The organism is Chryseobacterium sp. TB1-D10 (assembly GCF_059803555.1).
The window spans coordinates 1-57,671 of the sequence record NZ_JAPFHB010000013.1 but is presented as its reverse complement, the minus strand read 5'-3'; the positions used below and the strand labels follow the sequence as shown (position 1 = coordinate 57,671).

The 57,671-nt window shown below is 35.9% G+C and carries 54 protein-coding genes, 2 tRNA genes and 1 rRNA gene (1 of these 57 running past the window's edge); 27 read left to right on the top strand and 30 right to left on the bottom strand.

The features are described from left to right. The 4 genes from OPU68_RS16200 to OPU68_RS16185 form a co-directional block, all read right to left on the bottom strand. Nucleotides 1-383, bottom strand: the 5' portion of a protein-coding gene (locus tag OPU68_RS16200; RefSeq protein ID WP_498474999.1) for an FMN-binding negative transcriptional regulator. It extends 235 nt beyond the left edge of the window; 383 of the gene's 618 nt are visible here — the first part of the coding sequence; it begins with the start codon at nt 381-383; its stop codon lies beyond the left edge, outside the window. Between the two features lie 32 nt (nt 384-415). Continuing rightward, complete coding sequence (gene ruvB / locus OPU68_RS16195) at nt 416-1,438, bottom strand: Holliday junction branch migration DNA helicase RuvB (RefSeq protein WP_498474998.1); 1,023 nt, start codon at nt 1,436-1,438, stop codon at nt 416-418. A 77-nt stretch (nt 1,439-1,515) separates the two neighbouring features. Next, nucleotides 1,516-3,123, bottom strand: coding sequence for an LIC_10190 family membrane protein (locus OPU68_RS16190; RefSeq protein ID WP_498474997.1), 1,608 nt, complete (start codon nt 3,121-3,123; stop codon nt 1,516-1,518). 61 nt (nt 3,124-3,184) lie between these two features. After that, nucleotides 3,185-3,736, bottom strand: coding sequence for a glycine zipper domain-containing protein (locus OPU68_RS16185; protein WP_498474996.1), 552 nt, complete (start codon nt 3,734-3,736; stop codon nt 3,185-3,187). A gap of 190 nt (nt 3,737-3,926) precedes the next feature. Between OPU68_RS16185 and OPU68_RS16180 the strand changes: the two genes are divergently transcribed. Beyond that, a complete protein-coding gene (locus OPU68_RS16180) occupies nt 3,927-4,856 on the top strand; it encodes a helix-turn-helix transcriptional regulator (protein WP_498474995.1) in 930 nt (309 codons plus the stop codon). A gap of 268 nt (nt 4,857-5,124) precedes the next feature. On the opposite strand, the gene OPU68_RS16175 is transcribed toward OPU68_RS16180, so the two are convergent. Beyond that, nucleotides 5,125-6,411, bottom strand: coding sequence for an adenylosuccinate synthase (locus tag OPU68_RS16175; protein WP_498474994.1), 1,287 nt, complete (start codon nt 6,409-6,411; stop codon nt 5,125-5,127). A 523-nt stretch (nt 6,412-6,934) separates the two neighbouring features. On the opposite strand from OPU68_RS16175, the gene asnB reads away from it, so the two are divergent. Next, the gene (gene asnB, locus OPU68_RS16170; protein WP_498474993.1) at nt 6,935-8,596 is read left to right on the top strand and encodes an asparagine synthase B; all 1,662 of its coding nucleotides are present in this window, start codon (nt 6,935-6,937) and stop codon (nt 8,594-8,596) included. Between the two features lie 40 nt (nt 8,597-8,636). On the opposite strand, the gene OPU68_RS16165 is transcribed toward asnB, so the two are convergent. Genes OPU68_RS16165 through OPU68_RS16155 form a run of 3 tightly spaced genes read right to left on the bottom strand, consistent with a single transcriptional unit; the run spans nt 8,637 to nt 12,147 of the window. Beyond that, entirely contained in the window at nt 8,637-9,098 is a 462-nt protein-coding gene (locus tag OPU68_RS16165; protein ID WP_498474992.1) for a hypothetical protein, read from the bottom strand. Between the two features lie 2 nt (nt 9,099-9,100). Next, nucleotides 9,101-9,481 carry a RidA family protein gene (locus OPU68_RS16160; protein ID WP_498474991.1) on the bottom strand — a complete coding sequence of 127 codons (381 nt, stop codon included), beginning with the start codon at nt 9,479-9,481 and terminating at the stop codon, nt 9,101-9,103. Nucleotides 9,482-9,525: 44 nt separating this feature from the next. After that, entirely contained in the window at nt 9,526-12,147 is a 2,622-nt protein-coding gene (locus OPU68_RS16155) for a putative LPS assembly protein LptD (RefSeq protein ID WP_498474990.1), read from the bottom strand. Between the two features lie 42 nt (nt 12,148-12,189). On the opposite strand from OPU68_RS16155, the gene OPU68_RS16150 reads away from it, so the two are divergent. Both OPU68_RS16150 and OPU68_RS16145 read left to right on the top strand, forming a co-directional pair. Beyond that, entirely contained in the window at nt 12,190-13,473 is a 1,284-nt protein-coding gene (locus OPU68_RS16150; protein ID WP_498474989.1) for an N-acetylmuramoyl-L-alanine amidase family protein, read from the top strand. Between the two features lie 59 nt (nt 13,474-13,532). After that, a tRNA-Glu gene (locus tag OPU68_RS16145) sits at nt 13,533-13,604 on the top strand. Between the two features lie 67 nt (nt 13,605-13,671). Here the strand turns inward: OPU68_RS16145 and OPU68_RS16140 are convergent. Beyond that, nucleotides 13,672-14,370 (bottom strand): DUF1826 domain-containing protein, encoded by a 699-nt coding sequence (locus OPU68_RS16140; protein ID WP_498474988.1) that lies wholly within the window; start codon nt 14,368-14,370, stop codon nt 13,672-13,674. Between the two features lie 142 nt (nt 14,371-14,512). Here OPU68_RS16140 and OPU68_RS16135 point away from each other — a divergent pair, with 142 nt between their 5' ends. Further along, a complete protein-coding gene (locus tag OPU68_RS16135; protein WP_498474987.1) occupies nt 14,513-15,091 on the top strand; it encodes a Crp/Fnr family transcriptional regulator in 579 nt (192 codons plus the stop codon). A gap of 83 nt (nt 15,092-15,174) precedes the next feature. Further along, nucleotides 15,175-16,242: an SDR family oxidoreductase gene (locus OPU68_RS16130; RefSeq protein ID WP_498474986.1), complete on the top strand. Its 1,068-nt coding sequence runs from the start codon at nt 15,175-15,177 to the stop codon at nt 16,240-16,242. Between the two features lie 118 nt (nt 16,243-16,360). Here the strand turns inward: OPU68_RS16130 and clpB are convergent, their stop codons facing one another. Next, nucleotides 16,361-18,952 (bottom strand): ATP-dependent chaperone ClpB, encoded by a 2,592-nt coding sequence (gene clpB / locus OPU68_RS16125; protein WP_498474985.1) that lies wholly within the window; start codon nt 18,950-18,952, stop codon nt 16,361-16,363. Between the two features lie 433 nt (nt 18,953-19,385). Here clpB and OPU68_RS16120 point away from each other — a divergent pair, with 433 nt between their 5' ends. The 12 genes from OPU68_RS16120 to OPU68_RS16065 all read left to right on the top strand — a co-directional run bounded on the left by OPU68_RS16120 (nt 19,386) and on the right by OPU68_RS16065 (nt 28,699). Beyond that, on the top strand, nt 19,386-20,915 hold the full coding sequence (locus OPU68_RS16120) for a helix-turn-helix domain-containing protein (protein WP_498474984.1): 1,530 nt from the start codon (nt 19,386-19,388) through the stop codon (nt 20,913-20,915). A 178-nt stretch (nt 20,916-21,093) separates the two neighbouring features. Further along, nucleotides 21,094-22,038: a T9SS type A sorting domain-containing protein gene (locus OPU68_RS16115; protein WP_498474983.1), complete on the top strand. Its 945-nt coding sequence runs from the start codon at nt 21,094-21,096 to the stop codon at nt 22,036-22,038. Nucleotides 22,039-22,175: 137 nt separating this feature from the next. After that, the gene (locus tag OPU68_RS16110) at nt 22,176-22,976 is read left to right on the top strand and encodes an enoyl-CoA hydratase/isomerase family protein (RefSeq protein ID WP_498474982.1); all 801 of its coding nucleotides are present in this window, start codon (nt 22,176-22,178) and stop codon (nt 22,974-22,976) included. Further along, nucleotides 22,977-23,390, top strand: a complete 414-nt coding sequence (locus OPU68_RS16105; protein ID WP_498474981.1) for a hotdog fold thioesterase — start codon at nt 22,977-22,979, stop codon at nt 23,388-23,390. Nucleotides 23,391-23,594: 204 nt separating this feature from the next. After that, entirely contained in the window at nt 23,595-24,212 is a 618-nt protein-coding gene (locus OPU68_RS16100; protein ID WP_498474980.1) for a hypothetical protein, read from the top strand. A 1-nt stretch (nt 24,213) separates the two neighbouring features. Next, a complete protein-coding gene (locus OPU68_RS16095; RefSeq protein WP_498474979.1) occupies nt 24,214-24,429 on the top strand; it encodes a hypothetical protein in 216 nt (71 codons plus the stop codon). 64 nt (nt 24,430-24,493) lie between these two features. Beyond that, nucleotides 24,494-24,829 (top strand): hypothetical protein, encoded by a 336-nt coding sequence (locus OPU68_RS16090; protein ID WP_498474978.1) that lies wholly within the window; start codon nt 24,494-24,496, stop codon nt 24,827-24,829. 2 nt (nt 24,830-24,831) lie between these two features. Then, nucleotides 24,832-25,122, top strand: a complete 291-nt coding sequence (locus OPU68_RS16085; RefSeq protein ID WP_498474977.1) for a winged helix-turn-helix domain-containing protein — start codon at nt 24,832-24,834, stop codon at nt 25,120-25,122. A 367-nt stretch (nt 25,123-25,489) separates the two neighbouring features. Beyond that, a complete protein-coding gene (locus tag OPU68_RS16080) occupies nt 25,490-26,326 on the top strand; it encodes a metallophosphoesterase (protein ID WP_498474976.1) in 837 nt (278 codons plus the stop codon). 10 nt (nt 26,327-26,336) lie between these two features. Then, nucleotides 26,337-26,693, top strand: a complete 357-nt coding sequence (locus OPU68_RS16075; RefSeq protein ID WP_498474975.1) for a Coq4 family protein — start codon at nt 26,337-26,339, stop codon at nt 26,691-26,693. Between the two features lie 151 nt (nt 26,694-26,844). Continuing rightward, complete coding sequence (locus OPU68_RS16070; protein ID WP_498474974.1) at nt 26,845-28,239, top strand: DUF4153 domain-containing protein; 1,395 nt, start codon at nt 26,845-26,847, stop codon at nt 28,237-28,239. Continuing rightward, complete coding sequence (locus tag OPU68_RS16065) at nt 28,202-28,699, top strand: hypothetical protein (RefSeq protein ID WP_498474973.1); 498 nt, start codon at nt 28,202-28,204, stop codon at nt 28,697-28,699. The genes OPU68_RS16070 and OPU68_RS16065 overlap by 38 nt, the downstream gene beginning before the upstream one ends. Before the next feature lie 130 nt (nt 28,700-28,829). On the opposite strand, the gene aroQ is transcribed toward OPU68_RS16065, so the two are convergent. The 7 genes from aroQ to OPU68_RS16030 all read right to left on the bottom strand — a co-directional run bounded on the left by aroQ (nt 28,830) and on the right by OPU68_RS16030 (nt 32,707). Next, complete coding sequence (aroQ, locus tag OPU68_RS16060) at nt 28,830-29,237, bottom strand: type II 3-dehydroquinate dehydratase (protein ID WP_498474972.1); 408 nt, start codon at nt 29,235-29,237, stop codon at nt 28,830-28,832. Between the two features lie 79 nt (nt 29,238-29,316). After that, on the bottom strand, nt 29,317-29,916 hold the full coding sequence (locus OPU68_RS16055) for a hypothetical protein (protein ID WP_498474971.1): 600 nt from the start codon (nt 29,914-29,916) through the stop codon (nt 29,317-29,319). 4 nt (nt 29,917-29,920) lie between these two features. Further along, on the bottom strand, nt 29,921-30,541 hold the full coding sequence (locus OPU68_RS16050; RefSeq protein ID WP_498474970.1) for a hypothetical protein: 621 nt from the start codon (nt 30,539-30,541) through the stop codon (nt 29,921-29,923). Nucleotides 30,542-30,711: 170 nt separating this feature from the next. Then, nucleotides 30,712-30,783: transfer RNA gene (locus tag OPU68_RS16045), tRNA-Glu, on the bottom strand. Nucleotides 30,784-30,796: 13 nt separating this feature from the next. Beyond that, a complete protein-coding gene (rpsT, locus tag OPU68_RS16040) occupies nt 30,797-31,051 on the bottom strand; it encodes a 30S ribosomal protein S20 (protein ID WP_028123610.1) in 255 nt (84 codons plus the stop codon). Between the two features lie 230 nt (nt 31,052-31,281). Then, nucleotides 31,282-32,097 carry an anti-sigma factor gene (locus OPU68_RS16035; protein ID WP_498474969.1) on the bottom strand — a complete coding sequence of 272 codons (816 nt, stop codon included), beginning with the start codon at nt 32,095-32,097 and terminating at the stop codon, nt 31,282-31,284. A 1-nt stretch (nt 32,098) separates the two neighbouring features. Beyond that, a complete protein-coding gene (locus OPU68_RS16030; protein WP_498474968.1) occupies nt 32,099-32,707 on the bottom strand; it encodes an RNA polymerase sigma factor in 609 nt (202 codons plus the stop codon). Between the two features lie 383 nt (nt 32,708-33,090). On the opposite strand from OPU68_RS16030, the gene msrB reads away from it, so the two are divergent. From msrB to OPU68_RS16010, 4 genes are all read left to right on the top strand, one after another. Beyond that, nucleotides 33,091-33,561 carry a peptide-methionine (R)-S-oxide reductase MsrB gene (msrB, locus tag OPU68_RS16025; RefSeq protein WP_498475039.1) on the top strand — a complete coding sequence of 157 codons (471 nt, stop codon included), beginning with the start codon at nt 33,091-33,093 and terminating at the stop codon, nt 33,559-33,561. A gap of 111 nt (nt 33,562-33,672) precedes the next feature. After that, the gene (locus tag OPU68_RS16020; protein ID WP_498474967.1) at nt 33,673-34,242 is read left to right on the top strand and encodes a fasciclin domain-containing protein; all 570 of its coding nucleotides are present in this window, start codon (nt 33,673-33,675) and stop codon (nt 34,240-34,242) included. A gap of 91 nt (nt 34,243-34,333) precedes the next feature. Beyond that, on the top strand, nt 34,334-35,044 hold the full coding sequence (locus OPU68_RS16015) for a ferritin-like domain-containing protein (protein ID WP_498474966.1): 711 nt from the start codon (nt 34,334-34,336) through the stop codon (nt 35,042-35,044). Between the two features lie 29 nt (nt 35,045-35,073). Further along, nucleotides 35,074-35,886 carry a ferritin-like domain-containing protein gene (locus OPU68_RS16010; protein WP_498474965.1) on the top strand — a complete coding sequence of 271 codons (813 nt, stop codon included), beginning with the start codon at nt 35,074-35,076 and terminating at the stop codon, nt 35,884-35,886. A gap of 78 nt (nt 35,887-35,964) precedes the next feature. On the opposite strand, the gene bamJ is transcribed toward OPU68_RS16010, so the two are convergent. Continuing rightward, entirely contained in the window at nt 35,965-36,672 is a 708-nt protein-coding gene (gene bamJ / locus OPU68_RS16005) for a BamJ family beta-barrel-assembly machinery protein (RefSeq protein ID WP_498474964.1), read from the bottom strand. A 90-nt stretch (nt 36,673-36,762) separates the two neighbouring features. Beyond that, the gene (locus tag OPU68_RS16000; protein WP_498474963.1) at nt 36,763-38,622 is read right to left on the bottom strand and encodes a M1 family metallopeptidase; all 1,860 of its coding nucleotides are present in this window, start codon (nt 38,620-38,622) and stop codon (nt 36,763-36,765) included. 231 nt (nt 38,623-38,853) lie between these two features. Between OPU68_RS16000 and OPU68_RS15995 the strand changes: the two genes are divergently transcribed. From OPU68_RS15995 to OPU68_RS15980, 4 genes are all read left to right on the top strand, one after another. Continuing rightward, nucleotides 38,854-39,822, top strand: a complete 969-nt coding sequence (locus OPU68_RS15995) for a zinc metalloprotease (protein ID WP_498474962.1) — start codon at nt 38,854-38,856, stop codon at nt 39,820-39,822. Between the two features lie 155 nt (nt 39,823-39,977). Then, complete coding sequence (gene bglX, locus OPU68_RS15990) at nt 39,978-42,200, top strand: beta-glucosidase BglX (RefSeq protein ID WP_498474961.1); 2,223 nt, start codon at nt 39,978-39,980, stop codon at nt 42,198-42,200. Nucleotides 42,201-42,214: 14 nt separating this feature from the next. Continuing rightward, on the top strand, nt 42,215-42,925 hold the full coding sequence (locus OPU68_RS15985) for a hypothetical protein (RefSeq protein WP_498474960.1): 711 nt from the start codon (nt 42,215-42,217) through the stop codon (nt 42,923-42,925). Beyond that, on the top strand, nt 42,913-43,392 hold the full coding sequence (locus tag OPU68_RS15980; RefSeq protein WP_498474959.1) for a DUF4265 domain-containing protein: 480 nt from the start codon (nt 42,913-42,915) through the stop codon (nt 43,390-43,392). The genes OPU68_RS15985 and OPU68_RS15980 overlap by 13 nt, the downstream gene beginning before the upstream one ends. Nucleotides 43,393-43,431: 39 nt before the next feature. Here OPU68_RS15980 and OPU68_RS15975 read toward each other — a convergent pair whose 3' ends face one another. The 6 genes from OPU68_RS15975 to folK form a co-directional block, all read right to left on the bottom strand. Then, the gene (locus OPU68_RS15975) at nt 43,432-44,262 is read right to left on the bottom strand and encodes an endonuclease/exonuclease/phosphatase family protein (RefSeq protein WP_498474958.1); all 831 of its coding nucleotides are present in this window, start codon (nt 44,260-44,262) and stop codon (nt 43,432-43,434) included. A gap of 116 nt (nt 44,263-44,378) precedes the next feature. Continuing rightward, nucleotides 44,379-45,332, bottom strand: a complete 954-nt coding sequence (gene fmt / locus OPU68_RS15970; protein WP_498474957.1) for a methionyl-tRNA formyltransferase — start codon at nt 45,330-45,332, stop codon at nt 44,379-44,381. Nucleotides 45,333-45,528: 196 nt separating this feature from the next. Continuing rightward, nucleotides 45,529-47,430: a RecQ family ATP-dependent DNA helicase gene (locus OPU68_RS15965; RefSeq protein ID WP_498474956.1), complete on the bottom strand. Its 1,902-nt coding sequence runs from the start codon at nt 47,428-47,430 to the stop codon at nt 45,529-45,531. 82 nt (nt 47,431-47,512) lie between these two features. Further along, nucleotides 47,513-48,952, bottom strand: a complete 1,440-nt coding sequence (locus tag OPU68_RS15960; RefSeq protein WP_498474955.1) for an OmpA family protein — start codon at nt 48,950-48,952, stop codon at nt 47,513-47,515. Nucleotides 48,953-48,976: 24 nt separating this feature from the next. Further along, nucleotides 48,977-50,398 (bottom strand): OmpA family protein, encoded by a 1,422-nt coding sequence (locus OPU68_RS15955; RefSeq protein ID WP_498474954.1) that lies wholly within the window; start codon nt 50,396-50,398, stop codon nt 48,977-48,979. Between the two features lie 21 nt (nt 50,399-50,419). Further along, on the bottom strand, nt 50,420-50,836 hold the full coding sequence (gene folK, locus OPU68_RS15950; protein ID WP_498474953.1) for a 2-amino-4-hydroxy-6-hydroxymethyldihydropteridine diphosphokinase: 417 nt from the start codon (nt 50,834-50,836) through the stop codon (nt 50,420-50,422). Nucleotides 50,837-50,856: 20 nt separating this feature from the next. Between folK and sppA the strand changes: the two genes are divergently transcribed. Continuing rightward, nucleotides 50,857-52,602, top strand: coding sequence for a signal peptide peptidase SppA (sppA, locus tag OPU68_RS15945; RefSeq protein ID WP_498474952.1), 1,746 nt, complete (start codon nt 50,857-50,859; stop codon nt 52,600-52,602). A gap of 502 nt (nt 52,603-53,104) precedes the next feature. On the opposite strand, the gene OPU68_RS15940 is transcribed toward sppA, so the two are convergent. The 5 genes from OPU68_RS15940 to rrf form a co-directional block, all read right to left on the bottom strand. Further along, the gene (locus tag OPU68_RS15940) at nt 53,105-53,773 is read right to left on the bottom strand and encodes a DUF6048 family protein (protein ID WP_498474951.1); all 669 of its coding nucleotides are present in this window, start codon (nt 53,771-53,773) and stop codon (nt 53,105-53,107) included. After that, on the bottom strand, nt 53,739-54,212 hold the full coding sequence (locus OPU68_RS15935; protein ID WP_498474950.1) for a DUF6452 family protein: 474 nt from the start codon (nt 54,210-54,212) through the stop codon (nt 53,739-53,741). Before OPU68_RS15935 ends, OPU68_RS15940 begins: the two co-directional genes overlap by 35 nt. 44 nt (nt 54,213-54,256) lie before the next feature. Continuing rightward, entirely contained in the window at nt 54,257-55,663 is a 1,407-nt protein-coding gene (gene rlmD / locus OPU68_RS15930) for a 23S rRNA (uracil(1939)-C(5))-methyltransferase RlmD (protein WP_498474949.1), read from the bottom strand. 3 nt (nt 55,664-55,666) lie between these two features. Beyond that, on the bottom strand, nt 55,667-57,163 hold the full coding sequence (locus OPU68_RS15925; RefSeq protein ID WP_498474948.1) for a TlpA family protein disulfide reductase: 1,497 nt from the start codon (nt 57,161-57,163) through the stop codon (nt 55,667-55,669). 435 nt (nt 57,164-57,598) lie between these two features. Next, nucleotides 57,599-57,671, bottom strand: a 5S ribosomal RNA gene (gene rrf / locus OPU68_RS15920); the annotation flags it as partial.

Below are 57,671 nucleotides of genomic sequence, written 5' to 3'. Positions count from 1 at the left end.
TTTTCATATTTGAAAGTCAGCTTTTCCAAATGTTCATACAACTCTTCATCATTCATCAATTTTACTTTTCCACGAATTTGAACGGCTTTATAATTCCAGGTTGACACATTAGTTTTTTCGTACCAGGATGATGAAATATAAGAATGAGCGCCAAGAAAATCACATAAAACTTCATCGCCGTCTTTCAAAAATTTGGCTTGAAAATTAGCTTTAGAAATATGCGTTTCTAGGTAAAAATTGCCATCATTTTCATTCAACAAAAACATAGAATGTGTTGCTGACAATCTTTCTTTATCGGAAATTAAAAGTGCAAATGCATTCTCACTGATGATTTTCTTCATCAATTCATGATCTTCACTTTTATAAATTTTTGGAATAAACATGCTGATTTCTGACTTTAAATCCGAGTAAATTTTTAAAACAATTCACCAGGATTCTTAGGCCTCGCAATTCCCAAATGTTTGTATGCTTTGTCGGTGACTTCACGGCCTCGCGGCGTTCTGATGATAAAACCTTCCTGAATCAAAAATGGTTCATAAACTTCTTCCAAAGTTTCCGGATTTTCAGCAATTGATGTTGCCAAAGCTGAGATTCCTACTGGTTTTCCGCGGAAATTCTCAATCATCACGCGCATAATTTTGTTGTCCATATCATCCAGACCAAATTCATCTACGTTGAGAGAATTCAGAGCAAATTTTGTGATATTAATTTCGATTTCGCCGTTGCCTTTGATCTCTGCAAAATCACGAACTCTTCTCAACAATGCATTAGCAATTCTTGGAGTTCCACGGCTTCTTCTGGCTATTTCAAGCGCCGCATCTTCGTAGATCGTCACGCCCAAAACTCTTGCACTTCTCTCGATAATCATTCCAAGAAGTTCTATCGTATAATATTCTAATCTTGACTGAATTCCAAATCTGGCGAGCATTGGTTTTGTCAACATTCCGGAACGTGTGGTTGCGCCAACCAAAGTGAAAGGATTCAGACTAATTTGTACAGAACGTGCATTTGGACCGCTTTCCAGCATGATATCAATCTTGTAATCTTCCATTGCGGAATACAAATATTCTTCAACAATGGGAGAAAGTCTGTGGATTTCATCAATGAATAGAACATCATTTTCTTCAAGATTCGTCAGTAATCCCGCTAAACTTCCGGGTTTATCCAAAACCGGACCTGAGGTTATTTTGCAACCAACGCCCAATTCATTAGCGATAATATTCGCCAAAGTCGTTTTGCCCAAACCTGGAGGGCCGTGTAATAGAACGTGATCCAGTGCGCCGCCACGATTCTTGGCAGCTGCAACAAAAACTTCCAGATTATCCAAAGTTTTTCTCTGTCCTGCAAAATCATTGAAACTCTGCGGACGGATCTTTTCTTCCTGAATCAAATCGTCATTGGAATAGTTCTCTTTATCGGGATGTAAAAAATCGGGCATTTTGTTAATTAATAATTAAAAATGAGGAATAAGCAAACTAAAAGTTTGTAGTCAAAGATAAAGAAAAATTAAGGGAATTATGGTTTGAGTTTCTCGGTTTCGGCAATGATTTTTTTCAATTGAATTTTCTCTTCAGCGTTTAATTTCCTTTGAAAAATACCGTCTTTGAAATCTTTTCCAAAATATTGAGGGAAAACGCCGTAGTAATCATAAAGCTTGAGATCGTAAAAATTAAGTGACGGATAATGAACTTTGTCCCTTTGCTGTTTAGAAACTTTGAAGTTGAAATTCCCGATTTTGTAGGTTTTATTGGCATTAACTAAATTGATTCCGGCTGGTTTATAAAATTGAGAAAAACTGAAATCTGACATTCGTTCCCCCAAATTAAACTGTTGAACAAAAACTGGAAATGTAAAAACCACTGCAATAAAAATGGAGATGAAAACGGCTGTAAAAACTGCTTTCTGTTCTGAAAAATTCCTGATCGATAAAAATATGGCAATCAAATAAACATCAATAAAAAACCTGTATTGCGCTGAAAATGAAAATATTAAAATCGATTTTAATATTAAGAAAAATAACAATATATAATAAAATTTGTTCTTTTTCTTAAATGCATAAAATGAAATAATCAATAATGAAATAATGACTCCAATATTTAAAATAGTTTTATAACCAATGGTGAACCAATGGTAGATTTTATCAAAAAAACCAAATCCAATAACTTGTTGATAAGAATATTTCATATCATAAGACTTCATCAAACCGATTTGAGAAGAATAATTCAGCATTTCCCCACTCGGTTTCCAAGGCAAATTGAAATCTATAAAAGAAACTGGAAAAATTGGGAATCCAAACAGCCAGAGATTTTTTATGATTACTAAAATTCCAAAAAAGAAAATGGGAATTATAAATTTGAAACTGAAATTCTTTTGATTAAAATTATTTAATATCATTAAAAGCGGTAACCAAAATACAATAGGTTTGATGCAAAATGCAAACAGTGATAAACATAGAATAATTTGACTATCTCGCCTGTTAATCAATTCATTAATGATAATTAATGTGATAATTAAAATTGGTAAATCGGGACTTGGCTGCTGAACAAAAATTAAAAATACAGGTAGGAATATTAATAAAAAATACTGTTTCCGCTCATAAATATAAATCAGAAACAGAACTGATAAATAACAATTAATCTTCAAAAACGGATCCAGAAAATGAGAAAATCCTGACTGATAAATATGCCAGAACGAAGTTTGTCCAAGCAGAAGATCAAGGTTCGAAATCCCTTTTACGAAACCAACTTCCTTCAAATATGAAATCGTGGGAACGTAATAACTGTAATGATCAAAGAGATATGGCGAAAATGAACCAGAGAAAATGATAATCAGTAAAAAGAAATAGAACCAAAAATCAAATTTAAATTTGATTTGTGACAATTTTTCATCTCTAAGAAACGAACCAAATCCAGCCAATCCAATTAGAATAAAGAGAACTTCAAGGTTTGAATTCAAAGGAAGGAAAAATGCAATTATTGTCTCCAGAAATGTAATGCCGATAATTCCTAAAAAAGAAATCAAAACATAACTCTGATTATTAATTTTAAGCAGGTTTCTAATGATAATTCCGTTCCCGAAATTAACTATGAGCAACATCAAAACTGTGAAGAAAATTGAAAGCATAAAAAAGATTGCTTAAAAATAAGCAATCTTTCCGTGTTTAATATATATGTGTGAAGAAAATTTACTTCTGAACTCGACCTGTTTTTCTGTCATTCGCTCTACCAATTGTGTAGCCAGTCGCTCCACCAGCAACACCACCAATTACAGCCCCCAGACCTGGATTTTTCTTAGAGATAATAGCTCCGGCAGCAGCTCCGCCAACAGTACCTATCACAGTACCTTTTGCAGCACTACTCCATCCTTTTTTCTGAGTTGCCGTAGTTCCTGTAGATCCAGATGATCCGGAATTGGAAGCTGTGGAACCAGAAGATGAACCACCGCCGGAATTACCGGAAGATGAATTTCTTTTAGGTGTAGATCTTCTAGCTACTCTGTTAGCTTCCGCTTTTCTATCTGCCTCTTTCTCCTCCTCAATCTTATTGAGGCTGTCTTTTTGTTTTTCGAAAGATATTTTTTCCTTTTCTATTGCAAGTTTTTGTTTTTCCAAATCAATTTGTCTTGCCTGATAGTCTAATTTTTGCTGTTCAAGTGATGCAGTTTGCACTTTTTCGTCTTTATTACAAGACGTTAACAGTAAAGTGGCTGCAAATCCTGTTAAAAATAACTTTTTCATAATCGTTTATTTTTTCACAAACAGTGAATTATGAAGTAGTCTTTTCAATTATGATTCCAAAATAAAATATTATTTGTTAAAATTTGTTAATAATAAAAATACTGATATCAAATTGTTTTAAATTAATTCATTAAAATCGAGGGTTTGCCCAACATATCTGATGAAAAAATATTAATAACCAAATAAAAACATGAACTATATATCTTCTCTTATTACAAAAAAAAGGCAATCGTCCAAAGATGAAATAGAATATGAAAAGAGTTTTCTGTTTGATATTTATACATTGGCTCTGATCTTTTTATTGGTATGCAATATATTTCTCAATCTGTTTCTGAAAGAATATGTAAATCTTTTGATTTTTGCACTGGCGGCAATATTTATATCTTGTACGATATTAATTCCGGACAAAATAAGATTCAACAGAAATCTGCTAATGATTCTATTTTTTGTATTGGGAATTTTCATCTTTTACTTTGACACTATTTCGGGTGAGGGCTGTATGAATTATCTATCCTACGTTTCTCTCACCATTGCCATTTCATTTTTTTTTGATCATATAAGAGACAAATGGATCATCGTTTTTCTGATTACATCATACCTTATCTGGTTTCTAATCAATGCGGGAACCGATTATTACCTGAGTAATTATTTCAGTCAAAATCTATCTTCACTGGAACAATGGTACGTGAGAGTTTATAAGATCATTGAGATTACATTCTGCACTTTCATCGGGATGTATTTTATCTACAGAAAGGAAAAAATGCTTGTTAAATATTATATCGAAAAAGAAAAACTGAACGCCATCATTCAGAAAACAGATAAAATAAGTTTTTCGGGAGAATTATATGAGCTGGCGATGAATAAGAATTCTTTGTTTATTACCTATTTCAAATCTCAGTTTCCTGATTTCTTTGACAAGCTCTTGGCAGTTTCTCCTAATCTGATTTCTTCTGAATTGGAAATTTGTGCCTTATTAAAATTAAATCTTACCACAAAAGAAATGGCAATTGCAACTAATTCTACTGTAAGAGCCATTGAAAACAAGAAATACAGAATACGCAGAAAGCTGGATATCCCCTCAGAAACAGATATAAATCTATATATAATAAACAATTTCTAAATTTTATTTTACAAATAAACCAATATGATGGTCAGATAGATAAGCTTTTTTGGACAACTTTTAGAGCTTGTGAGTATATGTGAGTAAACGAAATATATCCAAATATTTTTGCTTGATTATGAAAATGTATATTATTGCACCATAATTAAAAACACAAACACATTTCAAAAACGCATCTGGTGATGCAATTTTCAAAAAAAAACAAAAACACAAATGAAAAAAACCGGAATTTCTATTCCGGTTTTCTTTTTATTTTTAAGGATAATCTTTAAAAAAGTTCTTTTCTAATGATATTCTGGGAACGCTCTGGACCTACGGAAACCAAATAAACATTAATTCCCAGATGCTCTTCTATAAATTCAATATATTTCTTTGCATTGGCAGGAAGCTCGTCGTAAGTTCTTGCATTGGTAATATCTTCATCCCAACCTTCCAATTCTTCGTATTGCGGTTCATAATCGTACAATTTAGTCGTAGACGAAGTAAAATAATCGATAATTTTTCCGTCTTCAGTCTTATATTTTGTAGCAATTTTCAAAGGATGAATTCCGGTAAGAACATCTAACTTGGTAATTACTAAATTATTAATACCATTAATCATACAAGCATGCTTCAAAGAAACCAAGTCTAGCCAGCCTGTTCTTCTTGGTCTTCCGGTGGTAGCACCAAATTCAGCACCGATCTGTCTGATATTTTCTCCCAATTCATTGTCCAGTTCCGTTGGGAAAGGACCGTTTCCTACTCTTGTTGTGTAAGCTTTTGCTACACCAATCAGGTTTTGCAAGGCTGTTGGCGGAACGCCCGCTCCTGTACAAACACCACCAGTAGAAGGCGAGGACGAAGTAACATAAGGATAAGTTCCAAAATCAATATCCAACATCAAAGCCTGAGCACCTTCGAAAAGAATATTTTTGCCTTCTTTTATCGCTTCATTTATTTCAAGTTCTGTATCTACAATTCTGTCTTTCAGTAATTCACCCAAAGCGATGAACTCCTGGTAGATCTCTTCAACATCCAAAGTTGGCTTCTCAAAATATTTTTCGAAAAGTGAATTCTTTGTCTTTAAGTTTTTCTCTATTTTTTCTCGCAGGACTTCAGGATTCAAAAGATCAATCATTCGGATTCCGATTCTTGCAATTTTGTCTTCGTAGCAAGGTCCTATTCCCTTTTTAGTAGTTCCAATCTGCGTTCCGCCTTGTTCTTCCTCTCTGTAAGTGTCCAGCAAAATATGGTAAGGCATAATCACGTGCGCTCTTCTGCTAATAAAAACGTGGTCTGTTCTCATTCCTTTGCTTTCAATCTGATTGATCTCTTTTACAAAAGCTTTCGGATTTACAACAACACCATTTGCGATGATACACTTGCCTTTGCACTGGAGAACACCGGAAGGCAAAAGATGCAGCACAAATTTCTCATCGCCTACATAAACTGTGTGACCAGCGTTGTCTCCGCCCTGGAAACGAACAACATAATCTGACTTTGCCGATAAGACATCTGTGATCTTTCCCTTTCCCTCGTCCCCATACTGAAGACCTACAACTACGTAAGTTGACATATTTTTTACTTTTTTTAGATTATTGACAAAGTTAAATCTTAAATATTGGCTGGCAAAATCGATTGCACAAAAAACCCTCTTACTAATGAAAATAAGAGGGCAAAAACACAAATGATGAAAAAAATTATAAATGTATTTGAAGTAATTACTTACCTCACATTTACAATACAATTTTCGTTACAAAAATCGTACAATTTTTCTAAACTATCCTAATAAAAAGTGAACTTTATTTTAAATAACTAAATTTATGTTAAAAAAAGTATTTTATTGTAATTTTTTTTAATCATTAATAAAATTATTATTATTAATTTTCTATTTGGATAAAAAATAACAGCAAACGAGCGCAAACCTATAAAAAATAAAGAATTGTGATTTATTTTAATTAATAATCGGAATATAATAAAGCAATTAAATTTTTTTTCTGGTGAATTTTAATTTAAAACTAAAAATAATTTCATTTTTAAATTTTCCAGGCTTACTTTTGTATTATAATTTTAATCAAAATCAAAAAACAAATAAAATAATGTGTGGAATTGTATGTGTGTTTGACACCAAACAAAAAAATGAAGCGATAAGACCTCAGATCCTGGAAATGTCCAAAAAAATAAGACACAGAGGTCCGGACTGGTCAGGAATATACCAACACAACAACGTCATCTTCTCTCACGAGAGATTGGCAATTGTAGATCCTACATCAGGAAAACAACCATTATTCACAAAAGATAATAAAGTTGCTTTAGCAGTAAACGGCGAAATATATAACCATCAGGAACTCAGATTAGAATTCCCGGCTTATGAATTCCTGACTCAGTCTGACTGTGAAGTTATTTTAGCTTTATACAGAAGAGACGGCAAAAACTTCCTTGAAAAACTAAACGGGATTTTCGCTTTTGCTTTATATGATGAGGAAAATGATGCTTACCTCATCGGCAGAGATCACATGGGAATTGTCCCTTTGTATATGGGTTGGGACAAAAACGGAAGTTTCTACGTGGCTTCTGAACTGAAATCTCTGGAAGGCGTTTGCAACAAAATCGAAGAATTCTTACCAGGTCATTTCCTTTACAGCAAAGACGGACAAGAGTTACAACAATGGTACAAAAGAGACTGGACGGAATTTGATAATGTAAAAGACAACGAAACAGATATCGCCGCCATCAGAAAAGGACTGGAAGAAGCCGTTCACAGACAGCTGATGAGTGATGTGCCTTACGGCGTTTTACTTTCCGGCGGTTTGGATTCTTCCATCATTGCAGCCGTTACAGCAAAATATGCGAGACAAAGAATCGAAAGTGGCGACACGCAGGAAGCCTGGTATCCGAGACTGCACAGTTTTGCTGTTGGATTGGAAGGTTCTCCGGATTTGGCAGCAGCAAGAAAAGCAGCGGATCATATCGGCTCTGTTCATCACGAGATCAAATATACAGTTCAGGAAGGCCTTGATGCCATCAAAGATGTAATCTACCACTTGGAAACTTACGATGTAACGACGATCAGAGCGTCCACACCGATGTATCTTCTGGCAAGAGTCATCAAATCGATGGGAATCAAAATGGTGCTTTCGGGAGAAGGTTCTGATGAATTGTTCGGAGGTTATCTATACTTCCACAAAGCGCCATCTGCACAAGCTTTCCACGAAGAAACGGTGAGAAAATTAGGAAAACTACACCTATATGATTGTCTTAGAGCCAACAAATCTCTGATGGCCTGGGGAATCGAAGGTCGCGTGCCGTTCCTTGACAAAGAATTTATGGACATCGCAATGACCATCAATCCGAAAGATAAAATGATTACACCGGAAAGAATGGAGAAATGGGTGCTTAGAAAAGCCTTCGAAGATCTATTGCCGGAAAGTATTGCGTGGAGACAGAAAGAGCAGTTCAGCGACGGTGTTGGCTATTCCTGGATTGATACTTTGAAACAAGTCGCTGAAGACGAAGTGACGGACGAAATGATGGCAAACGCGAAATTCAGATTCCCGATCAATGTACCGATGAGCAAAGAAGAATACAGATACAGAACGATCTTCGAAAGCCACTTCCCAAGTGATTCTGCTGCAAGTTGCGTTCCTTCTGTTCCTTCTGTAGCTTGTTCTACACCAGTTGCTTTGGAATGGGACGAAGCTTTTAAAAACGCCAATGACCCAAGCGGAAGAGCGGTGAAAGTACACGAGACGGCTTACTAGAAATTTATTAAAACTAACTATACAACGGAAAACCACAAGCCTAGGCTTGTGGTTTTTTATTTTTGAGTAAAAGTTTTGCTTGTTTTTCCCGCCGCTTGTAGATGATTTCGGTTATCTTTCCGCCGATCCAGGAGAATGGGAAGAAGATCAGAAAGATTGAGATCTTGTAGAAAACAGGATGATAAGGATAAATGATAATATCCAGCATCGCAATGAACAGCATAATGAAGCCTATCAGAATAGCATAAGCAACTTTCGCATACTTTACAATGATAGCCGTAACTACACCACCAAACGTAACACCCAACCCACCGAAGAACAACAGTGCTACAAAAAAGGAATCCTTGTGCTGAACAGATCTTAAGAGCGTTTCCCAATGGTCAAACGGCGCAAACTGTTTGTAGGTCACCCACGAGGAGTCTATCTTTATCCCCAATGTGATAATGAGAGCAGCGACTGCCAGGCCAGCCAAAACACCGATGGTATTCCTACAGAAATTCATGTTTAATCTTTGAAGGCGATCATAGAGATCTCCACATCTACATTTTTAGGAAGGCAAGATACCTGAACAGTTTCTCTCGCCGGATAAATTTCATTTTCGAAGTATGAAGCGTAGATCTCATTCACCTCAGCAAAATCATCCATATTTTTCAGGAAAATAGAAGCTTTCACGGCATTACTGAAATCCATATCGGCAGCTTTCAAAATCGCTTTCAGGTTTTTCATTACCTGATGTGTTTCTTTCTGGATGCCCTCTACCAATTTACCGTTTTCCGGATCTACCGGAATCTGACCTGAGATGTATAAGGTTCCGTTAACCAATGTTGCCTGAGAATATGGCCCGATTGCAGCCGGAGCTTCCGGCGTATGAATGATCTTCTTCATTTTCTATTATTAATTTACAAAACTATACAAATTTTCATTAAATCCTAAAAAGTACTGTTCGGCTGGGTAAAACTCCTCTCCTTGTACTTCACAGCGTCTTTCAGAATGTTGGCTTTGATCCCGATAAAGAAATCATAAACCTTATACTGTCCAAACGGCACCCAGTTGAATGTGATGGTAAAACTACGCTGATCTCTGGCAAACCCAAGACGTGTGTAGCCAAGGGCTTTTTGCTCAATATCATAATTCGTACTTCCGTTGATATTCCAGTATGGGGTAAGTTTTATACTGCCGTCCAATCCAAGTGTTGCAACTTTATTACCAAATCTGGACAGACTTCTTGTGTATGAATAATTTGCATTCACGTTTAAGGTCCAGGTAGGCGTGTAATGTGCATAATTATCATCATCAAAGAAATAATTCTCATTCCGGATTTCCCCTTTCTTTTTATATTTTTTCGAGAGTTCCTCTTTCTTCCCGAAGATGGCCTCACTCATAGGGTAAGACAACTGTAGGTTGAAACCCTGCAGACTAAAATGACCGAAATCTTCTGTTCTCACGCCAACATCACTTCCATCTGTGAAGGCAATCCTGTAGGGTTCCAATGTAAGGCTGGTATTGACGTTCAGTTTATTATCAAAGAACGAAGACTGACCATTGACCGTGAAAACCGACCATTTATACTTTTCGGCTGCGAAGTTGTAACCTCCGGAGACATTCAGGTTTTCAAATATTTTTACTTTTTTGACACCTGTAGAATCTGATTTGGATCTGATTTTCATCTCCAGATTATTGGTAATATTGAATCCGACACTCTGTGTAAGACCGGAGGTTGGCGCACCATAAATTCCATTATCAAAGATAGAATAAGGCGTCATCTCGCCACGGGAATTAGAATAGTTTCTGAAATAGCCCCAGCTCTTTTCGCCAAAATCCGGAGAATAGGTAAAACTCATACTAGGTGTTACCACGTGACGTATAGCGACGATTGGTGAGGTTTTGCTAAAGTTTTTCTGTCCGTATAGCACGGTTTGCAAACTGGCACTGGTAGAGAAGGTGGAGTATCCCGCAATCCCTTTATTATAGTTATCCTCTACAAGATTCGTCAGTGGATTATAACGTTTTTCCAAAGTTTTGGTCGTAAGCACATTATCTGCATTCGCTGACAGACTGAAGGTGAAAAATTTAGCAACCGTGGTATTGGTAGATAAGGAGATATTATTCTTCGCACCGGTTTTCAGCTCGTCCCACATTTCTTTTTTGAAGAGTTTATCTTCCGTTGTGGTTACATAATTACTAAGCGCCAAACCTGTGTTGACATTGATGTTCTCCAGCAATCCGGATCTTACCCCTGTTTTTGGTTTAAAAAGATAAAACTGATTGATGGCAACCGTCATATCTGGCAAGCGGAGATCTGTCACCTTTGTCGCAAAATTCTGGTTGTACGACATACTCGCACTGATGGTAACCGGAAGATTCAGAAATCTCTTGGTAAGATTCACCCTGGAAGTCTGCTGCGTGTTCAGAACATTCTGATTGAAGATATAATTATTGTTGACCGTATTGTCGTAGAATTTGGTACTCACAATATCCACACTTGCATTGAAGGTCAGATATGGATTAGATTTCGAATCCTGAGAATGGCGCCAGGCAATCCTGAAAGTTTTTGTTCTGGAATAGTCATCCAAACCTTTGATACCACGAACTGTATAACCATAATCGGCTGCAAAATTACCCGAGTATCTGTATTTTTTGAGGTAATTAAGTTCCGGTTTCAGGTTCCAGCTTCCTTTGGTATATATATCTGTTAAAATCTTCAGATCAAAATGATCGCCAATTGGCTGATAGTAACCCAATCCATTAAGAAAGAATCCAACGTCCTGACGCTCTCCAAAACTCGGAATCAAAATCCCGGCTGATCTTTTATCAGAAAAAGGAAGAATCGCAAATGGTAATATTAAAGGAGTCGGAACCTGCTCAATATACATTTGGATAGGTCCTGTGACGATCTGTGCATTATCTTTTCCTTTCAGGAGTTTGATCATCCTTGCAGACATATGATAATCTGCCAGAGAATCTTTCTTTTTAAGGAAGTACTCGTCTGTTGTGTACATTGCACGACTCATTACAAATACAGAATCATTGTATTTTTTTGTTTTCTGAGCCACGATTACACCTTCGCTCTCCTCTGTTCTCGCATTGAAGGCAATTGCCTGCTTGGTCTTAATATTATAGATAACCTCGCTGTACTCAAACTTTTTACCGCCTTGGGTGGCTACGGCTGGTGTGATGATTTTACCATTTTTGTCCTGCTCTCCCCTTGCGTAGATCTTTCCGGTCTCCCATTCGAATCTGATATAATCTGCATCTATCTGCATATCCTGATAGATGATCTGTGCATTTTTTTGGAGGGTAGTCTGTTTGTTGGAGATAGAAGAACTGGTTTTGTACTCCGCTTTCATCTTGACAACATCCTCCAGCTGTTCTTTTGGGATGATGGTATCTTTTTTTATTCCTAAGGAATCTTTGGTTATACTGATAGAATCCCGAACATCATTTTTTTTATCAGTATTTTGGGGCACATTTTGTGCTAAAATATTGTTAAAAATTAGGATATTTAAAATTAGTAATATACTTTTGAAAATACTTCGAGCCAAGGCAGTCATTCTGAAATTGGGTTCAAAATTAATTAAATTTTAAAGATTAAAATGATTAGGTCAACACTTTATAATAAATTTTTTTTTCTGTTAACGTTTTTTATTAGTTTTAGCTGCTTTTATTCGCAGAAAAAATTCACGCTGGTTCTGGATGCAGGCCACGGTGGAAGCGACATTGGAGCTAATAGAAACTATCCAGACATTGGCTCTGTTCAGGAAAAAAATGTAACATTGGGCATTGTTCTGAAATTGGGAAGAATGCTGGAGAAAAACAAAGAATACAAAGTTATCTATACCCGAAAAATAGACGAATATCCGTCTCTTACATACAGAACCGATCTGGCGAACAGAAGCAAAGCGGATCTTTTCATCTCTGTTCACGTTAACTCTTCGCCAAGTAAAAGCGCAACAGCACAGGGTACGGAGACCTTTGTACAAGGTCCCAACCAAAACAGAGCGAATCTGGATGTTGCAAAAGCAGAAAATGACGTAATCTTCCTGGATGAAAAGGATAAAGAAAATTTCGCCTCGTACAATCCCAGCTCTCCGGAATCTCTTATTGCGCTCAAAATCCAGCAGAGTAAATATCTGGAGGCGAGCCTTATCATTGGTGGATTGGTAGAAGATAATTTCGTAAAAAAAGACAAAAGAATGTCTCGCGGTGTGAAACAAGAAAACTTACACGTTTTGAGAATGAACGCAATGCCTTCTATTTTGATTGAAACTGGTTTTGTAAATAATTATGACGACGCACATTACATTTCTACAGAAGAAGGCCAGCAAACGATTGCAGAAAGTATTTATAATGCTATTGTAAGCTACAAAAAACTGGTAGACAGAAACGTCAAAGAACTTGAGCCGGAAAAACCTGCCGAGCAACCGTTGAAGAATGATTTCAGAATACTTCTGATGAGTACACCTAACAAATACAACGATGAAGATCCCGCATTAAAAGGTTTGAAATACATCTTGCCAATCAAAGAAAACGGATCCTATAAATATTATTACGGAACTACAAATTTCGCTTCTGTAAGGGATACGAATCTAAAAACAGCTAAAGATGCCGGATTCAGAAATTCTATGGCGATCAGTTTTGTTCCAAATCAAACTTTAGGAATAGGTTATTACACTTTGGAAATATATGCAGGGAAAGAAAAATTAGATTCTAAATCTACAATTATGAAAACACTTCCGGATATGATCCGAAACAAAGAAAGCGGTGTTTTCTACTATACTTACGGTAAATACAAGTCTCTGGAAGATGCCATAAAAGCGCAGAAAGACCTTGAAAACAGAGGTATTACGAATACTGTAATTGAGAAAAAACTGAAATAGACAGAAACAATTTGTTTTAACTGTTTAAAGTCTTTATTTTTGCAGTCCATAAAAACCAGGGCCTATTCGTCTAGTGGTTAGGACTCAAGATTTTCTTTCTTGCAACAGCGGTTCGATTCCCCTATAGGCTACAAAACCGGAAAAGTAAATTTTATTTACCTTCCGGTTTTTTTGTTTTAAGTTTCAGTAGTGATCTGTTTAGCAGATTAAAAGTAACCGATATTCATCTTTATTTTCTACAGGCGCCCTATGAATACAGGGTAAAACCTTCTGTCCAGGATATTCTACAGCAAGTCTCCAAAGGCGACCTAAACCTAAATTAATTGAATGCGCATCGGATTTGGGTTGATAATGAAGATTAAAATAATTTTCCTCCAAAAAAGTTTCAAATTCTTCTTCCGGGCCGTCATGTAAATCTTTAAGTTTTTGCCGGATTTCGGGGATCTGAGTTTTTGGTATTGCCTGATTATTTGGCAAAATATCACTGGCAGCACCATAATAAGTGCATAAAAAAGTACTGGTTCCTACAGGCGAACGATCTACGTGATAAGAATAGACATCCGTTGAAATGAAATCAAATTCTTCATCACGATCATAATTTTTAATCAAATTGAGTGAAGGCAATGCTCCAAAATCACTTAATAATTCCAGATCATTTAAAATAATTTCTCTCGCATAATGACCGTTCGCTGATAATTGAAGCGCTAAAAGATCATCACTTGTGACTTCTGTAATGTTTTCTGACAATCTAAGTTTTGATACAATTTCTTGAAAATCACCAACAATATTTCTTTCCCAGCATACGGCATTTACAGGATCCTGAAAATTATAATGCACAAGATCCGAAAAAGTTGAAACTACTGCGATCTGATGATGATTAGAAAAGTTATCGCTCATTTTGAGAAAGGACTAATATTATGTAATGCAAAAATAAAAAGATAAATGATAATAAATATCCTGATAAAAATTACCACTCCAGCAAATTATAAACGATAACTTTACACAAATATATAAATGCTAATTATTTCAAAACTGATTTATGTTTGATGTTTTAATAACCTACATTCAGGAGAAAGTTGATATTAATGCAGATCAAATTGAATTACTGAAATCATTTTTTACTCAAAAAAAACTTGGCAGGAAAGAGTTCCTATTGAAAGAAGGCGAAATCTGCAAAAATTTAGCTTTTGTAAGCAAAGGCATTCTCAAATCTTACATTCTGGATGAGAGAGGTAATGAGCGAATTAATCTATTTGCGTTTGAAGGCTGGTGGATTTCAGATTTCAATAGTTTCCTTCATCAGGAAAAAGCCTTCCTCAATATTGATGCAATTGAAGAATCCGAATTATTACTGCTAAGTCGGGAAAATTATGAAGAACTGACTTTAAAAATTCCCATTATGGATCGGTATTTCAGGATTCTTTATCAAAACAGTCTGGTCACAAAAGATTACAGATTGGTCATTTCTAATAATTTTACCGCAGAAGAAAAATATCTACAGTTGGTAGAAAGCAACCCAAACATCACTCAAAAACTTTCGCATGCTTTAATCGCTTCTTACCTTGGTCTCAGCCCGGAAACTGTCAGCAGAATCAGAAAGAAAATCTCTCATCAATAAATATTAAGACTACATCAAACTCATGATCTACATCAAGTTTTTTCGGTTTTAATGCCGGTAACTTTGCAGTCAAATAATTTATTATGGAAAAAATTGCATTAGTCGTTGGCGCTACCGGAATTACCGGAAGCAATCTTGCTCAGGAATTGATTACGAGTGGCTGGACAACATACGGATTGGCAAGAAATCCCAATTCAAATATATCGGGACTGATTCCTGTAAAAGCGGATTTGCTGGACGAAGAAAACCTAAAAGCTGCTTTGGAAAACATCGCTCCTACTCACATATTTTTTACCACCTGGATGCGGAATGATACCGAGGAAGAGAATATTAAAGTCAACAGCGCACTTGTCAGAAATTTATTAAATGTCTTATCTCCTCAAAAAAGCATTCAACACGTGGCTTTGGTTACTGGATTGAAACATTATCTAGGTCCGTTTGAAGCTTATGCTAAGGAAGAATCTTTGCCGGAAACACCGTTGCGGGAAGAACAGCCACGTTTGGAATATCCAAATTTCTATTATGCTCAGGAAGATGCAGTTTATGAAGCTGCTGAAAGAGATGGCTTTACCTGGAGTATTCACAGACCACATACCGTTATCGGATACGCTGTTGGCAATCTCATGAATATGGGAACTACATTGGCAATCTATGCAAGCATCTGTAAAGAAACCGGAAGGAAATTCATCTTTCCGGGATCGTCTGCACAATGGAATGGCTTATCTGATGTAACCGATGCCAGAATTCTCGCCAAACAATTGATCTGGGCTTCTACAACAGACACAGCTAAAAATCAGGCTTTCAATATTACAAATGGCGATATTTTCCGATGGAAATGGCTGTGGGAAAAGATTGCAGATTATTTTCAAATTGGGTCCCAAGGATTTGACGACGAAATAAGACCTCTCGAAAAAGAACTTCAAAACGACCCGAAACTTTGGGAAAACATGGCAGAAAAGTATGCTCTTAAAGAAAATAATCTATCCAGAATAGCCTCCGCCTGGCATACAGACCTGGATCTTGGAAGACCAATTGAGGTAATGACTGATATGGCAAAAAGCAGGAAACTGGGATTTACATCTTATCAAAACACACTTGATTCTTTTACAGATCTATTTCAAAAATTAAAGGAAGAAAAAATAATTCCTTAGTAATTTATAATAGGATTCAATTTAATTAAGATTGATTTATTTCATTAGTAAACAAAAAATCCTTTTCTCTATTCGAGAAAAGGATTTTAAATAAATATATATATGAAAAAATTAAAACTTATTCCACCGGTCTGAAAACCAACCCAGTTTCGTCAAAATAATCCAGCGTAATTCTGTCACCGTCATTCACGGTTCCAGCGAGGATTTCTTTGGATAATTTATTCAAAACTTCCTGCTGAATGACTCTCTTCAAAGGTCTTGCTCCGAAAACCGGGTCGTAACCTTTGTTAGTTAAATAATTCAAGGCATCTTGTGTTGCAGTCATAATGATATTTCTTTTCAGCAACAAATCATTGAAACCTCTCAACTGATACTGAACGATTTTTCCGATTTCTTTTTTTCTTAAAGGCTGGAACAGCACCGTTTCATCAATTCTGTTCAGAAATTCCGGACGAAGCGTTTGCTTTAATAAATCAAAAACTTCAATTTTAGTTTTAGCGACAATTTCATCCTGATTTTCCTCTGTAATATTTTCAAAATTCTCCTGAATAATATGTGAACCCAGATTTGAAGTCATAATGATAATCGAGTTTTTGAAATTCACAACTCTACCTTTATTATCCGTCAAACGACCGTCATCCAAAACCTGTAACAATGTGTTGAAAACATCAGGATGCGCTTTTTCAATTTCATCTAAAAGCACAACTGAATACGGTCTTCTTCTCACTGCTTCCGTTAATTGACCACCTTCATCATACCCAACATATCCCGGAGGCGCACCAACCAATCGAGAAACAGAATGACGCTCTTGATATTCACTCATATCGATTCTCGTCATATTGTTTTCGTCGTCGAATAAAAACTCAGCTAAAGCTTTTGCCAGCTCAGTTTTACCCACTCCGGTTGTTCCTAAAAATAAGAAACTTCCAATTGGTTTTTTCTCGTCGCTTAATCCGGCTCTGTTTCTTCTAATGGCATCTGCAACCGCTTCAATCGCTTCTTCCTGACCAACAACTCTGTGGTGAAGTTCGGTTTCAAGATGTAATAATTTTTCTCTTTCAGATTGAAGTAATTTTGTAACAGGAATTCCTGTCCATTTTCCGATTACTTCTGAGATATTGTCTGCGGTTACCTCTTCCTTAATCAATTCATTCTGATGATTTTGCATTTCTAATTCAAGTTTTTGCAAAGCATCTTCCTTCTCTTTAATTTTTCCGTACTGAATTTCAGCAACTTTCGCATAATCTCCTGCTCTTGAAGCTCTTTCTGCTTCCAGTTTCAGAGATTCTATATCTTTTTTGATGGATGTTAAATCCTCAGATTTTTGTTTTTCTTTCAGCCATTTAGCATTGATTTCGTTTCTTTCTTCAGAAATTTTCGAAATATCTTCTTTTAAATGATCGATTTTGGTTTGATTTCCTTCTCTTGAAATGGCTGCCAGTTCAATTTCCATCTGCATCAGTTTTCTGTCGAGAACATCCAGTTCTTCAGGTTTTGAATTGATTTCCATTCTCAACTTAGCCGAAGCTTCATCAATCAAATCAATCGCTTTATCCGGCAAAAATCGGTCTGAAATATATCGTTGAGACATTTCCACCGCCGCAATAATTGCTTCGTCTTTGATTCTTACTTTGTGGTGAGCTTCATATTTATCTTTAATTCCACGCAAAATAGAAATCGCAGATTCCGTATCAGGTTCTTCCACCATTACTTTCTGGAAACGTCTTTCTAAGGCTTTATCTTTTTCGAAATATTTTTGATATTCATTTAAAGTGGTTGCACCGATTGCTCTTAATTCTCCTCTTGCCAAAGCAGGTTTTAGGATATTTGCAGCATCCATTGCGCCTTCACCGCCTCCAGCTCCTACTAAAGTGTGGATCTCGTCGATGAAAAGAATAATTTGTCCCTCTGATTTGATAACTTCATTCACAACAGATTTCAAACGCTCTTCAAATTCACCTTTGTATTTTGCACCGGCAATCAATGCACCCATATCCAAAGAGTACAAAGTTTTATCCTGCAGATTTTCAGGAATATCTCCGGAAATAATTCTGTGTGCAATTCCTTCTGCAATTGCGGTTTTACCAACTCCAGGTTCACCAATCAGAATCGGGTTGTTTTTTGTTCTTCTTGATAGAATTTGTAAAACTCTCCTGATTTCTTCATCGCGACCGATTACGGGATCTAATTTTCCTTCTGCGGCTAATTCGTTGAAGTTTTTAGCATATTTTTTTAAAGACTGGTACGTTTCTTCTGAACTGGCAGAATTTGCAGTACTTCCTTTTCTTAATTCTTTAATTCCGCCTTCCAAAAGACTTTTGGTTACGCCCATATCTTTCAACGTTTTCGAAACTTCAGAATTTGTTTCCAAAAGCGAAAGCCATAAATGTTCGATCGTTACGAATTCATCACCCATTTTTTTAGCGATGTTGGGCGCATCAAGCAAAACTTTGTTCGCTGATTGTGAAAGGTAAATATTTCCACCCTGCACTTTTGGAAGTTTTTCTAAATTTTCGCGGTTGCGCTCTCTTACCAAAGTGGCATCTGCTTCAGATTTCTTTAATAAAAAAGGCGATATATTTTCATCTATTTGAAAGATTCCTTCCAAAAGATGTTGAGGTTCTATTTGCTGATTGCCAAATTCCATCGCCACTTGCTGAGCGGCCTGGATGGCTTCCTGTGATTTTACGGTATATTGGTTTAAGTTCATATCTTTTTGTTATTAAATGATTAAAGAATTAAGTGATTATTTATTAGAGTCTGTATCAAATTCTGTTCATTTTTAAGTGTTGAAAAGATGATTTTGATTATTTAAAAAAACATTAAGAAAGTAATTTTTAAGGTTAGCTCTCTTAATGCTTTATCAATCATTTAATTCGAATAGCTTATCGCAAAAAGTATTCTTTTGTTGAATTTTTAAAATTATCAGACAAAATTTCCGAATAATTGAATTTTGAATGAATTAGAAAAGACAAAATTTCCGAAATCTCAATAATTTAATTAAAAATGATTGTCAATTTGGTAATGAATTTTAATCAGGAAAATTTCTTAATATCTCAAATCGTATTTTTTATTTATAAATTTGAGTATAAAATCTGAAATTGACTCGTTTTCTAATTGTTTCGCTGACCTTTTGTTTGATAATGTTTTGTTCTGCACAGAATCAAAATCAGGAAGACCTGTCTGGCTCCGAGACTTTGGACAAAAGTAAAATCTCGCCTGAATCAATTGTAGAACAAAGTATCAAGAAGCTTGAGCAGCCAATCTCCGACGAAGCCAAATATGAAGTCCGGATGAAAATGGCGGATGCCTATCTGAAAATCAAAAAGCCAGATTTTGCAAAGTCCACGGAAATGCTTTTCAAAGCGAAAGAGATTGCTGAGAAATTGGATAACACCAAATTGATGGCGAAAATCTACGGTTCTATCGCCAACCAATATTCATTTTTGAATTTTCCGGATAAAATAAAACCTTACCTGGACTTATCGAAACAACAAGTTGATAAACTTCCGAATGGTTACGAAAAGAATTATCTAACCGCAAGATTGTACATTGAATATGGAAATCTTGAGGCTGATAAAGAAAATTTTCTTGTGGCCAAAAAAGATTATCAAAAAGCTTTGAAGTTTTTAGGAAACATTGGAAATCCCAGCAAAAAGAACATTTTTCAGTTCCGAAGAGCCTTTTACAATATGGGCGTTTCGTATGCTTATCTCAAACAAAATGATTCGGCTGAATATTTTCTTAATAAAGCTTTGGCAATCCGTGATACGGAAAATAAAGAATTCAAGTATTTTATTTACAATAATTTAGCTAAGGTTTATGCTTATAAAAATGAACATCAAAGAGCAATCGATTCCCTGGAAGTTGTTCTGAGAGAAGATGCTTTCAAAGACAACAGATTACGGGCTGATATATACAAAAAGCTGATTGCGTCCTACAAAGCTTTAGATAATAAAGAGAAATACATCGAATATTCTGAGAAACTTTTGGAACTGGAACCAGATGTGAAAGATAATAATCTAAAAGCGATCAACACTGCAGTTTCTGAAGAGCAAAGAAATCTTTTGGAAAATATATCTGACAAAGAAGGTCATAATAACCTTTTAATAATCAGCTGCGGATTGTTGGTTTTCGTCGGTGGAATTTCTATTTTCTTCATCAATCAAAAAAGAAAGAAAGAGAAATTGATTTATCAAAACTTCATTTCGAATCTTGAAAAGAAAGAGATAAAGGAAACTTTTGAACCGAAAGAAATCATTCAGCCGGAAATTGAAAAAAAGGAAAAAGTGACATTCTCAGTTCCAAGTTCTGCGGAAGCTATGATTCTCGATAAATTAGAAAAGTTTGAAGAGTCGGCAAAATTTACCAATTCAAAGTTGACGGTTGCAAATCTGGCTGTGATGTTCAAAACGAATCCGACTTATCTTTCTGAAACTATTAAGAAACATAAAGAAAAAAACTTCAATAATTACTTGAATGACCTGCGCATCAATTATATCTGCAAGCAGATTCTCGAACGTCCGGAATTCCTTAATTATAAGATAAGTTATCTGGCAGAAGAAGCCGGTTTTTCTTCCCATAGTTCGTTCACGACTGTTTTCAAAAATATCACTGGGATTTCTCCATCTGCCTTTTTGCGGGAAGCAGAAAAGAAACATAAAAATATTTAAATATTTGATTTTCTGGATTTTAATACTTGTTTTTAGCTTTTAAAATATGATATTTCGAAAGACAAAAGCTATTTTTTGATTCTTAAAGTATATACATTTACTTCATCAATGAAATAAAATTTATTTCTAATTGATGTGATTATCGCAACATATTTTATTAAATCTTAAAAAATTAATTATGAAGAAAATTGTATTTTTTTTATCGGCCTTAGGTTCGATTTTAAGCTTCTCTCAAAATGTAGGTTGTGGGAATTCTGTTAAAAAATCTTTTTCCGGAACTGTTGAAGTTCAACCAAAAGCAGCTGCGAAAGCCGAGACTTGCAACACAGTTGTCATTAATGATACTGAAGAAGAAAACGGTGTCTTCATTATTGGAAATGGCGGACAAAAAGCAGCCGTTGATATTCCGATTACAGATAACCAGACGATTAAAATCAATAGTATTGTAGTGACTTTGGCAAGTAAATTACCGCCAACTTTTGTCAATTTTATTTTCTACGACAATATTCTTTCTACGCCGGAAGATCCGGAAGATCCAAGTAGAAATATTCCCCACCAACAGCTTTTTTCTGTAACTAATACAAGCATAGAATCGTTTGAAGAAGTTGGGTATGAGCCTTTGCACGAATTTATCATCAGAAAAGTTAAAATAAACCTTCAAACTCCAATTTTGTTAAACGGTACAATGTCACACGAACGAATATGGATGAGTACAAAATCCGATGCCAATGCGTGGTCTACAACGGCGCATTACGAAACAGGCGAAGGCGTAGTTGGTGAAAGCGTTGCGATGGGCGGAAATAATTTTGACTGGTTTCAGTTGCTGAATGTGGAAGGTTTGTACGAACTGAATGCAGAGTGCGACTTCCTGAATGTTGCAGATGCAGACTTCAATTCAAAAGCTGTTATCTATCCAAATCCGGCGCAAGATCATTTTGAATATAAAGGAATCAATGGGAACATCGTTTCTACAAATATTTATGCATCTAACGGAAGTCTTGTAAAAACAGTTAACTCCAATGAGTCCAAAATCAATGTCAGCAATTTGAAAAGTGGTGTTTACATCGTTCAAACCAAAACTTCCAATGGTAATACGTTTACCAATAAGCTGCTCAAAAAGTAACTTCATATTTTTAAATTTAAAACGGCTCGTTTGATGGATTTTCATCAGGCGAGTTTTTGTTGTTATTTTAAGAATAGAACTTTCTGTCAGGTTTTGAATTAAATATATTAAATTGCAACTAACAATAATTATGTAAAATGAGTTATACACAAATAGAAATAGATGCCCAATTCGACGGAAAATTGCAATTGATCTACCTCAACCAGCCGGAAAGTTATAACAGTTTAACCAAAATAATGCTTTCCGAATTGCGAAACGCCGTCCACAAATTTAGCGAAGATGAAAATGTACGTTGCGTTGCGATTGCCGGAAAAGGAAAAGCATTTTGTGCCGGTCAGAATTTAAAGGAAGCTTTGAGCTTTGGCGAAGATGAAGATGATCGGGCAATTCAGCGTTTTGTTATAGAATATTATAATCCTTTGGTTTTAGAAATTGTAAAATGCAGAAAGCCTGTGATTGCTTTGGTCAATGGTCCTGCAGTTGGTGCCGGTGCAATGCTGGCTTCCATTTGTGATTTCACTTTGGCTGTAGAAAGTTCTTATTTCTCATTTGCATTTGCGAACATCGGTTTGATTCCTGATACAGCCGGAACTTACTTCTTACCAAAATTAGTTGGGAAGCAGTTGGCAAGTTATCTGTCTTTCACAGGGAAAAAAGTGCCTGCGCCTGAAGCTAAGAAAATGGGCTTGGTTGCTGATGTTTTTCCAGATTCTGAATTTGTGGAAAAATCAATGGAAGTTCTTACGCAACTCGCTCATTCAGCAACGACTGCTCTTTATCTGACCAAAAAAGCTTTCAGTAAATCTTATGATTTTACATTGAAAGAGCAGTTGGATTATGAATCCATCATTCAGCAAGATGCGGCAGAGACCGAAGATTTCCGAGAAGGTGTAACCGCTTTTATAGAGAAACGTTTACCAAATTACAAAGGAAAATAAATGACGCCGAAAGAAACCGCCGAATATATATTCGGGAAAGACCTTTTTTCTCAATGGTTGGGAATAGAACTTATTGATATTAAAACAAATTACTGTCTCATAAAAATGCCCGTGAAATCAGAAATGATAAATGGTTTGGGAACTGTTCACGGTGGTGTAACGTTCGCTTTTGCAGATTCTGCGCTGGCTTTTTCATCCAATAACACTGGCGAAGCTGCAGTCGCACTTAATTGTTATATCAATTTTACAAAAGCCGCGAGAGATGGCGATGTATTGACTGCCGAAAGTATTTTGCTGACAGATACTAGGAAAACTGCAGTCTATGATATCACGATTAAGAATCAAAATGATGAGGTTGTTGCAGGTTTCCGGGGAACCGTTTACAAGATTGGTAAGAAAGTGACGGAATTGTAAAATAATTATTTGGGCAGCTTAATCCGTCTTCCGTTCCCAATCTTTTTTGCCTAGGCTTTTCCAGCATCAAAAAAAGGATTTCCACTCAAGCCGGGCTGCAGATTCAACGTTTAAAATCCAGCAGCGGAAGAAATATCAAAAAACTTCAAAATTAATTTTGGAGTTTTAAAATAAATTGTAGCTTTGTAATTCAAAGTTCTTTTTATGGAATCTAAAAATTATCAGGAAGAGTTGGCGCATATCCGTCAGATGATGGAACGCAGCTCAAGATTTATTTCATTGAGTGGATTGTCCGGCGTGATTGCGGGAATCGTGGCGTTGCTGGGTTCCGTGTATGTTTATTTCATTTTCCAAAGAGAAGGCGTTGATTATTTTGATGGTGAACGTAATATCTACGGACCAGCTTTGGCGAAGGAATTATTCTTTGTCGCTTTGGTGGTTTTGATTTTAGCGATTTCCAGCGGTTATATTTTCACAGCCAGAAAAAGCAAAAAGAAAAACCTGAAAATCTGGGATTCAATCACAAAGAAATTGTTATTCAATTTTGCAATTCCCTTAGCTGCGGGCGGGATTTTTTGTATTGCACTTTGGTATCATCATTATTTTCCTTTAATTGCGCCTTCAATGCTTATTTTCTACGGATTAGCTTTGATTAATGCAGAACGATATACATTGAGTGATGTCAAATATTTGGGAATTTGCGAAGTCGTTCTTGGAATGATTGCACTATTCTGGCTTGGTTGGGGATTGATATTTTGGGCGATTGGATTTGGATTTCTGCATATATTTTATGGGATTTTGATGTATAGGAAATACGATTAAAATGTCAGAAATTTTAAAATATATTTTAATTGGACTCGCTAGTGTTTTTGGATTGTTCACAATCGGTGCGATTGTACTAAATATTATGATTGCCTCTGCTTTTGGAGCTTTTGATAAAAATTATTCAGTTTCAGAGTTGAAAGAAGAATATTATTCAAATGAAAAAGAAATTGATGAATTGATTTTGTATTTCAATAAGATTAAAACCAAAAGATAAAATTGTCTCAATTGAGTTTAAAGATGATGAAATTATTGGAAGACTTGCAATTCAAAATAATGGTGTGGGGAAAAAGTTTTTTCAAAGTTGGGATTTTAACAAAGAAATATTACTGACGCCAGACCTTAAAAATATGCTTAATTGGGATTTGGAAACAATTGAAATTCTTAAAGAAAAATTATATAAAGCAGATTGTATTTCAATAGAGGACGGCGAACCTATTAAGATAGGATTTAAGATAAGTGGTATGGGAATGTATTCATTTGATGTTTTTCAAAATAAGCTAACGGATAGAAATAATTTTAATAATAATTGTAATTATATTTTAGTCAATAACAAATTCGCATTAGAATACGGAGGTGGGGCAGTCGGACCACAATGTTTTCAAAACTTTAAATAAAAATGTTAAACATCAATCAACTCAACAAAGAATTCGAAAGTCGTGTAAGATTAGGCATTATGTCCGTTCTCATGGTCAACGATTGGGTTGATTTTACCGAAATGAAAAATCTCTTGAACGCCACCGACGGAAATCTTGCCAGCCACAGCACAGCTCTGGAAAAAGCAGAATATATAGAAGTGAAAAAAGAATTCGTAGGCAAGAAACCGAGAACATCTTACCGCGTGACGCAAAATGGTAGAGATGCTTTCACAGAACATATCAATAACCTGGAAAAATTGTTGGGAAGATAACTCCCGATTTTTTTTGAAAATTAACTTTGTGATTCAAAGGACTTTATAGTATGAAAAAAGTAATGCTTATTTATTTTTCTTGTAGTTCGGTAATTGGTTTAATAATGTTTTTAATGAGCTATTATTCTGAAAACTCTTTTGACCCTATAATATTTGTTTTACTGATAGTAGTTAACGCAATTATTAATTTGATTTTTATTCTTTTCCAGGCAACGATGATTTATGTGTTTCCTGAGAATAGACAAGAATTTTTAAAATCAATTATTATTCTTTTTTTTAATTTTCCATTTATCGTCATTTATTGGATTCTAATCATTCTTAGTATTCAAAAAATTTTACCCTCAAACTTTGAAATTCAAAGCAAAATATGACCCGAAAATCATTCATCAAAAAAACATTATTAGCAACCGCAGGATTGTCTTTATTCTACAGTTGGCAAGTCGAACCTTTTTGGCTGGAGTTTGTCCATCAGGATCTACTAATCAAAAATCTACCTTCAAAACTTCATAACAAAGTGCTGATGCAGATTTCAGATTTGCACGTCGGAAATCGCTTCGATTATAATTTCCTGATTGATTCTTTCAAGAAAGCAAAAGTTTACAAACCAGATATCGTGGTTTACACCGGCGATTTTGTCTGTTGGGAAAATAATCCTGAACAATTTGAACAACTGAAAATCGTAATGAAAGAAGCCGTTCTCGGAACGTTAGGAACCGTTGCGATTCTAGGCAATCACGATTATGGCGCAGAGTGGCGTGAAGAATATGTGGCTGATGAAATTTCAAAAATTATCACCGATTCCAAAATTCAAATGCTTCGTGATGAGAAAGTTGATATTTCCGGACTCAATATTTTAGGTTTTGAAGAATTATGGGGAATGAATTTCCACCCGGAAAACCTGACCAAAACCATCAATCCAGACAATGCCAATCTTGTCCTTTGTCACAATCCCGACGTTTGCGATTTGGATGTCTGGAACGATTATCAAGGTTGGATTCTTTCCGGACATACACACGGAGGACAAGCAAAACCTCCATTTCTTCCTCCATTAATTTTACCTGTGAAAAACAGAAAATACACTTCCGGAATTATTGATTTAGAAGATGGAAGAACACTTTACATCAACCGAGCTTTGGGACATTCGTATCAAGTCAGATTCAATTGCAGACCGGAGATTACACTTTTTACCTTGAAATCTATTTAAAATAAAAATTATGAAAAAAATCCGTATTCAATTTTTGCTTTTCGTTTATGACAATACACAAAAGCTTTATAGAAAATATTTTAAGAAAAAGAAAAGGGAATGGGCGTTTTCCCAGCAACAGTTATTGGCTTTTGAAGAAGATACTTTGGGTAGAAAACTTGGTGAATTCTACAAAAAACACGGTTTTATAATGATTCCCAAAATGGAAAATCACGACGTTCATCACTTGCTTACAGATTGTGGAACCAGGTTCGAGGAGGAAATTGCAATGCAGTTTTTGCTTTTGGGAAATGGAAAAATGAATGCTCATCTTCTTGGGAAGTCTCATTCTTCCGGAATATTTCAGGATTTATATCCAGGCCTATAAGAAAGGAAGGAGTATGAGATCTTTCCACTACTGGGATTTTGAGAAATTACTTTCCCACAATTTTGAGAACATCAGAGATTTTGTTTACCAAAAGGAAACACCAGTTCTTTATTAGAATCTATTTACTATTTAAATAATAAACATTATAATTATGAAAAAACATCATCTTATCTTCATCACAGTTTTGGCAGTTGTCATCCTTTTTTACAAAGAATACATTGCCCTCAATCTCGGAATTTTTGGAATATTGCTAAGTATTTTGACATTTATACAAACCAAATCTGAGTTTCGAACCAAAACATTTCTAACACTTTTTGTCACTTCCATTTTTTCATCATTTGCTTTTGCCTGGTTTGGCGATGCTGTTTCTTTCGTTGCCGTTTTCGTTTCGGTATTTTTATTAAGATTCAAAGGAACTTACCCGAAACTAAAACCATTTCTCTACATAGAAGTTTTATTAATCAATCTAATTTCATTTGTAGGAAGAGTTTTCAACACAGAACAATGGTTCGAAAAACCAAAAGAAGGTAGCGGTTTCGGAAAAAAACTGATTACATTTATCTTAATTCCTGGAATATTAATTACAATTTTTCTCTGCATCTATTCAGCAGGAAGTTCACATTTCGACCAATTTTTCAGTGAGATAAAATTGGATTTCAGTTTTTTTGACATTATTTTTTTGGCTATCATTGGATTTTACGTGGGTTTTATTTTCTGGAATTTCGGTGTGGAAAGATTCATATTCAAACAGAATAGATATTTGAATGACGACTTTTCAGGATTAATAAAAATTCAAAAACCAACATTTTCTTTTCTCGACATCGATTCCGAAAGAACCAGCGGATTGATTTCCTTTTCTGCACTTAATATTTTGCTTTTGGTTTTTATTATGACTTACAACTACGAACAGTTTTTTGAAGTCACAAAATCAGCTGACGGATTAAGTGCAGAAACTCACGAACGTGTGAACTCCGTGATAATGTCTATCATAATGGCGATTCTTGTGATTCTTTTCTATTTCAAAAGAGGATTTAATTTTGATGAAAAAGCAAAGTCTCTGAAAATTTCTGCAAAAATCTGGATTGTATTAAATGCTGTTTTGGTTATTTCTGCTTCCCTCAAAAACTCAGAATATATTATCAATTTTGGGCTAACTTACAAACGTCTGGGTGTTTATGCTTTCCTCACCATGGCTTTGATTGGTTTGATTTTCACTTTCATCAAAATTCAAAATAAAAAGACTAATGCTTTCCTTTTCAATAAGATGTTCTGGGCTTCATATGGCTTGATTTTGGTTTGCAGTTACGTCAATTGGGGCGGAATTATCACGGCCAATAATATTAAAAGAAAGAATTTTGCGGATAATTACCACTTAGTTTCCATCAATTATAATGAAAAAATATTGTTGGATTATGCTGAGAAAACCGGAAACTCCGAAATGAAAAATCAACTTACAGATAGAATCGAATCTTATCAGAAAGAAACTTTCCTCTCAAAAATTTTATATTATGAAACGATTAATCTCGACAAATCAAAAAGTAAATAGTTTAAAATATCTGGCATTAATTCCATTATTTCTGGTAGCCTGTAAAAAAGAACCTGAAGAAAAAGACGCAAAAATCGATACAGTCACGACGATTGAAAAACCGATTGATTCTCTTTCTGCAATTGTAAAAACGGAAAAAGAGTCGAATCAAAATATCATTACAGTCGATGCTTCAAAAATGCCAATCCGATTAAATCTGGAAATCAAAAATCCGAATGATCAAATCATTTTGAAATTGGAAAATCTCAATCAGCCAAAAATAAAAGGTTACGTAAAAACTGAAAGTCCAATGAATGTAAGAATCAATCAGATCCGAATGCCTGACAATACTTTTGACGGACCTTTCGGGCCAACAATCGAATACGATACGAAACAGAAAGGAGAATATTGGCTGATATTTGCAAAGAACAATATGGCAGATGGCGAACCAGTCGGCAAATTCTTTATCAAAATCGAATAGTGAAAATTAAAACCACATAGGCACATAGAAAAATCGAACAGATTTTATAACAAAAAGAGAAAATAGAACTTTAGCTATTTTCTCTTTTTTGTTTTAAGATTAATAAAAATCTATGTGTCTATGGTTTAATTCATTTCAAACTTTGAAGCGCCAATCGATAACCTTTCATTCCAAAACCGGAAATCACAGCATCGCAGCTTTCCGCCGTCACAGATTTCTTTCGGAATTCTTCGCGCTTGTAAATATTGCTGATATGAACTTCAATTTTTGGTTTGTTGATATTCTTAAGACAATCAGAAATTGCGTAAGAATAATGCGTAAACGCACCGGGATTGATGACTACAGCTTCGAAGTTATCTTCCTGTAAACGGTTGATTAGCTCGCCTTCAATATTGGATTGATAATAAAAAATATCATGACTACTGAATTCATTTTTCAAATCCGAAAGATAATCTTCCATAGAAACAGAACCATAGATTTCGGGTTCACGCGTTCCTAGTAAGTTGAGATTTGGGCCGTTTATGATGAGGATTTTCATATGATTCGATTATTAATGTAAAATTAAAAAATCCCCAGAGATTTCTAAGGATTTATTTATAATAAGAATTTGGTATCTGTTATTTAAAAAGATTATTAAGATCTTTCTGAGCTTTGTCAATCTTTTCATTTGCTGCCTTCTGGGTTTCTTCTGTTCTTTTTTTGAAATCTCCTGTGGCTTTTTCAGCTGCAACTTTGGTTTCTGCAACTTTTTTATTTGCGTCTTCTACGAGTTTTGCTTTTTCAGTATTTACTCTGTCTTTTATTTCTTTGGCCGTATTGTCTATTTGTGCGTTGGCTTTTCCTGTGATGATGCTATCAGATTTTTTGATGACACTGCTGACAATATCAGATGATGGTGTACTGAGGATTTGGGTAGATGTCACTAGATTATTTTCATATTCAGCCTTCACTGTCCCGCCTTCCGCGACATAAACTTTTTTGGACTCAACATATTTGTCCTGCGCTTTCTGTAATTCTACTTTTGCCGCTTCTATCCTTGCCGGATCTTTGCTTGCAACCGCTTCCTGGTAATTTTGCTGTGCAGTAGCCAGTGCTAGTGCCGCATCTTCATAGGACTGGGTGAAATCTATTTTCACATCTGACGTTTCGTTTTTTTTGCAACTGTTGGCTGTCAGTAATAATCCAGCTAAAGCCAATGACATAAGTGTTTTTTTCATTCTATTATTGATTATTAATAATCTGTTTTGTTAATTTTTGTAATTCGGCATTCTCATCGGATTGGGAAATGTCGCCATTTAGCCTTTTTATTTCCAAAGTATTGACTTGTTTTGCCAGACTTAGGTAGGCTAAATATTTTTCTAAGATTAATATTTTCTTTTCAGAACTTGCGTTGGCAGCATTAGCTCCTTTCACGAAAGTCTGCAGATTGTCGTTACACAAAATATATGCCTGAAATGCATTTGATAAAAAATAATCGCTGACAAGAGAATTAGTTTCCAGATTGGTGTAAAGTTTCGGAAGTTCCAACGGTGAATACTGAATGATCTCTGAAACATCCACTCCTTTTTTAGCAGGATTGAGATACATTCCTTTGGTCTTCATTTCGCTGTTTTCCAGTGAAAGATTGGTGGCGTCCAAAAGTTTTACAAGATTTTCTTTTTGAGTAATGTCGGACAACATTGTGTTAAGACTGAGGGCAAAAAAGAAACCGATAAAGGTTGAGATCAATGAAATGAAAAATTCCAAAGTTCTTCCGCGTTTGCTTCGGAAATTTTCCAGTTTGGAAGAGTTGATAAGGAAGATTACAACTAGAACCAGAATGACTGCAATGATGATGTACATAAGTATTTTTTTGTCAAAGTTATTAAACTCATATCATATTCAAAATATTATAGATGAATATGCATTTTTTGATGGTGAAAGTCAGAGTAATAAACACACAGCTGGAAAGCCAACAGACATATGATCTTAAACCAAAAAAAATCCTTAGAAAAATTCTAAGGATTTTTAAGTAGCCCGTAGGGGAGTCGAACCCCTCTTACCAGGATGAAAACCTGAGGTCCTAACCGATAGACGAACGGGCCAAGGACTTTTATATTAAGCTAAGCTGTTTACGTGCTTAGTTAATTTGCTTTTTAAATTAGCTGCCTTATTCTTATGAATAATGTTTTTCTTAGCTAACTTGTCAAGTAAAGAGATTACTCTTGGTAATTGCTCAACTGCTACTGCTTTGTTCTCTTCTGTTCTAAGTGATTTCAAAGCTGTTCTTGCAGTCTTGTGATTGTATTTGTTACGAAGTCTTCTTACTTCGTTTTGTCTGATTCTTTTAAGTGCTGATTTATGATTTGCCATAACGTTCAAATGTGGGTGCAAAGATAAAAACTAAATTTTAATTTGCAAACTTTTTTTTGAAAAAATTTTAAAAATTTATTTTGCAGTTTCGGGAAGTATAAAATGATCGTCTAAGCTCTATGGATAAAGAATAGTTCTTTGTTTTTCCCTTATTGCGGTGCAAAAATATAAATTATTTTTAAAAATAAAAACTTTTGGGATAATTTTTTTAAAATTTTTGAAAAGGCGAATTAAATATTGCCGATTACAAACATATTTTCCATTGTAGGAGATGCGCTACCGCCCTGTTTTTCAAGGGTTATAGCAAAAGCTTGCGCTTTCGGGATATTTGCAAGAATTTCTCTGGTATCTTTTTCAGCGGAGTACATTCCGGCGCTTACAGGCTTGCCGTCTACAAGTGCCCAAAGCTGATATTGCATTCCTTCCGGTGCTTTTGGTAGGTTTTCTGCATTCAGATAAACGTTTTTAGAAGTCTGATCCCAATAGACAATTGCTTTGGAATCCGGATATTTTTCCACGCCTTTCAGCGGAACTGTTAAGATGTCCGGATTGGATAGGATCGCTAATTTCTCCTGGGATGTTTTCAAGGCGAGATCCTGTGATTTTTTCTCAGTCAGCAATTGTGCAATTTCCTTTTTGTTTTTGGAAATATCGTTGATCCAAAAGAAATTACCGACAATGCTTACAAAGAAAAGAACAGAAGCTGCAACTGCATATTTCTGCCAGTTAATTGCTTTGTTTGGGTAGATTTCCTGAGTGATTTCTCCAATCTTATATTCCGGTTTTTCAGAGAAAACAGGTCGGATTTCTTCATCAGTTTGTTCTTTCTGGATTTTGGTCCAGATTTTGGTTTCCAGATCGCTAGGTGGTGCTACAGCCTGAGCTGTTGCCAGATCTTCCAAAGTTTTTTGTGCTTCCTCATATGCTGCTTTTACTTCAGCACTGTTCTTCATAACACACTCCAATATACCCGCTTCCTCGGGAGAAGCAAGACCTAGAATATAAGATTCTAAGATTCCGGATGATATGTATTCTTCTACGTTCACTTTATTTATAATCTTGGAGTAGATCTTTCAAATTTATAAGAGCATTTCGCATCTTAGTTTTTATAGTACCTAACGGAATTTTCATTTTTTCCGATATTTCGCTTTGCGTGTAGCCTTGGTAATAAGCTAGATCTATCATTTCTCTTTTATCATTTTCCAGATTCGACAGCACATCTGTAAATCCAATAAAATCCGAGGACTTATTAGACGTGGAAAGTGCCGTACTGTTATATACGAAATCTGGAAGTGATTGGTTTTTGAGTTCGTTTTGGAAAGACTTGGATTTGAGATAATCTATCGCCGTATTCCTTGCAATATTAATCATCCATGTGTAGAATCTGCCTTTTGTAATATCATATTGATGGATAGAGTTCCATATTTTGACAAAGACATCCTGGATTATCTCCTCTGTATATTCTTTCGACTGCACAATCCGGAAAATCACACCATACAACGCACCGGAATAGTGGCTGTAAAGGTGCTTGAATCCTGCTTCACTTTTTTTGCGTAACAGATTCAAAAGTTCTTCTTCAGAATAGGCTGTCTTAATAATCAATATTTTACAATTCAAAAGTAGTGAAATATTATAAATAACCAAATATTTTTTCATTTAGTTGCATTATTATCAATACAGATTGGTAATTCTTATATTTTGGGCAGCTTTTTCCGCCCTCCGTTCCCGCTATTTTTTGCCAGGAATCTTCCGGTACAAAAGGAACTAAAGTATTTCGCAAAAAATGAGCTCCACTCAGGTCGGGCTGCGGGTTTCAACATAAAATAAACATTCGGCATAAGAATGAACTTTCGTGATATCTAAAATGAAAGTGTTTTAGATAATGTCAATTTAACCTGTTGAAATTCCAGTTTAATGAAAGTAAAGTGGTAAACCCATAAAAAGTGACATCCAAATCCCTTTCGGCCTCGTAGATACTTATAAATATTTATATAATGAAAAAGCTTAAAAAAATATTCCTGGTAAGTTCTGTCGCTTTGATGCACGGCAATGTTGCTGCACAGTCTGCAAACTTCAGAACCAAAAATCCATATTACTCAAAAACGGAAACATCAAAATTGAAGGTCAGCAATGCCGAATGGAAAAAAATCCTGAAACCGGAACTTTATCAGGTAGCCAGAGAAGCAGCAACAGAAACTGCATTCACCGGAAAGTTTTATGAATTTGATGAGAAAGGAACTTACTACTGTGCTGTTTGTGGCAATGCACTATTTCTTTCGACTTCGAAATTTGCAACAACCTGCGGCTGGCCATCATTCTATGAGCCCATTCGGAAGAGCAGCGTTATCTACAAAAAAGATAATTCGTACAATATGACAAGAACAGAAGTGCTCTGCGGCAGATGCGATTCTCACCTGGGACATATCTTTGATGATGGACCTGCTCCAACTGGAAAGAGATTCTGTATGAACTCTGTTTGTCTGGATTTTGTTCCCATTGCTAAAAAATAATCGTCTGATAATTAATGATTTAAAATAAACATTCAATTTTTTCAATCCAAAAGTAAATTAAACTCGTAACTGCAATTAACACACAAAATATTAACGTAAAAAATTATCGAAATGAATTCAAGAACAAAAATCGCAGCCTTCGGAATGATCGCATTATCATTCGCATTCAGTGGAAATGTAGCTGCACAGGCAATGAAAGAAAAAACAGTAATGGTAGGTGGCGCAGCAATGTATCCTTCCAAAAATATTGTTGAAAACGCAGTGAATTCCAAAGACCACACAACTCTTGTTGCTGCTGTAAAAGCTGCCGGATTGGTAGAAACGCTACAAGGCAAAGGTCCATTCACAGTATTGGCACCAACCAACGAAGCTTTTGCAAAACTGCCGGCGGGAACTGTTGAAAGCCTCGTAAAACCGGAAAATAAGGAAAACCTTACCAAAATATTGACTTATCACGTACTGGCAGGTAAATACAGCGCAAAACAAATCTGGGCGGCTGTAAAAGCTGGCAACGGAAAAGCTGCAATGAAAACTGTTGAAGGAGAAGATGTTACGTTCTGGACAAAAGGAAATGACCTTTATATAAAAGATGCGAAAGGAGGAAATGCGAAAGTTACTATCGCAGATGTAAACCAATCAAATGGCACGATTCATGTTATCGACACAGTATTGATGCCTTAGTGATTATTTAAAATAACATAAGAATTCTTGTGTTATTTTTGTTTTATAATAAAATTGCTTACAAATTAATCGAGTATATAAAAATAATATTATGAAAAAAACAATCAGTGTATCCAATAGTTCAGCTACTTTGGATACCAACAGAAGAAACTTTTTGAAACTCAGCGGTGTTGGGTTGGCAGTTGCAGGACTTGCACTTGTAGGTTGTAATGATGATGATCTTATCATCAATCCAGGCGGCAATGTTTTCGACCTTGGAACTGGTGATGTAGGTGTATTGAATTACGCTTATGCACTGGAACAGCTAGAAGCAGATTTCTACACAAAAGTGGTAAACAACTTCTATTCAGGAATCTCAAATGATGAGAAACAAGTTTTGACAGATCTTTATAACCACGAGGTAATCCACAGAGACTTTTTCAAAGCAGCAATTACCGGTGCTGCTCCAAACGCTATATTGCCAACTTTGGAATTCCAATATCCTGGTGTGAACTTTAGCAACAGAGCGTCAGTTCTTGCAACTGCGAAAGCTTTGGAAGATACAGGTGTTGCCGCTTATAACGGTGCCGGTAAATATATTGCAAATGCTGACTATCTAGTAGTTGCAGGAAAAATTGTTTCTGTAGAAGCAAGACACGCTGCAGCGATCAGAGATCTTATTAATCCAAAATCTGCAGATTTCTCCGGAGATGATGTAATCAACGCCATGGGACTGGATCTTGCAAAAGAGCCGAAAGACGTTGTAGCTGCTGCAGGAAGCTTCTTCAAAACACCATTTACTTGGAAAGAGAGAGGTATTTAATTCATTATTAATTTCAAAAATTTACTATTATGAACATTCTTAGATTACTAGATAAGCTCTCAAACGATAAGTTTTTCACAACAGAAGCTTCAAGATTAGAAACATTAAGCAGTCTTTCAAACTTTGGTAAGAAAGCAGCAGTGGCAGCACTTCCACTTGGATTAGGTGCTTTGATGTCTACTCCGGCTCATGCAGAAACTACAACTACCAGCTCAGCTGCACTTGCAACGCCTCTGATAGATGCTCTTCAATTGGCATTAACACTAGAATATTTGGAAGACGAATATTACAGAATGGGTCTGGCAAAAGCAGGATTAATTCAGACAGCTGACAGAGCTATTTTCAGTCAGATCTCAAAACACGAAACTGCTCACGTTGCATTCCTTAAAAGTACTTTAACGGCATTGGGAACTGCTCCGGTAGCAAAACCAACTTTCGATTTTACAGTGAACGGCGCGTTTAATCCAATGGATGATTATCAAACATTTTTGGTTTTGGCACAGGCTTTTGAAGATACAGGTGTAAGAGCTTACAAAGGACAAGCTGGAAATGTAATGTCTAACAAAGATGTTTTGACAGCAGCACTGCAAATTCACTCTGTGGAAGCAAGACACGCTTCTGAAGTAAGAAGATTGAGAGGACAGAAAGGCTGGATAGAACTCGCAAACGGTGGTAATATGCCTGCAGCTACCAATGCAGTATATGCTGGGGAAGGTGTTACAGTTCAGGCTGGTTTCAATACGGCGACTGCCTTCGGACCAGAAGCAGGATCTGCGGCTTATGATGAAATTTTAAATACAAATGATGCAACTGCTATTGCAAGTTTGTTCATCGTGCCTTAGGCTTTAGAAAATTATATTAAACAAAGAAAACCTCAGCTAAAATAGCCGAGGTTTTTGATTTTGTTAAACTGTTCAGCTTTACTTTATATTTACCAATTCCACATCAAAAATAATGGTTGCTCCTCCCGGAATTGCACCACCAGCGCCCTGGTCTCCGTAAGCTAAATCGGAAGGAATGTAAAATCTGTATTTAGAACCTTTACTCATCAGCTGAATTCCTTCTGTCCAACCTTGGATTACGGCACCTAGATTGATGTCCGCTGGCGCGCCTCCATTTTTGTCAGTTGAGTCGAAAACGGTTCCGTCCAAAAGTTTTCCTGTGTATTTTACTTGCACAACATCTGTTGCTTTTGGTGTTGTTTTGCCGTCACCTTCCTGCAAAACCTCGTATTGCAAACCAGAAGCTGTGGTTTTTATTTTTGGGTTAGTTTTGTTTTTCGCTAGAAATTCCAGACCTTTTTTCTTATTGTCATTGGACTGTACTCCCGCTTCAGACTGCTTTTTTTGCTGTTGCTTCATCATAAAGTCCTGCATAAAGCTGTTCATTTCTTCGGCTGGTAAAATCTTTTTCTTCGTGCTGTCCATTTCCTCTTTGATACCTTGAGCCAAAAGTTCTGCATCTACTTTGAAGCCTTCTTGTTTCATATTTTGAGCGATGTTCATTCCTATGTAATAAGAAGCTTTTTGTTCATCTGTATATTTGCTGTCGTCTTTCTTGTCACCTTTTTCAGCACACGAAAAACTAAATGCTGCTATGCAAAATAATGCGATAGTCTGTCTTTTCATTTGAAAATTTTATTATTTATGATTAACGAATTAAAGGTTGCAAATCTATTATTAATAATATAAACTTTCGTATTGCAAAGAATTTTTATATTACAAACTCTTCAAATTATCCTCCACCGTATAATCCATAAAAATTCCACCATCCAAATTAACAGATTTCACTTTCTTTTTAATTGATAAGTTCAAGTTAATTTGTTTCTGATCTTTCTCCCAAACCGAAGGCGTAAAATGAATTTTCTCATTCGAATTATCTTCATAGGTCAAAACCACATCAAACAGAACTGCAAATCCACCCACATTCTCAACCTTTAAAACCAATTGCTTATCTTGCTCAATCACAGACGCAATCTTCAAATCAATATAATTGTTCGTATAAAACCAGTTATTGAAAAACCAATTCAGATTTTTCCCCGAACCCGCATTCATAGAATTGAAATAATCCCAAGGAATCGGATGTTTTCCATTCCAATTGTCCATATAAGTATGAAGTGCTTTCTTAAATAAATCATCACCCAAATAATCCTTCAAAGCCAAATACGACAACGCAGATTTCACATAAGCATTGTTCCCATATCCAGCTCCGGAAAGCTGAGAACTCATCGTGATAATTGGTTGGTCTTGCTCGGTAGAAGCATCATTAATCCAGCGTTTTACACGGAAGTTCTTCATAAATTTATCCGCAGCTTCTTTTCCATTTTCATCAATTCCAATCAGATATTCCAAAGTAGTCGCCCAACCTTCATCCATATAAGCATATCTGGTTTCATTGATTCCCATATAGAAAGGGAAATAAGTATGCGCAATCTCGTGGTCCGCCGTCAATCTCGCATCTTGCAAATCGTCTGGAATGCTCGTGTCATTTATCATCATCGGATATTCCATATCGGCGTAACCTTGTACGGCAGTCATCGTAGGGAAAGGATATTCCACGCCCGGCCAGTTTTCCGAAAACCATTTGAGGTTGTAACGCATCCATTCCGTGTATTTTTCAAAATCTTTCGCACCAGCATTATAAGCAGCTTGTACACTCGCCCTCTTAGTTTTCAACTGAACACTCGACGCATCCCAAACATAATGATTGCTCAAGGCAAAACAAAAATCTACAATATTGTCTGCTTTGAATTTCCAAACATTCCACTCATTCGGCTTCGTCACTTTTCCCGATTTCATTTCAGATTCATTGGCAATGTGGATTATTTTATCTGATTTCAAAGATTCTTTGAAACGTTTCAAAAATTGCGGTTGCAAAACTTCCTCAGGATTCTGGAAATCGCCTGTTGACCAAACCACAAAATTCTTCGGCGCAGAAATCGCAAAAGAATAATCATTGAAGTCATTATAAAACTCCTGTCTGCCGTTGTGCGCCAACATATCCCAACCGTTGTAATCATCATAGACAGAAACTCTCGGGAAAGAATACGCCACATAAAAAGTTTCCGGGTCTATCTGCCCTTCTCTCCCACTTTCGTTTGCCAATGGATATTCCCAATCGATTTTGATTTCCGTTTTGGATTTTGAGGCAATCGCTTTCGTCAGTTTCACCGCTTCCACAGTTCCCCAATCGTCGCTGTTCACATTATATTTTTCACCATTAATGGAAAAAGATTTTATCTTCAAACCATCCGTCATAGATTCCTTCGAAGCATATCCGGCTCTCGGCGCTTGCGGTTTATTCACATTATTCACAAACCGGATTGCCAAAACCTTCAACTCATCCGGACTATTATTGGAATACTGGATTGTTTCGGAACCCGAAACTATTTTCGTCTGCGCATCCACTTTCACATTCACATCATAAACGCCCTTGTTCTGCCAGTAATTTTTCCCCGGCCTTCCGGAAACATCGCGCGTTCCTTTCGCATAAGCATTCTTGATATTCCTCGGCATATACAGTTCTTGCGCAGAAATAGCCGTTCCCATCAACAGCAATCCCAATAATATTTTTTTCATTTCGGAAGTTTAAAACTCAAAAATAAAGAATTTAAATCGAAAATCTGATTTCTGCTTATCCTAACAAAACATTCGGAAATGCTTAACACACAGCAAATAAAATCAACTTAAACAAACGATTAATTAAAAATAATTCAATAAAATAAATTAATTTTTGAATATTTATTAAAATAAAAGAGCAATCAATGAAAAAAATATATATTTTTGATAAAATTTAAAAAATATAATCCTATGAAGAAAACATTTTTTTATCTCGCTTCTGCAGTTATAATGACTGCTTGTAATCAAAACCCGGAAACGGAAGCTTTGGCTGAAGATAATGCAAAGACGAGCATATCTGAAAGAAGAACCTGTCCTTCGGAAGAAATCAGGTCTGAACTATTAAAAAATGATGCAGGAGCCAGAGAACGTATGGTGAATATAGAATCTGCTGTGAATTCATTTCAGGGAAAAGTTCTCGCAGACGGTTCTGTAGATATTCCTGTGGTTGTAAATGTACTTTATAAAACAGCAGCCGAAAACATTTCTGATGCAAGAATCGCTGAACAAATTGCTATTCTAAATGCAGACTTTGCCGGAACTAATTCAGACGCTTCAAAAATCCCGACAGAATTTTCAGGAATTAAGGCTGGCGATACCAAAATAAGATTTCACCTTGTTAAAACTGTAAGAAAAGCAACCACAAAAACAAAATGGGGAACTAATGATGCTATGAAAAAATCATCATCAGGCGGTATAGATGCAACAACACCATCTAACTATTTTAACCTTTGGGTAGTAGGAAATATGGGCGGAATCCTTGGATACGCAACCTTCCCTGAGTCTGCAGGACTTTGGAATGACGGAGTTGTGATTGCAGCTCCATATTTTGGTAAAACCGGTGCAACTTCTCCTTACAACTTGGGAAGAACAGCCACCCACGAAGTTGGACATTATCTAAACTTAAGACACATCTGGGGAGATGCTGCATGTGGCAATGATCTTGTAACGGATACACCTACACAACCCGCTGCCAACTATGGAAAACCAACTTACCCATTATACAAAACTTGTAGTGGAACTTCCAGATCTGTCATGTTTATGAACTATATGGATTATGTAGATGATGCTGCAATGTTTATGTTTTCTGCTGGTCAAAAAACGAGAAGCCAGGCGGTTCTTACTTCAAGTGGTGCAAGAGCTGGATTAAGATTATACTAAAAATTTATAAAACACTTTTAAAGCTGTTTTTGCGCGATGCAAAAGCAGCTTTTTAATTTTTAACAGCTTGAATATTTTAAAACATTATAAAACTATATCAATATATTATTACTTTTACCTCGATCAATTTCTCAAAAAGAGACAAAACAACTTTAATGAAAAAATATACCTTCTCATTTCTACTATTAATCTTGGGAATCAGCATTTCTGCCCAAAAAAGTATCGACCAAAAAGTCACCGAACTCCTTTCCAAAATGACCTTGGAAGAAAAGGCCGGACAACTCGTCCAGTACAGCGGCTTCGAATATGCAACAGGACCACAAAACTCCAATTCCAAAAAAGTATTGGAAGAAATAAAACAAGGAAAAGTCGGCTCTATGCTGAATGTAACCGGAGCAGAAGAAACCAGAGCTTTCCAAAAATTAGCCTTAGAATCCAGACTCAAAATCCCGTTGATTTTTGGTCAAGATGTGATTCACGGATTTAGAACAACTTTCCCGATTAACCTTGGTCAGGCCGCAAGCTGGGATTTGGAAATGATAGAAAAATCTGAAAGAATCGCAGCAATAGAAGCCTCAGCTTACGGCATTCAATGGACATTTGCGCCAATGGTAGACATCGCCAGAGACCCAAGATGGGGACGTGTGATGGAAGGTTCCGGCGAAGATACTTACCTCGGAACCAAAATCGGATTGGCAAGAATCAAAGGTTTCCAAGGCAAAGGCTTAGGGAACATCGACGCTATTATGGCTTGTGCAAAACATTTTGCAGCTTACGGCGCAGCAGTTGGCGGGAGAGATTACAACTCGGTTGATATGAGTTTGAGACAGCTTAATGAAACATATTTACCTCCTTTCAAAGCAGCGGCTGACGCTGGAGTCGCCACATTTATGAATTCCTTCAATGACATCAACGGAATTCCCGCAACGGCGAATAAATATATCCTGAGAGATTTATTGAAAGACCAATGGAAATTCCAAGGTTTTGTGGTTTCCGATTGGGGAAGCATCGGCGAAATGATAAAGCACGGTTACGCAAAAGACAATGCCGAAGCCGGGGAAAAAGCCATCCTCGCAGGTTCCGATATGGATATGGAAAGTAATATCTATATGGAGCAGCTTCCGAAATTAGTCAAAGAAGGAAAAGTGGACATCAAATTTGTGGATGATGCCGTGAGAAGAATTTTAATCAAGAAATTCGAATTGGGATTGTTTGACGATCCTTATAAATTCTCCAATACCGACAGACAAAAACAACAAACTAACAACTTAGAAAACCGAAAATTTGGAAGAGAATTTGGAGCAAAAAGCGTCGTGCTTTTGAAGAATGAAAAGAAACTTCTTCCACTTTCAAAATCGATTAAAACGGTTGCCCTGATTGGACCTTTCGGAAAAGAAACTGTGGCGATGCACGGATTTTGGTCGGTTCCTTTCAAAGATGATGTGCAGAGAATTGTGACTCAGTTTGACGGCATCAAAAATCAATTAGACAAAAACTCCACCTTACTTTACGCCAAAGGTTGCAATGAAAATGATGAAGATAAATCGATGTTTGCAGAAGCCATCGAAACGGCGAAAAAAGCAGATGTTGTAATCATGACTTTGGGCGAAGGACACGCAATGAGTGGCGAAGCGAAAAGCCGAAGCAACCTCCATTTCTCCGGAGTTCAGGAAGAATTACTGAAAGAAATCGCCAAAACCGGAAAACCAATTGTTTTGATGATAAATGCCGGAAGACCTTTGGTTTTTGATTGGGCAGCGGATAATATTCCGACCATCGTTTACAGTTGGTGGCTTGGAACAGAAGCTGGAAATTCTATCGCTGATGTAATCTTCGGAAATGTGAATCCTGGAGGAAAACTACCAATGACTTTCCCAAGAACGGAAGGGCAAATCCCAATTTATTACAACCATTACAACACGGGAAGACCAGCCGGAAAATCTACAGACAGAAATTACGTTTCCGCTTACATCGATTTGGACAACGATCCAAAATTCCCGTTTGGATTTGGATTGAGTTACACGGATTTCAAATATTCTAACTTCAATCTGAGTTCCGACAATCTGAAAGGCAATCAAACGTTGACCATCAATGTGAATGTTGCCAACACTGGGAAATTTGATGGCGAGGAAGCGGTTCAATTATATATTAGAGACCTTTTCGGGAAAGTGGTTCGACCAATTAAAGAACTGAAAGGTTTCCAAAAAATATTTTTGAAGAAAGGAGAAAACAAAACTGTTACTTTCAAGCTGACACCAGAAGATTTAAAATTCTACGATGACGCTTTGAATTACGATTGGGAAGCCGGCGAATTTGAAATAATGGTTGGAACCAATTCCAGTGATGTGATGACGAAGAAAATTGTTTGGGAGAAATAGCTTAAATTAAAACTATGACAAAACGTTCTTTATCATTAGTTATTTTACTGCTTATTTTTTTGAATTGTAAGGAGCATAAAGTTGATTTGAAAAATAATAAGATTGATTCAACTCAAAATATTAGTGAAAAAGTTAATTCATTTTTTTATCAATTAGAAAAATCAGAAATTAAACCAACGTTTTCAGCCAGTCTCGATTCTGTTTCACAATTCAATTCAGATCTAAAAATTAAAAGTTTAAATAAAAATAATCATTTTACAATTGACATCAATGGAAATAAGATTGTAATCAAAAAACTTCAAACTATCAATGATGTTTGGGATAAAAAAGATTCGGTAACTTATGCTAATCAAATATCTGAAGTTAAATACTACAAAACTTTAAATCTTGTATTACTATTGCTTGATTTTGATATGTGTACAGGTCTTGGATGTGGCGTGAATTATCAACTTATCTATGATTTAAAGCGTAAACAAATTTATCCTTTTGGAAGATTCAGAACTGGTACAGATATGAATCTTTATAAATTTAAAGATGCCGTTTATTACTTAAGCAAAACATTTCATGGAAGAAATGCGGAACTTAGAGATACTATTGTTTTTAATTTATATAGAATTGAATCTAGCTCAATTCCCCAATATCAAAACAAGATTTTTGCAAGATTTACTTACGAGAATGAAGACTATGAAAAAGAAACAAGTTTTATTCAAAATTGGCTGAAGTAAAAGTGGGTAATAATTCAGAAAAAATATTAGTTCGATATTACAGCGATGTTCTTGAGGAAATTGTGGTTGAAACGCTGTGGGCAGAAATTATAGACCTTACTAAAGGTCTATACAAAATTGATAATATTCCATTCTACGGTCCTGATTTTTCTTTAAGCGATATTGTTTTTGCAGAATATGATGAGGACGAAGAATGTATCACTTACAGAAAAGTTGTAGAACATTCTGGAAATTCGACTATTCAAATCATCGTTCTTAGTGAGAATATTGATGTAATGGAACTACGAAAAGAATTCGAAAATTTAGGATGTAAAAGTGAAGGAATAGGAAATAATTATTTCGTGATGGAAGTTCCGTTCAACGTCAGTTATTCAATCATATTCAAAAAATTATCAGAATTAAGTGAAGATGAAAAAATAGGCTTTGCAGAACCAAACATTTCACAAAAGCATTCATCTGAAAAATAAAAAAAATCCTTTTTAATCAAGAGGATTTTTCATTTACAATTATTTCTTAAAACTCATCTCTGCCAAAATCGGAAAATGGTCAGATGGGTAAAGCAGATTTTCCCTTCTGTCATTAATTGTTCGATTCGATTGAACTTCGAAGCCTTTCACAAAAATGTAATCAATTCTTTCTTTTGGAACTGTATTAATATCAAACGCTGTGAACGTTCCATTTGGTCCGTAATGTGGAGTTTTGGAATGGTAATAGACATTGTCCAGAGATTGAGAAATGATTTTGATTGGTTCTGTATCGTCCGTCAAATTGAAGTCGCCAGTCAAGGTCAAAGGCAGATTTTGTGGATTCAGTTCTTTGATTTTCTGAAGAATTAATTTGGAAGAATTAACTCTCGCCACATCGCCGACGTGGTCAAAATGGAGATTCATTGCCAGAAACTTTTTACCACTTTTCTTGATTTTGAAAAATGCATAAGTACAAACTCTGTTGTAAGCTGCATCCCAACCTTTGGATGGTTTTTCCGGGGTTTCACTAAGCCAGAATGTTCCTGATTTTAGAACTTCCAATTTATTTCTGTCATAGAAAATCGCCGAATATTCACCTTGATTTTTGCCATCGTCTCTACCAACACCTACGTAATCATAGTTTTTTAACCCAGTTTTGATATCAACCATCTGTTGCGGAACCGCTTCCTGAACGCCAAAATAATCCGGATGGTAATACGCCATCAATGCCAGCGCATCTTCTTTTCTATTGTTCCAGGAATTTTCTTTATCACTTTCCAAAGACAATCTGATGTTATAGGTCATCACTTTCAGATCCTGTGAAAAGAATAGGTTTGATGCTAACAACAAACCGAGAAAAAGTTTTTTCATTTTTAAATTGATTAATGATACTAGAAATATTTTGAACGCAAAGTCGTCAAAGTTTTTTTAAAATTTATTGAAAATATTTTAAGGTTCGCAAAGACGTAAAACTCATCAAAGGAATACTAAGACTTTTTATACTCTTCAAAATTTTGGATTCCGTTGAGGAAATCTTTGACAGGCAATCTTTTTTTTCCTTGTATTTGAACATCTTCAGGATAATAGATTCCATCTTTTGTATAGAATTTGAATTCGGTTTTTGAAATATCAAAATCGCCAGCTTCACGCGAATGTGATTCTATTTCAAATTTTCCTTTGAATATTTTCAGGGATTTTTCTTCATCGCCAACTTTCAGAATGGTGAAAGCCGTTGGATAAGGCGACATTCCTCTCACAAAATTATGAACAGTTTCAACACTTTGATTCCAATCGATTTTCAGGTTTTCTTTGAAGATTTTGTAAGCTGTTTTTGGATTTTCTTTTTCAGGTTGAGGCTTTTCTTGGATTGAATTATCCGCCAAACCGTCCAAAGTTTTGATGATTAATTCCGAGCCGATGTTCATCAGCTTATCGTGCAACGTTCCAGCATTGTCTTCTGGTAAAACGTCGGTTTCAGCTTGAAGAAGAATGCTTCCCTCGTCAATTTTTTCATTGATGAAAAACGTCGTCACACCAGTTTTGGTTTCGCCATTGATAACCGCATAATTGATTGGCGCCGCGCCGCGATAATCCGGCAACAATGAAGCGTGGAGATTGAAAGTTCCCAACCTCGGAATCGAAAACAAGACCTGAGGCATCATCCTGAAAGCTACCACGACAAAAACATCGGCATTCAGATTTTGAATGGCTTCCAAAAATTCTGGGTTTCTTAGTTTTTCGGGTTGAAAAAGATGGAGACCATTTTCTTCTGCAAAAACTTTGACTGGTGAAGGCGTGAGTTTCATTCCTCGTCCGCTTGCTTTGTCGGCGGCAGTTACAACGCCGACTACTTTATGATGAGATTTGAAAATGGCTTCCAGAGAAGCTTTGGCAAAATCGGGAGTTCCGAAAAAAACGACATTGAGGGGTTTCGTCTGCATTGATTTATAATTGATAAATGATAGTTGATAATTGATTTTTTAATTCGAATCACTCGCAGCCCGACTTGAACGGAAATCCTTTTTTGCGTAATCTTAAGTTCTATCTAGATGGAAATCGTCTGCAAAAAAGATTGGGAGTGGAAGGCGGATAAAGCTCCCCAAACCTAACAAAGTGATTCGACTTATTCAAATAATTTTATTGGCTTAACATATAGGTTTTGTAATTCAACATTTTGATTTTTCCGATGTCCAAAAGGAAAATCAGCGTGTCGGAAATGGATTCTTTGGAGTGGAAATTGAGATTGGCAGCCACCTCTTCCAAAGCCATCGGTCGCTTGGCAAGTTGTTCGAAAATCTCTGTTGACAAAGTTCTCTTCGTATTTGTTTTCTTTCTGCAGACAGAACATTTGCCACAATTATCAGCATCGCGTTCTCCGAAATAGCTCAGAATCAATTTCATTTTGCAGAAATCTGTGTCTTTGATAAAGAATTTATTTTCCTCCCATTTCTTCAATTTATTTTTCTGAATCTGATTGAAGAGCGACCAATATTCGCCCGAAAGATGTCGGTCGTTCCGAGGTTTCAGGAACTTGATAGAATGTTGGCTTCCGTCGAGATATTCCAAATGTCCGGCTTTCTGCATTTGTTTCAGCCTTTCTTTGAAATTCATAATATCAAATCCGTTTTTTTTACAAAAAGCCAAATCGCTGAAATGAACTTTTTGAATGGCTAAACCCGGTAAATTGCGGAATAATAACTCCATAAAATAAGCATCGGAAGGTGCCAACTGTTCCAAATCCTCGGAGTTGATAAAACTTTGAAGCGTGGAAGATGAAATGGAATTTTTATAATAAACGAGTTCCTGATTGTTCAGAAACGTCAGAATATTTTTAATTTTCGCCGTTGATGATTTAGTCAAATTTTTGATTCTATTAATGTCCAATTGAAAAGTTCGTTCCGGCAAATCTGAATCTGCAATCTGAAAAATGGAATACAGATACATCAGGATTTTCTGATATTCGGTTTTGTTGGGAATTTGGTTTTTGAAAATGTTATCGATGTTCGTCAATTCCTGCTCATTCCAAAGCAAGAGAACGATAGCTTCCTGACCATTTCGCCCGGCTCTTCCGATTTCCTGATAGTAATTTTCCAAAGTGGAAGAAGGCGAAAAGTGAATTACGAATCTGACATTATCTTTGTCAATTCCCATCCCGAAAGCATTGGTAGAAACCAAAACGTGAAACTGACTGCTGATCCATTTTTTCTGAAGATTTTCCTTATCACGGGAAGTCATTCCTGCGTGGAAAAAATCTGCATTCTGAAATTTGTTATTTTTGAGATAAAGCGTAAGTTCTTCCGCTTCTTTTCTGGTTCTTGTGTAGATGATTCCTGAGGATGGATTTTGTCTGAGGAATTCTAAAATCCGGTTGTACTTATCAGATGTATTTCCGACAATGATATTAAGATTTTCTCTTCGGAAACTTTGTTTGAAAATCTGAGGCTGATGGAGTCCTAACTTGATAGAAATTTCATCAACAACTTGGGTTGTCGCAGTAGCCGTTAATGCCAAGCAGGGTACATTTTTGAAATCCTGACGGAACTTTTTGATGTTCTGATAACTTGGGCGGAAATCCTGACCCCACTCCGAAATACAATGCGCCTCATCCACCGCAATAAACGAGATATGGATTTCCTGAATATTCCTTAGAAATAATTGATTCTGTAATCTCTCTGGTGAGACAAATAAAACTTTGGTCAAACCTTCTTTGCAACGGCTGTATACAGTTTCTTCCTCGAACTCATCCAAGTCTGAACTTAGCAATTCGGCTTCAATTCCTAAAGATTGTAAAGAAAGAAGTTGGTCTCTCATTAATGCTAACAAAGGCGAAATCACAAGGCAAGTTCCTTCAAGAATAATCGCCGGCAACTGGTAGCAAAGCGATTTTCCACCGCCTGTTGGCAAAAGTGCTAAAGTATCCTTACCATTGATAATTGAAAGAATAATCTGCTCTTGAGAAGATCGGAATTCATCAAACCCCCAAAATTGTTTGAGTGTTTTATGAATAAGCGTATTTTGTGATTCTTTGGAAGAAAGCATTTGTAAATTTAATCAATTCTTTAAAATAAAAAAACCGTCTCGTCATAAAACGAAACGGTTTTTATTTATTTAGAAATATATTTTATTTAGCTTCAAAATACACTCTTCTGTTTGCTCTGTTTTTCCATTCCGGGCATTTAGAAGCTGGTTCACATTCAGGATAAAGAAGGTCTTTTTCTCCTTTTCCTAAGGCTTCCAATTTGTTCTTATCTGCTCCATTTTCAATAAGATAGTCTTTTACACTGCTTGCTCTTCTTTCAGAAAGTTCCTGGTTATATTCTTCTGTTCCTCTTGTATCTGTTCCTCCAATTACTTTGAAAGCATTGTTTGAAGAGTTGATATAATTAATTGCATTGTTTAGAATTGGCGTATTTGAGGGAAGAATTCTATCAGAATTAAGATCGAATTCTATGCCTTTCATTATTGCAGTCTCATCTGTTACCATTCCTGTACTTGAGTTATTCATCGTTACTGGACAACCTTGGTTTTCCACTGGTCCCGGAACTGTTACGCATTTATCATATAGGTCTATTACACCGTCCAAGTCAACATCCAATGCTACACCGGCACCGTCAACCCTTGCTCCGGCAGGTGTATCAAGTTGTCTGTCCCAGTCGTCGCAAACGCCATCATTATCAACGTCTCCTTTTTTGCAGACTTCAAGATCTTGTGTTTTATCATTAAGAACATCAAGTTTGTAATAGATCTCCTGCAATGGATCGTGCCACATCAAATGGGATTCGTGCTTACCAAGTTTGAATGTAAGTCCAAGCGTCGTATTGAAAAAATTATCAGAAATCTGATCTTCTGTAAGGTTGTAACCTGTTTGTCCAACACCTGCTCCATCAAATTCGTCATCACCTGTCACAACATACATTACTCTACCTTCGATATCAACTCTGTTATTGACTTTAAACTTAAGACCAGCTCCGGCTTGTCCGAAAAGTGAACCAAGTTTGAAAGGTTTTATCTCGTGATTAAGTGTTTGATTATACGCAGGACCCGGATCTTGTCTGTACGATTTATAAGCTATTGTCCCAACACCAGCATATCCGTGTAATGCCCATCTGAAAGGAGACTTGTTATCTACTCTTCTAAGAAGGTTAGAAAAATTAAGATCTCCCAGTAAAGAAATAGCATTGTATTGCGTTCTGCCCGCAATTTGTCTATCTGGCAAAGCTACGTGATCTTTTGTATTTGCATATCCTTGTCTTGTTTCACCTCTGTCATATTGCAGATTAAGACCAAAAGCATGAGTTATCGCTTTATCTACACTAATGTATGCAGAATAGCCAAAAAGATTTTTTCCGTTTCCATTTTTGATAGATGTCATATCTGCTGACTGAATCAATGGTACACCAGCACCAATTGAAACAGACCAATCATTAAATCTTTTTGAAGATTGTGTAAATGGGGAAACATTTTGAGACCCGGAGTTGGCATCTGTCGATTTCTCCTGACCTGCTAAACTCAATGGCAACAATAATCCTATTGCTACTAATGATAATAAATTTTGTTTCATATTTGAATGTTTTTTTTCTAGTTATTATTTTGCTACAAAATATACTCTTCTATTCGCTTCATTTTTCCACTCCGGACATTTTGTTGCCGGATCGCACTCTGTATATTTAAGATCTTCCTTCCCTCTGCCTTCTGCAGAAAGAACGGATGAAGATATGCCTTTTTCCACTAAATATTTAAGCACAGCATTGGCTCTTGCTTGTGATAGTTTTTTATTATATGCAGAGGAACCTCTGCTATCCGTAGCTCCTACGACAATAAAACTATCTCCTGCTCCTAAAGTTTTGATAATATCTGCTGCCTGGTTAAGATCCTGAAAAGATTTCGGTCGAATAACATCTTTGTTCAGTTCAAATTCTATTCCGTTGAAATATTTATTAATCTCTTCTATAGCAACCTGTTGCGTAACTACCGGTGTCGTTTTTTCAAGAGGGCAACCCTTATTTTCTACTGGTCCAGGTATTGTTACGCATTTATCATTAAGATCTATAACACCATCCAAGTCCAGATCCAAAGCAACTCCTGCACCATCTACTCTTGCACCAGCAGGTGTATTGAGCTGTCTGTCCCAATCGTCACAAACACCATCATTATCGCCATCACCTTTGTCACAAACTTTGAAATCTTTAAATTTTTCTTCCAAATCTGCTGTTTTAGCGTAAGCACCTTGTAACGGATCTACCCAACGAAGATGATCCTGATGCTTGCCTAATTTGAAAGAAATACCAAGATTCACAAGCCATGCATTATCTGTATAACTATCATTTATTTCGTTATATCCTGTATCTGTTCTTGTCCATCCGCCACCGTCAAACTCCTCATCTCCACTTATGATATATAAAGTTCTAAGCTCAATGTCAAGCAGTCTGGAAATATTATACTTCAAACCAACACCACCAATGTATGTGAAAGAAGAGATACCCATTTTTTGATCAATTTCAAGAGGAGATTTGCTATGAACATAATCATCCTGTAAAAAAGTTTTATATCCCGTAAATCCAATTCCTCCGTATCCGTGCAATGCCCATCTGAAATTAGATTTATTATCTGTTCTTCTCATAATATTAGAAAAATTGACATCTCCTAATAAGGCAATTTGATCAAATTTTGTGTAACCATGAGCTACTCCGGAAAGATCATTCAGATGTGCTTTCTGCTTGGTTTCTCCTCTTGTATATAATAAGGAGATTCCAAAAACGTGGCTAATCTGTTTGTCCAAACTTACATAGCCATTCCAGCCCCAATTGACTTTACCATCATAAAAAGATGTAAGATCAGCATTAGCCATATAAGCTGCACCACCGCCTACAGAGATAGACCAGTCTTTGAAAAGTCTGCTTTTATTATTGAATGGTTGTGTTTTGATTTCGGAATTGCTATTATTTTCATTGGTTTGTGCAAAACCCAGAAATGGCAGCAGTAAAAGTAGAAATAGTTTTTTTTTCATAATCATTTGTGTCCTAAAAATTTATTTTACTTCATTAATTAATACTCTTGCAAAATCTCTTTCATATAGATTTTTTTGATGAGGAATAATTAATTTCTTCGAGATAAACCTTATATTATTATATAATATTATATCAATATCTATAATTCTGTCCTGATAAGCACCAAAATAGGAGGAATCTTTTACCCTACCCATCTCAATTTCTATCATCTTCAACTGCGTTAACAGTTTTACAGGCGAAATTTGTGTTTTTAATTTAACTGCAATATTACAAAAATTATTTTTACTTTCAAATTCTACAGGGTCGGATATGATTAATTCAGATTTTATTAATATTGCACCAATTTCACTTTCGATTTTTTTCAAAGCAATCTGGATGTTTTTTTCGGGATTATTAATATTACTTCCAAGTAACAAAACGACACTATTGTACGACATATCAAACAAATTATTTTATAATGAAAAGTTTTTTCAAACTAGTTCTCGCAAATTTAACTGCAATTTTTATAGTCATAGCAGGTTTCTTTGCATTTTTTATCGCTTTTATCATTTTATCTTCTATATCAGAAACCTCGGATGTAAAATCTAATTCTGTCCTTACATTAGACCTGAAAACTAAAATCATCGATAGTCCATCTGAGGATCAGGAAGATTTTTTCACTTTAAAGAAAGAAGAAAATGTGGTGCTGTTATATGATGTTCTGCAAGCTATTAAAAAGGCAAAAAATGATGACAAAATAAAAGGAATCAGCATAGAAGCTGATAACATCAACGCCGGAATCACGCAGTTGGATGATATTAGAAATGCCTTAATTGATTTCAAAAAGAGTGGAAAATTTGTTTATGCATACGGCAACTCTGTATCTCAAGGTGCTTATTATCTAGGTTCTGCAGCAGACAAATATTATCTGAACCCTGCAGGCGGGATTGAACTAAAAGGTCTTGCAGCTGAAGTAACTTTCTTCAAAAGTTTTGCAGAGAAATATGGCATCGGAATCCAGGTTATCCGCCACGGGAAGTTCAAAGCGGCGGTTGAACCTTTCCTGAAGGATGAGATCTCCCCGGAAAACAAGGAACAGCTTTCGACTTTGCTAAATGACATCTGGGCTCAAACCTCCAGCAAGATTGCAACGTCCAGAAAAATCCCTGTATCAGAATTCAAAACGATTACAGATAGTCTTTATGGTTATTTGCCAAATCTGAGTCTGCAGTATAAATTAGCGGATCAGCTGATTCAAAAATCTGAATACGATAACATTATCAGAAAAAAACTGAACATCGATTCTGATAAAAAAATCAACAAAATCTCTTTTGCAAAATATGCAGAATCAAATGAATCTGAAGAAGGCAAAAACAAAATCGCCATCCTGTACGCTTCCGGAGCCATCAATAATGGAAAAGGTTATGATGCCATCTACTCAGAAAACTTCAGAAAAGAAATCAAAAAACTTCAGGACGACGATGATGTGAAAGCGGTGGTTTTCCGCATCAACTCGCCGGGTGGGAGTGCGAATGCTTCAGACGAAATCCTATTCGAAATGCAGCAGCTGAAACGCAAAAAGCCAGTGGTTGTTTCTTTCGGAGATTATGCGGCGTCCGGTGGTTACTACATCGCAATGGGAGCAGACAAAATATTCTCGGAGCCGAATACCTTGACAGGTTCTATCGGAGTATTTGGTGTGATTCCTTACTTCAAAGATTTGGCAGCGAAAAATGGAATCAGAAGCGACGCTGTTACGACCAATGCGAATTCTAATATGATTTCTGCTATCAACGGACTTAGCCCCGGAACGCTTACGATTATGACAAGAAGTGTGGAATCTACTTATCAGCGTTTCGTGCATTTTGTAACCTTGAACCGAAAAAAATCTTTTGAACAGATTGATGCTGTCGGCGGTGGCAGAATCTGGTCCGGCGTGAGAGCTAAAGAAATCGGATTAGTAGATGAGTTAGGAACTTTGCAGGATGCCATCAATTATGCAGCTAAAAAAGCTGATCTTAAAGATTACGGCGTATCAACTTACCCGGCTAAGATGTCAAAATTTGAGCAAATATTTTCTTCTGAAACCGATGAAGATTTTTCAACGAGAGTGATTAAAAATAAAATCGGGAAAGAGAATTTTAAGATCTTCCAACAGGTTACAGATCCTAATGCAAAAGCAGCTGTGATGATGGAAATGCCTTTCAATATCAAATTGAATTAATAAATAATCTCACGATACGATTTTCAAAAAGCACAAAGCAGCCAGTCTGTTTTGTGCTTTTTGTCTTTCTCAACAGCTGAAAACCAGTTGGTGTTCTATCACCATCATCGATTCACTTTAAAAAGGAAAGCATCTTTTATAGAAAACCAAGCTTGCTTTCGATCAAGAGTAAGCTTGCTAAGATCAGACGAGAAGCTACGCACTTTTCAGTGAATAACTTTCCACTAACAGATAGCACACCTGCCATCGGAAAACAGCATACGTGAAAATGATTGACTTCACGTGTGCTTTTACGCAGCCTGACGTGTGAAATGGGTAATGACCAAAATAATTATTGCCGAAGCCTACTAAGAAGCTCTGCTGCAGCCGACTTGAACGGAGCTCATCCCGAGAATAGCCGGGGACGAGGAATGGCTTTTCGGGATAGCGGGAGTGGAAGGCGGATAAAGCTGCCCTAATCATCGATCATAAAAAAAGCCCGCAACCTGCGGACTTTATAGTTTTAAAACTTGTAAGCGATGTTCCAACTGAAACCCATATTGAAACTTCCGGAACTCTTACCGAACCCAGGGACAATCATTGGTTTGATCTCTTCTTGTTTTGTGGTATAAGCTAAGTATCTTGGCTGCACATTAACATCTATGAAAAAGTTACTGCTGAAAACCTGAACTCTAGCGCCCAACATAGCTTCGATCCAATAACTGCTTTGCGTAGAAGGATCGAATGATAAAAAGACGCCTTCGCTGTTCAAGCCTTTTACCGGAATTGCTTTGTACTCTTGGTTATAGAAACTTCCTGCCAATTTTCCTCCTGCATAGAAACCGTTCAGAGCATTCTCGGGATCGGGGGAAAGCATATAAAACCCTCCAATTTTCGCGAATAACCCGTCTGCTTTTGCATCGTAACCGTTTTTCTGATAGATGTTGTTATCATATCCAATATCTATAATAGCGTGAACTTTCTTATTAATCCTAGTGGAAATGAACCCCTGAATCATCTGTCTGTCACTGAAAAAACCAGTTCCAAGATTGAGAACATCTACACCAACGGTAAAGTTGGGCGTGTACTTCCACTTGATAGAATCCTGTTTTTTTTCTTCTGTCTTGGTCTGAGAAAAAACTGAAACCGACAAAAGGCTAAAAGCGCAGATAAAAATTGATATTATTCTCATCAGTCAATGACGTATTATTGGTTTGGATACTTTGAACAGCAGTGCTTTCCAGCAATTCTGCATTCAGGTTATCATAATTGATTTTAAATCCGCAAGCCGGCGAAACGTAGATTGCCTTTTTTTCATATTTGACTCTCACCTTACTTCTGGTTTGATTCCTTCTGGTTCTGAAATAAATATCGGTGTAAGGATTTTCATCTATTCTCATCGGAATGAAAACAGAATCTACATTGGCGGAATAGATAATATTCTTGATAGGATCTTTCCCATAATCAACATCTACATAAAGTGTATCCACAGTTGTGACCAGATTATTACTGTCATTCCTGAATTTCAGTAGAAGTCTGGGCGTAGATTCTTCGCCGAGGCATATATCGTCATCACTTCCACAACTTGTGAGAAGCAACAGAAAACCGAAAATCCATATTAAGTTTTTCATTGATTAATGTTGTATTTAGACCTTTGAACGAATAAAATTAAACCTTATTTCCTAATCAGCAAAGCAATATTCTCCACGTGATGCGTTTGCGGAAACATATCTACTGGGAGAATCTTTACCAATTCATAGTCATCTTTCATCAGTGCAATATCTCTAGCCTGTGTGGCAGAGTTACAGCTTACATAGACAATTCTTTCAGGTGCCAATTTCAGTATCTGTTCTACAACTTTCTGGTGCATCCCATCTCTCGGTGGATCAGTAATCAACACATCAGCTTTCGGATGATTGGCAAGAAACTCGTCGTTGAAAACGTTTTTCATATCACCACAATAGAAAGTTGTATTTTTAAGCCCGTTTAGTTCTGCATGTTCGATGGCTGCGTCTATTGCTTCCTGAACAGATTCGATTCCGATAACTTGTTTAGCATTCCTTGCAACATATTGCGCAATTGTTCCCGTTCCTGTGTAAAGGTCATACACTACCTGATCGCCTGTAAGATCTGCAAATTCAAGTGTTTTTCTGTATAATTCTAAAGCCTGCTTATAATTGGTCTGAAAAAAAGATTTAGGTCCTATTTTGAATTTAAGTCCATCCATTTCTTCATAGATAAAACCTTCTCCGTAGTAATTTTGAATATCCAAATCGTAAATACTATCATTTCCTTTCGGATTGATTGCATAAACCAAAGTCGTAATCTGAGGAAACTGACTTAATAGAAAATCAAATAATTTGATTCTTTCAGCTTTGTTATCCTTATATAACTGGAAAAGTACCATCCAATCACCTTTAGAATTCTGACGAAGCATCAAAGTTCTTAAGAATCCTTTTTGTTCCTTAACATCGTAAAACTCTAAACCATTTTCAATAGCATACTTTTTAACAGCTAATCTGATTTGGTTGGAAGGATCTTCCTGAAGCCAACATTCTTTCAAATCCAAAATCTTGCTCCACATCCCGGGAATGTGAAATCCTAATGCATCTCTATTTCCGAAGTTTTCTTCTGAACTGATTTCATATTGAGTTAACCAGCGTGCATTGGAAAAAGAAAACTCCATTTTGTTTCGGTAGAAATATTGATCTGGCGCTCCTAAAATTGGAATTTCTTCGAATTCAGGAAAACCACCAATTCTTTTGATGTTATTTACAACCTCATTATGTTTGAAATCGAGTTGCTTCTCGTAAGCGATATTTTGCCATTTGCATCCGCCACAAGTTCCGAAGTGGATACATTTCGGTTCTACTCTGTGCTCAGAATATTCCAAAATATCTACTGCTTCGCCTTCGAAATAGTTACTTTTCGATTTCTTGACTCTTACGTTGACAAGATCTCCGGGAACTGCACCTTTTACCAAAACTGTTTTTCCGTCTTCTGTCTTACCAACAGAAACTCCTTTCGCACCGGCGGAAAGGAGTCTGATATTTTCAAGAATTTTATTTCTTCTTTGTTTCATTTATTATTTTGTTTTTGCAGAATCTGCATTTGGATTCTGTTGCAACAAATCATTTTGCAATTGTACTTGTGGATTAACTGTCGGAGCCTGAAGGCCGGAAATTTTGTTCATTTCTTCTACAAATTTAGCATCTCCTAAATTATAGAAAGTCTGGCTTGCTACTTTTCCATCTTTATCAATTAAGAAAAACCCAGGGATTTTGAAACCATAGATAAAGAATTTCTTAGCATATTCTGATTGCAATCCACCCTCAGCATAATAATTTGTTCCAGGAATACCTTTCAACATAGCGTTAGCCGTTTTTGTAAATTGCTCTTTTGTATCGTCTAAATTTACAAATGCAAAGTTGACTTTAGCTTTGTAAAAATTAACAACTTCTTTAAGCACAGGAATTGTAGATTGTCCGATATACGGATTCCAAGAAGCATAGCTCATTACCAAAGTTGGTTTGCCATTCGATTCAAAGCTTCCGGATTTCCCATCTAATTTAGTTAAACTTACTTTCGGAGCTTCTTCGCCTTTTTTCAAACCAAACACAGCGTTGATTGCTGAGTTCAAATCTTTTTTAACTTCAGAATCCTTGATATATTCATCGCTAACTTTCTTAACTTTTTTTACATCGCTTGTATAAGGATTAAGATCAAATTTAGCAATTACAAAAGCCAACAAATAGTCTTTTGTTTTTTGAGACATCTCTTTGTTAGTCGCCAGGAATCTTGCAAAAATAGTTGACATACTTACATTGTCTTTATCTTTTTGCTTCTCCGCAAAACTTTGAAAATCCTGACCAACTTTGTTCAACAAATAATTTCTGTAAACAGGAAGGTTTTCTACCATTCTGTCATTATTCTCAGTCAAAGTTTTTTCGTAGTCTGTAAAGTTTTTAGAAACTTTGAAAGATGGATCTCCAGCAACTTGCCCGTGAGCAGACTGATACTGAACTAAGAAAGTTAAGATATTAGTTGTCAGTTCATCTTTCTTAAGTTTAACAACTTCGCTGTCTGCGCCTAATTTATCAGCATTCTCGTCAAGATTTTTTTCAAGATCCGAATGTATTTTTTTGATATCGGCTAAGAATTCAGGCTCCTTCTTTTGCAACATCTGCATGTTCAGTTTTGAGCTGTAAGACTCCAAATATTTTTGAGTAGCAGTGATGAAATCATTATTCTTTTTAGCATCACCTTCGATTTTGTAAACTTCAGGGAATGTAGCGGAATCACCAGAGATATTAAGAGTCTGACCTTTTTTAAGATAAATGAAATTCATTTTTCCTGCATAAGTCATTGCATACATTCCGTTTTTAGGAGCTTTGAAGTCACCTTTAAAATTTCCTTTATCGTCAACACCAAGGTTAACAAGTGGAAGTGTTGCCACCCCAGAAGCTTCTATAAATTCTATTCTTTCAAGAGGCGAACCTCCTTTTACATTTCCTTCAACTTTAATTTTGGAGCAAGAAACTACCATTAGAGAAATTAAAAGAAGAATTAAGTATTTTTTCATTTTAAAAATTAATTTTTGCAAAAATAACTTAATTAAGATTTGAAAAAAAATGAAATCAACATTTTTATCAAAACATTAACAGATAATATTGAAAATCTGAAGAAATTATGACCCTATTAAAAATTAACAGTTAGATATTCTTTTAAAATGAACTAATGAATTATAAAAATTAATTACTGAAAATTAAAATAGAATTTTGTTACTACTTATCGCCTTTTGAAATTACTGTTAGCAATAGTTCAAAAGAATATATTCTTATTAAGCGGGTTTATATTATTACAATAATTATTTAATTTTGTTTATTAAAATTTCTTTTAAATATACATTAACTAATATACTTTTCCTTATCAGGTGCATTACTATGTTTTCCTGAGTTTATTTCTTTGATTTAAGTCAAAAAAAAACGCTCATCAAATGAATGATGAGCGTTTAAAAAACTGGCGGCGACCTACTCTCCCGCTTTCGCAGTACCATCGGCGCTAGAGGGCTTAACTTCTGTGTTCGGAAT

Coding starts and splice junctions, on each gene's coding strand:
- OPU68_RS16130 (WP_498474986.1), top strand. CDS start 15,175: ATGGAAAAAATTGCATTAGTCGTTGGCGCTACCGGAATTACCGGAAGC.
- OPU68_RS16055 (WP_498474971.1), bottom strand. CDS start 29,916: ATGAAAAAAACACTTATGTCATTGGCTTTAGCTGGATTATTACTGACA.
- OPU68_RS15940 (WP_498474951.1), bottom strand. CDS start 53,773: ATGAGAATAATATCAATTTTTATCTGCGCTTTTAGCCTTTTGTCGGTT.
- OPU68_RS16175 (WP_498474994.1), bottom strand. CDS start 6,411: ATGTCAACTTACGTAGTTGTAGGTCTTCAGTATGGGGACGAGGGAAAG.
- OPU68_RS16180 (WP_498474995.1), top strand. CDS start 3,927: ATGAACTATATATCTTCTCTTATTACAAAAAAAAGGCAATCGTCCAAA.
- OPU68_RS15975 (WP_498474958.1), bottom strand. CDS start 44,262: ATGAAAAAACTTTTTCTCGGTTTGTTGTTAGCATCAAACCTATTCTTT.
- OPU68_RS16085 (WP_498474977.1), top strand. CDS start 24,832: ATGTTAAACATCAATCAACTCAACAAAGAATTCGAAAGTCGTGTAAGA.
- OPU68_RS16155 (WP_498474990.1), bottom strand. CDS start 12,147: ATGACTGCCTTGGCTCGAAGTATTTTCAAAAGTATATTACTAATTTTA.
- OPU68_RS16080 (WP_498474976.1), top strand. CDS start 25,490: ATGACCCGAAAATCATTCATCAAAAAAACATTATTAGCAACCGCAGGA.
- OPU68_RS16050 (WP_498474970.1), bottom strand. CDS start 30,541: ATGTACATCATCATTGCAGTCATTCTGGTTCTAGTTGTAATCTTCCTT.
- OPU68_RS15965 (WP_498474956.1), bottom strand. CDS start 47,430: ATGCTTTCTTCCAAAGAATCACAAAATACGCTTATTCATAAAACACTC.
- clpB (WP_498474985.1), bottom strand. CDS start 18,952: ATGAACTTAAACCAATATACCGTAAAATCACAGGAAGCCATCCAGGCC.
- OPU68_RS16140 (WP_498474988.1), bottom strand. CDS start 14,370: ATGAGCGATAACTTTTCTAATCATCATCAGATCGCAGTAGTTTCAACT.
- msrB (WP_498475039.1), top strand. CDS start 33,091: ATGCACGGCAATGTTGCTGCACAGTCTGCAAACTTCAGAACCAAAAAT.
- OPU68_RS16190 (WP_498474997.1), bottom strand. CDS start 3,123: ATGCTTTCAATTTTCTTCACAGTTTTGATGTTGCTCATAGTTAATTTC.
- OPU68_RS16075 (WP_498474975.1), top strand. CDS start 26,337: ATGAAAAAAATCCGTATTCAATTTTTGCTTTTCGTTTATGACAATACA.
- OPU68_RS16105 (WP_498474981.1), top strand. CDS start 22,977: ATGACGCCGAAAGAAACCGCCGAATATATATTCGGGAAAGACCTTTTT.
- OPU68_RS15960 (WP_498474955.1), bottom strand. CDS start 48,952: ATGAAACAAAATTTATTATCATTAGTAGCAATAGGATTATTGTTGCCA.
- OPU68_RS15925 (WP_498474948.1), bottom strand. CDS start 57,163: ATGAAAAAATACTTAATTCTTCTTTTAATTTCTCTAATGGTAGTTTCT.
- OPU68_RS16115 (WP_498474983.1), top strand. CDS start 21,094: ATGAAGAAAATTGTATTTTTTTTATCGGCCTTAGGTTCGATTTTAAGC.
- rlmD (WP_498474949.1), bottom strand. CDS start 55,663: ATGAAACAAAGAAGAAATAAAATTCTTGAAAATATCAGACTCCTTTCC.
- OPU68_RS16010 (WP_498474965.1), top strand. CDS start 35,074: ATGAACATTCTTAGATTACTAGATAAGCTCTCAAACGATAAGTTTTTC.
- ruvB (WP_498474998.1), bottom strand. CDS start 1,438: ATGCCCGATTTTTTACATCCCGATAAAGAGAACTATTCCAATGACGAT.
- OPU68_RS16000 (WP_498474963.1), bottom strand. CDS start 38,622: ATGAAAAAAATATTATTGGGATTGCTGTTGATGGGAACGGCTATTTCT.
- rpsT (WP_028123610.1), bottom strand. CDS start 31,051: ATGGCAAATCATAAATCAGCACTTAAAAGAATCAGACAAAACGAAGTA.
- OPU68_RS16185 (WP_498474996.1), bottom strand. CDS start 3,736: ATGAAAAAGTTATTTTTAACAGGATTTGCAGCCACTTTACTGTTAACG.
- OPU68_RS15985 (WP_498474960.1), top strand. CDS start 42,215: ATGACAAAACGTTCTTTATCATTAGTTATTTTACTGCTTATTTTTTTG.
- OPU68_RS16160 (WP_498474991.1), bottom strand. CDS start 9,481: ATGAAGAAGATCATTCATACGCCGGAAGCTCCGGCTGCAATCGGGCCA.
- OPU68_RS16100 (WP_498474980.1), top strand. CDS start 23,595: ATGGAATCTAAAAATTATCAGGAAGAGTTGGCGCATATCCGTCAGATG.
- OPU68_RS15995 (WP_498474962.1), top strand. CDS start 38,854: ATGAAGAAAACATTTTTTTATCTCGCTTCTGCAGTTATAATGACTGCT.
- OPU68_RS16165 (WP_498474992.1), bottom strand. CDS start 9,098: ATGAATTTCTGTAGGAATACCATCGGTGTTTTGGCTGGCCTGGCAGTC.
- OPU68_RS15935 (WP_498474950.1), bottom strand. CDS start 54,212: ATGAAAAACTTAATATGGATTTTCGGTTTTCTGTTGCTTCTCACAAGT.
- bglX (WP_498474961.1), top strand. CDS start 39,978: ATGAAAAAATATACCTTCTCATTTCTACTATTAATCTTGGGAATCAGC.
- OPU68_RS16095 (WP_498474979.1), top strand. CDS start 24,214: ATGTCAGAAATTTTAAAATATATTTTAATTGGACTCGCTAGTGTTTTT.
- OPU68_RS16020 (WP_498474967.1), top strand. CDS start 33,673: ATGAATTCAAGAACAAAAATCGCAGCCTTCGGAATGATCGCATTATCA.
- OPU68_RS16070 (WP_498474974.1), top strand. CDS start 26,845: ATGAAAAAACATCATCTTATCTTCATCACAGTTTTGGCAGTTGTCATC.
- OPU68_RS16110 (WP_498474982.1), top strand. CDS start 22,176: ATGAGTTATACACAAATAGAAATAGATGCCCAATTCGACGGAAAATTG.
- bamJ (WP_498474964.1), bottom strand. CDS start 36,672: ATGAAAAGACAGACTATCGCATTATTTTGCATAGCAGCATTTAGTTTT.
- OPU68_RS16120 (WP_498474984.1), top strand. CDS start 19,386: ATGTTTTGTTCTGCACAGAATCAAAATCAGGAAGACCTGTCTGGCTCC.
- folK (WP_498474953.1), bottom strand. CDS start 50,836: ATGTCGTACAATAGTGTCGTTTTGTTACTTGGAAGTAATATTAATAAT.
- OPU68_RS15955 (WP_498474954.1), bottom strand. CDS start 50,398: ATGAAAAAAAAACTATTTCTACTTTTACTGCTGCCATTTCTGGGTTTT.
- sppA (WP_498474952.1), top strand. CDS start 50,857: ATGAAAAGTTTTTTCAAACTAGTTCTCGCAAATTTAACTGCAATTTTT.
- fmt (WP_498474957.1), bottom strand. CDS start 45,332: ATGCAGACGAAACCCCTCAATGTCGTTTTTTTCGGAACTCCCGATTTT.
- OPU68_RS16065 (WP_498474973.1), top strand. CDS start 28,202: ATGAAACGATTAATCTCGACAAATCAAAAAGTAAATAGTTTAAAATAT.
- asnB (WP_498474993.1), top strand. CDS start 6,935: ATGTGTGGAATTGTATGTGTGTTTGACACCAAACAAAAAAATGAAGCG.
- aroQ (WP_498474972.1), bottom strand. CDS start 29,237: ATGAAAATCCTCATCATAAACGGCCCAAATCTCAACTTACTAGGAACG.
- OPU68_RS16150 (WP_498474989.1), top strand. CDS start 12,190: ATGATTAGGTCAACACTTTATAATAAATTTTTTTTTCTGTTAACGTTT.
- OPU68_RS16135 (WP_498474987.1), top strand. CDS start 14,513: ATGTTTGATGTTTTAATAACCTACATTCAGGAGAAAGTTGATATTAAT.
- OPU68_RS16030 (WP_498474968.1), bottom strand. CDS start 32,707: ATGAAAAAATATTTGGTTATTTATAATATTTCACTACTTTTGAATTGT.
- OPU68_RS16015 (WP_498474966.1), top strand. CDS start 34,334: ATGAAAAAAACAATCAGTGTATCCAATAGTTCAGCTACTTTGGATACC.